This window comes from Bradyrhizobium sp. MI1.7, assembly GCF_055811795.1.
This window is the reverse complement of sequence record NZ_JBVVPO010000039.1, coordinates 1-53,468: the sequence shown is the minus strand read 5'-3', so window position 1 is coordinate 53,468 and position 53,468 is coordinate 1. Positions and strand designations below refer to the sequence as shown.

General features: G+C 64.4%; 64 protein-coding genes (1 of these 64 running past the window's edge). 39 read left to right on the top strand and 25 right to left on the bottom strand.

The window, feature by feature from the left end; all coding sequences use genetic code 11:
- The 3 genes from AC0L3X_RS29475 to AC0L3X_RS29465 all read left to right on the top strand — a co-directional run.
- Positions 1–283: the 3' portion of a helix-turn-helix domain-containing protein gene (locus tag AC0L3X_RS29475; RefSeq protein ID WP_354131469.1), read on the top strand. The gene continues 53 nt to the left of window position 1, outside the view; the window shows 283 of its 336 coding nt (coding positions 54–336); its start codon lies off the left edge, out of view; it ends in the stop codon at positions 281–283.
- Positions 284–434: 151 nt separating this feature from the next.
- A complete protein-coding gene (locus AC0L3X_RS29470; RefSeq protein ID WP_231142135.1) occupies positions 435–1,253 on the top strand; it encodes an aldo/keto reductase in 819 nt (272 codons plus the stop codon).
- A 49-nt stretch (positions 1,254–1,302) separates the two neighbouring features.
- Positions 1,303–2,295 carry a hypothetical protein gene (locus tag AC0L3X_RS29465; RefSeq protein WP_473317046.1) on the top strand — a complete coding sequence of 331 codons (993 nt, stop codon included), beginning with the start codon at positions 1,303–1,305 and terminating at the stop codon, positions 2,293–2,295.
- Positions 2,296–2,540: 245 nt separating this feature from the next.
- Here the strand turns inward: AC0L3X_RS29465 and AC0L3X_RS29460 are convergent, their stop codons facing one another.
- The gene (locus AC0L3X_RS29460) at positions 2,541–2,939 is read right to left on the bottom strand and encodes a hypothetical protein (RefSeq protein WP_135214881.1); all 399 of its coding nucleotides are present in this window, start codon (positions 2,937–2,939) and stop codon (positions 2,541–2,543) included.
- Here AC0L3X_RS29460 and AC0L3X_RS29455 point away from each other — a divergent pair.
- On the top strand, positions 2,929–3,078 hold the full coding sequence (locus AC0L3X_RS29455) for a PIN domain-containing protein (RefSeq protein WP_187388028.1): 150 nt from the start codon (positions 2,929–2,931) through the stop codon (positions 3,076–3,078). The two genes, AC0L3X_RS29460 and AC0L3X_RS29455, sit on opposite strands and share 11 nt — an antisense overlap.
- A gap of 526 nt (positions 3,079–3,604) precedes the next feature.
- Here AC0L3X_RS29455 and AC0L3X_RS29450 read toward each other — a convergent pair.
- Entirely contained in the window at positions 3,605–4,321 is a 717-nt protein-coding gene (locus tag AC0L3X_RS29450; RefSeq protein WP_063982755.1) for a DUF599 domain-containing protein, read from the bottom strand.
- Between the two features lie 124 nt (positions 4,322–4,445).
- Between AC0L3X_RS29450 and AC0L3X_RS29445 the strand changes: the two genes are divergently transcribed.
- From AC0L3X_RS29445 to AC0L3X_RS29425, 5 genes are all read left to right on the top strand, one after another.
- On the top strand, positions 4,446–5,108 hold the full coding sequence (locus AC0L3X_RS29445; protein WP_063982756.1) for a glutathione S-transferase family protein: 663 nt from the start codon (positions 4,446–4,448) through the stop codon (positions 5,106–5,108).
- Between the two features lie 89 nt (positions 5,109–5,197).
- Entirely contained in the window at positions 5,198–5,566 is a 369-nt protein-coding gene (locus AC0L3X_RS29440; protein ID WP_166342151.1) for a YidB family protein, read from the top strand.
- Positions 5,567–5,771: 205 nt separating this feature from the next.
- Entirely contained in the window at positions 5,772–5,963 is a 192-nt protein-coding gene (locus AC0L3X_RS29435; protein WP_014494643.1) for a hypothetical protein, read from the top strand.
- 156 nt (positions 5,964–6,119) lie between these two features.
- Positions 6,120–7,115 carry a hypothetical protein gene (locus tag AC0L3X_RS29430; protein ID WP_063982758.1) on the top strand — a complete coding sequence of 332 codons (996 nt, stop codon included), beginning with the start codon at positions 6,120–6,122 and terminating at the stop codon, positions 7,113–7,115.
- A 43-nt stretch (positions 7,116–7,158) separates the two neighbouring features.
- Positions 7,159–7,599, top strand: coding sequence for a DUF1489 family protein (locus tag AC0L3X_RS29425; protein ID WP_028155001.1), 441 nt, complete (start codon positions 7,159–7,161; stop codon positions 7,597–7,599).
- Between the two features lie 9 nt (positions 7,600–7,608).
- Here AC0L3X_RS29425 and AC0L3X_RS29420 read toward each other — a convergent pair whose 3' ends face one another.
- Entirely contained in the window at positions 7,609–8,358 is a 750-nt protein-coding gene (locus AC0L3X_RS29420) for a COG3904 family protein (protein ID WP_473317042.1), read from the bottom strand.
- Between the two features lie 76 nt (positions 8,359–8,434).
- Positions 8,435–9,286 (bottom strand): pantoate--beta-alanine ligase, encoded by an 852-nt coding sequence (gene panC, locus AC0L3X_RS29415; RefSeq protein ID WP_063982759.1) that lies wholly within the window; start codon positions 9,284–9,286, stop codon positions 8,435–8,437.
- 280 nt (positions 9,287–9,566) lie between these two features.
- On the opposite strand from panC, the gene AC0L3X_RS29410 reads away from it, so the two are divergent.
- From AC0L3X_RS29410 to AC0L3X_RS29395, 4 genes are all read left to right on the top strand, one after another.
- Positions 9,567–10,490, top strand: a complete 924-nt coding sequence (locus AC0L3X_RS29410; protein ID WP_063982760.1) for a division plane positioning ATPase MipZ — start codon at positions 9,567–9,569, stop codon at positions 10,488–10,490.
- A gap of 342 nt (positions 10,491–10,832) precedes the next feature.
- Entirely contained in the window at positions 10,833–11,693 is an 861-nt protein-coding gene (locus AC0L3X_RS29405; RefSeq protein WP_063982761.1) for an alpha/beta fold hydrolase, read from the top strand.
- A gap of 145 nt (positions 11,694–11,838) precedes the next feature.
- Positions 11,839–12,582: a vWA domain-containing protein gene (locus AC0L3X_RS29400; RefSeq protein WP_063982762.1), complete on the top strand. Its 744-nt coding sequence runs from the start codon at positions 11,839–11,841 to the stop codon at positions 12,580–12,582.
- Between the two features lie 59 nt (positions 12,583–12,641).
- Positions 12,642–13,367: a DnaJ domain-containing protein gene (locus AC0L3X_RS29395; protein WP_063982763.1), complete on the top strand. Its 726-nt coding sequence runs from the start codon at positions 12,642–12,644 to the stop codon at positions 13,365–13,367.
- A gap of 218 nt (positions 13,368–13,585) precedes the next feature.
- On the opposite strand, the gene AC0L3X_RS29390 is transcribed toward AC0L3X_RS29395, so the two are convergent.
- On the bottom strand, positions 13,586–15,436 hold the full coding sequence (locus tag AC0L3X_RS29390; protein WP_231142133.1) for a D-alanyl-D-alanine carboxypeptidase: 1,851 nt from the start codon (positions 15,434–15,436) through the stop codon (positions 13,586–13,588).
- A gap of 389 nt (positions 15,437–15,825) precedes the next feature.
- On the opposite strand from AC0L3X_RS29390, the gene AC0L3X_RS29385 reads away from it, so the two are divergent.
- The gene (locus AC0L3X_RS29385) at positions 15,826–16,164 is read left to right on the top strand and encodes a phasin family protein (RefSeq protein ID WP_014494653.1); all 339 of its coding nucleotides are present in this window, start codon (positions 15,826–15,828) and stop codon (positions 16,162–16,164) included.
- A gap of 117 nt (positions 16,165–16,281) precedes the next feature.
- On the opposite strand, the gene AC0L3X_RS29380 is transcribed toward AC0L3X_RS29385, so the two are convergent.
- Positions 16,282–16,554 carry a hypothetical protein gene (locus AC0L3X_RS29380; RefSeq protein ID WP_084795099.1) on the bottom strand — a complete coding sequence of 91 codons (273 nt, stop codon included), beginning with the start codon at positions 16,552–16,554 and terminating at the stop codon, positions 16,282–16,284.
- A 450-nt stretch (positions 16,555–17,004) separates the two neighbouring features.
- Here AC0L3X_RS29380 and clpS point away from each other — a divergent pair, with 450 nt between their 5' ends.
- Both clpS and clpA read left to right on the top strand, forming a co-directional pair.
- On the top strand, positions 17,005–17,337 hold the full coding sequence (gene clpS, locus AC0L3X_RS29375) for an ATP-dependent Clp protease adapter ClpS (protein WP_014494655.1): 333 nt from the start codon (positions 17,005–17,007) through the stop codon (positions 17,335–17,337).
- A 291-nt stretch (positions 17,338–17,628) separates the two neighbouring features.
- Entirely contained in the window at positions 17,629–20,043 is a 2,415-nt protein-coding gene (gene clpA / locus AC0L3X_RS29370) for an ATP-dependent Clp protease ATP-binding subunit ClpA (RefSeq protein WP_014494656.1), read from the top strand.
- Positions 20,044–20,114: 71 nt separating this feature from the next.
- On the opposite strand, the gene AC0L3X_RS29365 is transcribed toward clpA, so the two are convergent.
- The 5 genes from AC0L3X_RS29365 to AC0L3X_RS29345 form a co-directional block, all read right to left on the bottom strand.
- The gene (locus tag AC0L3X_RS29365) at positions 20,115–20,573 is read right to left on the bottom strand and encodes a PEGA domain-containing protein (protein WP_063982766.1); all 459 of its coding nucleotides are present in this window, start codon (positions 20,571–20,573) and stop codon (positions 20,115–20,117) included.
- 109 nt (positions 20,574–20,682) lie between these two features.
- A complete protein-coding gene (locus AC0L3X_RS29360; RefSeq protein ID WP_063982767.1) occupies positions 20,683–22,104 on the bottom strand; it encodes an MFS transporter in 1,422 nt (473 codons plus the stop codon).
- 183 nt (positions 22,105–22,287) lie between these two features.
- The gene (locus AC0L3X_RS29355) at positions 22,288–23,313 is read right to left on the bottom strand and encodes an aldo/keto reductase (protein ID WP_354131471.1); all 1,026 of its coding nucleotides are present in this window, start codon (positions 23,311–23,313) and stop codon (positions 22,288–22,290) included.
- Positions 23,314–23,429: 116 nt separating this feature from the next.
- On the bottom strand, positions 23,430–23,666 hold the full coding sequence (locus tag AC0L3X_RS29350) for a hypothetical protein (protein WP_063982769.1): 237 nt from the start codon (positions 23,664–23,666) through the stop codon (positions 23,430–23,432).
- A gap of 99 nt (positions 23,667–23,765) precedes the next feature.
- Positions 23,766–24,722 (bottom strand): AraC-like ligand-binding domain-containing protein, encoded by a 957-nt coding sequence (locus AC0L3X_RS29345; protein ID WP_063982770.1) that lies wholly within the window; start codon positions 24,720–24,722, stop codon positions 23,766–23,768.
- A gap of 196 nt (positions 24,723–24,918) precedes the next feature.
- Between AC0L3X_RS29345 and AC0L3X_RS29340 the strand changes: the two genes are divergently transcribed.
- A complete protein-coding gene (locus tag AC0L3X_RS29340; protein ID WP_063982771.1) occupies positions 24,919–25,935 on the top strand; it encodes a carbon-nitrogen hydrolase family protein in 1,017 nt (338 codons plus the stop codon).
- 28 nt (positions 25,936–25,963) lie between these two features.
- Positions 25,964–27,004, top strand: a complete 1,041-nt coding sequence (locus tag AC0L3X_RS29335) for a phenylacetaldoxime dehydratase family protein (RefSeq protein WP_063982772.1) — start codon at positions 25,964–25,966, stop codon at positions 27,002–27,004.
- On the opposite strand, the gene AC0L3X_RS29330 is transcribed toward AC0L3X_RS29335, so the two are convergent.
- Entirely contained in the window at positions 27,001–27,639 is a 639-nt protein-coding gene (locus AC0L3X_RS29330; protein ID WP_354131472.1) for an HAD family hydrolase, read from the bottom strand. The genes AC0L3X_RS29335 and AC0L3X_RS29330 overlap by 4 nt on opposite strands.
- A 292-nt stretch (positions 27,640–27,931) precedes the next feature.
- Here AC0L3X_RS29330 and AC0L3X_RS29325 point away from each other — a divergent pair, with 292 nt between their 5' ends.
- From AC0L3X_RS29325 to AC0L3X_RS29300, 6 genes are all read left to right on the top strand, one after another.
- Entirely contained in the window at positions 27,932–28,126 is a 195-nt protein-coding gene (locus tag AC0L3X_RS29325; protein WP_063982774.1) for a hypothetical protein, read from the top strand.
- Positions 28,127–28,182: 56 nt separating this feature from the next.
- The gene (locus AC0L3X_RS29320; protein ID WP_063982775.1) at positions 28,183–28,431 is read left to right on the top strand and encodes a type VI secretion system-associated protein TagO; all 249 of its coding nucleotides are present in this window, start codon (positions 28,183–28,185) and stop codon (positions 28,429–28,431) included.
- A gap of 108 nt (positions 28,432–28,539) precedes the next feature.
- Positions 28,540–30,825 (top strand): glycosyltransferase family 4 protein, encoded by a 2,286-nt coding sequence (locus tag AC0L3X_RS29315; protein ID WP_063982776.1) that lies wholly within the window; start codon positions 28,540–28,542, stop codon positions 30,823–30,825.
- 34 nt (positions 30,826–30,859) lie between these two features.
- Positions 30,860–32,158: a glycoside hydrolase family 130 protein gene (locus tag AC0L3X_RS29310; RefSeq protein WP_063982777.1), complete on the top strand. Its 1,299-nt coding sequence runs from the start codon at positions 30,860–30,862 to the stop codon at positions 32,156–32,158.
- A 59-nt stretch (positions 32,159–32,217) separates the two neighbouring features.
- Positions 32,218–32,460 (top strand): hypothetical protein, encoded by a 243-nt coding sequence (locus tag AC0L3X_RS29305; RefSeq protein WP_063982778.1) that lies wholly within the window; start codon positions 32,218–32,220, stop codon positions 32,458–32,460.
- Positions 32,461–32,502: 42 nt separating this feature from the next.
- Positions 32,503–32,697, top strand: coding sequence for a hypothetical protein (locus AC0L3X_RS29300; protein ID WP_063982779.1), 195 nt, complete (start codon positions 32,503–32,505; stop codon positions 32,695–32,697).
- 82 nt (positions 32,698–32,779) lie between these two features.
- On the opposite strand, the gene AC0L3X_RS29295 is transcribed toward AC0L3X_RS29300, so the two are convergent.
- A complete protein-coding gene (locus AC0L3X_RS29295) occupies positions 32,780–33,796 on the bottom strand; it encodes a TRAP transporter substrate-binding protein (RefSeq protein ID WP_231142132.1) in 1,017 nt (338 codons plus the stop codon).
- Between the two features lie 21 nt (positions 33,797–33,817).
- Between AC0L3X_RS29295 and AC0L3X_RS29290 the strand changes: the two genes are divergently transcribed.
- The 4 genes from AC0L3X_RS29290 to tsaA all read left to right on the top strand — a co-directional run bounded on the left by AC0L3X_RS29290 (position 33,818) and on the right by tsaA (position 36,577).
- Positions 33,818–34,858 (top strand): transglycosylase SLT domain-containing protein, encoded by a 1,041-nt coding sequence (locus AC0L3X_RS29290; RefSeq protein ID WP_371498030.1) that lies wholly within the window; start codon positions 33,818–33,820, stop codon positions 34,856–34,858.
- 108 nt (positions 34,859–34,966) lie between these two features.
- Complete coding sequence (locus AC0L3X_RS29285; RefSeq protein ID WP_063982781.1) at positions 34,967–35,707, top strand: AzlC family ABC transporter permease; 741 nt, start codon at positions 34,967–34,969, stop codon at positions 35,705–35,707.
- Positions 35,704–36,054: an AzlD domain-containing protein gene (locus AC0L3X_RS29280; protein WP_063982782.1), complete on the top strand. Its 351-nt coding sequence runs from the start codon at positions 35,704–35,706 to the stop codon at positions 36,052–36,054. The genes AC0L3X_RS29285 and AC0L3X_RS29280 overlap by 4 nt, the downstream gene beginning before the upstream one ends.
- 31 nt (positions 36,055–36,085) lie before the next feature.
- Positions 36,086–36,577, top strand: coding sequence for a tRNA (N6-threonylcarbamoyladenosine(37)-N6)-methyltransferase TrmO (gene tsaA / locus AC0L3X_RS29275; protein ID WP_063982783.1), 492 nt, complete (start codon positions 36,086–36,088; stop codon positions 36,575–36,577).
- Positions 36,578–36,695: 118 nt separating this feature from the next.
- Here tsaA and AC0L3X_RS29270 read toward each other — a convergent pair whose 3' ends face one another.
- The 4 genes from AC0L3X_RS29270 to AC0L3X_RS29255 all read right to left on the bottom strand — a co-directional run bounded on the left by AC0L3X_RS29270 (position 36,696) and on the right by AC0L3X_RS29255 (position 39,861).
- Entirely contained in the window at positions 36,696–37,124 is a 429-nt protein-coding gene (locus AC0L3X_RS29270; RefSeq protein ID WP_063982784.1) for an HIT domain-containing protein, read from the bottom strand.
- A 51-nt stretch (positions 37,125–37,175) separates the two neighbouring features.
- Positions 37,176–38,417: a GNAT family N-acetyltransferase gene (locus AC0L3X_RS29265; protein ID WP_231142130.1), complete on the bottom strand. Its 1,242-nt coding sequence runs from the start codon at positions 38,415–38,417 to the stop codon at positions 37,176–37,178.
- A 213-nt stretch (positions 38,418–38,630) separates the two neighbouring features.
- Complete coding sequence (locus AC0L3X_RS29260) at positions 38,631–39,377, bottom strand: glycerophosphodiester phosphodiesterase (protein WP_063982786.1); 747 nt, start codon at positions 39,375–39,377, stop codon at positions 38,631–38,633.
- Between the two features lie 16 nt (positions 39,378–39,393).
- Positions 39,394–39,861, bottom strand: a complete 468-nt coding sequence (locus AC0L3X_RS29255) for a RidA family protein (RefSeq protein WP_014494672.1) — start codon at positions 39,859–39,861, stop codon at positions 39,394–39,396.
- 233 nt (positions 39,862–40,094) lie between these two features.
- On the opposite strand from AC0L3X_RS29255, the gene AC0L3X_RS29250 reads away from it, so the two are divergent.
- Both AC0L3X_RS29250 and AC0L3X_RS29245 read left to right on the top strand, forming a co-directional pair.
- Positions 40,095–40,940 (top strand): cell envelope integrity EipB family protein, encoded by an 846-nt coding sequence (locus AC0L3X_RS29250; protein WP_063982787.1) that lies wholly within the window; start codon positions 40,095–40,097, stop codon positions 40,938–40,940.
- Positions 40,941–41,012: 72 nt separating this feature from the next.
- A complete protein-coding gene (locus tag AC0L3X_RS29245; RefSeq protein ID WP_014494674.1) occupies positions 41,013–41,414 on the top strand; it encodes a RidA family protein in 402 nt (133 codons plus the stop codon).
- An 89-nt stretch (positions 41,415–41,503) separates the two neighbouring features.
- Here AC0L3X_RS29245 and AC0L3X_RS29240 read toward each other — a convergent pair whose 3' ends face one another.
- On the bottom strand, positions 41,504–41,905 hold the full coding sequence (locus AC0L3X_RS29240) for an ACT domain-containing protein (RefSeq protein WP_063982788.1): 402 nt from the start codon (positions 41,903–41,905) through the stop codon (positions 41,504–41,506).
- Between the two features lie 202 nt (positions 41,906–42,107).
- Here AC0L3X_RS29240 and AC0L3X_RS29235 point away from each other — a divergent pair, with 202 nt between their 5' ends.
- Positions 42,108–42,263, top strand: a complete 156-nt coding sequence (locus AC0L3X_RS29235) for a hypothetical protein (protein WP_166097113.1) — start codon at positions 42,108–42,110, stop codon at positions 42,261–42,263.
- A gap of 16 nt (positions 42,264–42,279) precedes the next feature.
- On the opposite strand, the gene AC0L3X_RS29230 is transcribed toward AC0L3X_RS29235, so the two are convergent.
- Complete coding sequence (locus tag AC0L3X_RS29230) at positions 42,280–43,572, bottom strand: DNA polymerase IV (RefSeq protein WP_473317037.1); 1,293 nt, start codon at positions 43,570–43,572, stop codon at positions 42,280–42,282.
- Positions 43,569–43,880, bottom strand: a complete 312-nt coding sequence (locus AC0L3X_RS29225; protein ID WP_028150563.1) for a DUF3572 domain-containing protein — start codon at positions 43,878–43,880, stop codon at positions 43,569–43,571. The genes AC0L3X_RS29230 and AC0L3X_RS29225 overlap by 4 nt, the downstream gene beginning before the upstream one ends.
- 228 nt (positions 43,881–44,108) lie before the next feature.
- On the opposite strand from AC0L3X_RS29225, the gene AC0L3X_RS29220 reads away from it, so the two are divergent.
- On the top strand, positions 44,109–44,474 hold the full coding sequence (locus AC0L3X_RS29220; protein WP_008566616.1) for a response regulator: 366 nt from the start codon (positions 44,109–44,111) through the stop codon (positions 44,472–44,474).
- Between the two features lie 14 nt (positions 44,475–44,488).
- Positions 44,489–45,862 carry a PleD family two-component system response regulator gene (locus tag AC0L3X_RS29215; RefSeq protein ID WP_028150565.1) on the top strand — a complete coding sequence of 458 codons (1,374 nt, stop codon included), beginning with the start codon at positions 44,489–44,491 and terminating at the stop codon, positions 45,860–45,862.
- A 329-nt stretch (positions 45,863–46,191) separates the two neighbouring features.
- On the opposite strand, the gene AC0L3X_RS29210 is transcribed toward AC0L3X_RS29215, so the two are convergent.
- Complete coding sequence (locus tag AC0L3X_RS29210) at positions 46,192–46,800, bottom strand: TetR/AcrR family transcriptional regulator (RefSeq protein ID WP_063982790.1); 609 nt, start codon at positions 46,798–46,800, stop codon at positions 46,192–46,194.
- A 129-nt stretch (positions 46,801–46,929) separates the two neighbouring features.
- Between AC0L3X_RS29210 and AC0L3X_RS29205 the strand changes: the two genes are divergently transcribed.
- Entirely contained in the window at positions 46,930–48,168 is a 1,239-nt protein-coding gene (locus AC0L3X_RS29205) for an MFS transporter (RefSeq protein WP_063982791.1), read from the top strand.
- A 191-nt stretch (positions 48,169–48,359) separates the two neighbouring features.
- Here AC0L3X_RS29205 and AC0L3X_RS29200 read toward each other — a convergent pair whose 3' ends face one another.
- Positions 48,360–48,767 (bottom strand): hypothetical protein, encoded by a 408-nt coding sequence (locus AC0L3X_RS29200; RefSeq protein ID WP_014494682.1) that lies wholly within the window; start codon positions 48,765–48,767, stop codon positions 48,360–48,362.
- A gap of 436 nt (positions 48,768–49,203) precedes the next feature.
- Between AC0L3X_RS29200 and AC0L3X_RS29195 the strand changes: the two genes are divergently transcribed.
- Positions 49,204–49,572: a hypothetical protein gene (locus AC0L3X_RS29195; RefSeq protein ID WP_063982793.1), complete on the top strand. Its 369-nt coding sequence runs from the start codon at positions 49,204–49,206 to the stop codon at positions 49,570–49,572.
- 136 nt (positions 49,573–49,708) lie between these two features.
- Here the strand turns inward: AC0L3X_RS29195 and AC0L3X_RS29190 are convergent, their stop codons facing one another.
- Positions 49,709–49,999: a hypothetical protein gene (locus AC0L3X_RS29190; RefSeq protein WP_187388030.1), complete on the bottom strand. Its 291-nt coding sequence runs from the start codon at positions 49,997–49,999 to the stop codon at positions 49,709–49,711.
- Positions 50,000–50,482: 483 nt separating this feature from the next.
- On the opposite strand from AC0L3X_RS29190, the gene AC0L3X_RS29185 reads away from it, so the two are divergent.
- Entirely contained in the window at positions 50,483–50,815 is a 333-nt protein-coding gene (locus tag AC0L3X_RS29185) for a hypothetical protein (RefSeq protein WP_063982794.1), read from the top strand.
- Positions 50,816–51,198: 383 nt separating this feature from the next.
- Here AC0L3X_RS29185 and AC0L3X_RS29180 read toward each other — a convergent pair whose 3' ends face one another.
- Both AC0L3X_RS29180 and AC0L3X_RS29175 read right to left on the bottom strand, forming a co-directional pair.
- Positions 51,199–51,588 (bottom strand): hypothetical protein, encoded by a 390-nt coding sequence (locus tag AC0L3X_RS29180; RefSeq protein ID WP_063982795.1) that lies wholly within the window; start codon positions 51,586–51,588, stop codon positions 51,199–51,201.
- Positions 51,589–51,599: 11 nt separating this feature from the next.
- Positions 51,600–51,725, bottom strand: coding sequence for a hypothetical protein (locus tag AC0L3X_RS29175; RefSeq protein WP_283843390.1), 126 nt, complete (start codon positions 51,723–51,725; stop codon positions 51,600–51,602).
- Positions 51,726–52,019: 294 nt separating this feature from the next.
- Between AC0L3X_RS29175 and tnpA the strand changes: the two genes are divergently transcribed.
- The 3 genes from tnpA to AC0L3X_RS29160 form a co-directional block, all read left to right on the top strand.
- Positions 52,020–52,451 (top strand): IS66-like element accessory protein TnpA, encoded by a 432-nt coding sequence (gene tnpA / locus AC0L3X_RS29170; protein ID WP_231145760.1) that lies wholly within the window; start codon positions 52,020–52,022, stop codon positions 52,449–52,451.
- Positions 52,448–52,804 carry an IS66 family insertion sequence element accessory protein TnpB gene (tnpB, locus tag AC0L3X_RS29165; protein WP_063980520.1) on the top strand — a complete coding sequence of 119 codons (357 nt, stop codon included), beginning with the start codon at positions 52,448–52,450 and terminating at the stop codon, positions 52,802–52,804. The genes tnpA and tnpB overlap by 4 nt, the downstream gene beginning before the upstream one ends.
- 122 nt (positions 52,805–52,926) lie before the next feature.
- Positions 52,927–53,468 (top strand): transposase domain-containing protein (locus AC0L3X_RS29160; RefSeq protein ID WP_473317055.1); only part of this gene is annotated, 542 nt, incomplete at its 3' end.

Here is a 53,468-nt window from a genome sequence, read left to right as displayed (position 1 = left end):
TGGGCAGGAGCTTCCGGTCCAGTCGTTTGCGGTCCAGCCGTTGCCGGTCCAGCCGGCGGCCAATGCCGCCCCTGGCGAAGATGCCAGCTCGCTTGCGGTGCGCGCTCTGCGCCGTCGCGCCTGTCTCACCCAGATGGAGTTCGCCGCCAAGCTCGGCGTTCCCGTCGAGACCATCCGCAACTGGGAGCAGGGCAAGCGCGCCCCGCGAGGACCCGCCCGCGCGCTGCTCGCCGTGATCGCGCATGCGCCGGACACCGTATTCCAGGCGCTCGCCAAAGCCTGACGTCAAGGCCGGGCGCGAACCTCCCGTTAGCATTGCCCTGAATATCCGGCCCGGCGCCGGCGCCGGCGTCGTCCGTTGGCAGTGTCACGGGCCGGGTCCATAATGGCGCCCGGATGATGTTTTGAGGCGATCGCAACAGAGAGGATTCCTCATGCTGTTCGTCGAGGCCAATGGCGCAAGGATACCGGCGATCGGGCTCGGGACCTGGGAGCTGGGCGGGCGCGCTTGCGGCCGCGTGGTCGAGCAGGCGCTGCGGCTCGGCTATCGCCACATCGACACTGCGCAGGTCTACGACAATGAGCGCGAGGTCGGCGACGGCCTGCGCGGCTCAGGCGTGCGCCGCGACGACATCTTCCTCACGACAAAGGTCTGGACCAACCATTTCGCGCCCCATGATCTCGAACGCTCGGTCAAGGAGAGCCTCGCCCGGATGCGGCTCTCCTCCGTCGATCTCCTGTTGCTGCACTGGCCCAATTCGCACGTGCCGCTGGAGGAGACACTGGGTGCGCTGTCGCATGCCAAGCGCATGGGCCTGACCCGCCACATCGGCGTTTCCAATTTCACCGTGGCGCTGACCGAGCAGGCGGTGGCGCTGTCGCCGGAGCCACTCGTCTGCAACCAGGTCGAATATCATCCTTATCTCGACCAGACGAAGGTGAGGGCAACCTGCGACCAGCATGGCCTCGCACTGGTCGCCTACAGCCCGATCGCCAGGGGGCGCGTCAAGGCCGACCAGACGCTCGCCGGGCTCGGGCGCGCGCATCGCAAGACGCCGGCACAAATCTGCCTGCGCTGGCTGGTGCAACAGAATGTCGCTGCGATCCCGCGCACCTCGCGCGTCGAACGTCTGTCGGAAAACATCGATATTTTCGATTTCGAGCTCTCGGACGACGAGATGGCCCAGATCGCCGCGCTGGCAAATCCCAAGGGCCGCCTGACCGATTTCGGCTTCGCGCCAAAATGGGATTGAGAGGGGGCCGCTGTATGCTAGGACCGGCGTGGCAACCCAAGATCGATCGATGGAACTGCGGAAGATCATACGGACGGACATTGCAGCGTCGGCGGTCGCGCATCTGACGCTGGTGGCGCTGATTATCCTGATCAGCGAAGTCCATCCGTTTCACGCCGCGGTGCCCGAGACTGTTTCGGTGGACATCGTCACGCCGGAGCAGGTGAAGGAGGAGGAGGCCAAGGCCGAGGAGAAGGCTCAGGAGCAGGCGAAGGAGAAGCCGCCGGAGCCGCTGCCGGACCTGAAACTGCCGAAGCTGGATTTCACCGACAAGGACAAGGCGGAACCCGCGCCGAAGCCTGCGACCAAGCAGCAGGCCGCGGCGCCGTCGCCGTCACCGCAGGCCTCGCCTGAACCGCAGCAGAAACAGCCGCAGCCGCAACCCTCGCAGGCACCGAAGCAGCGGGAGGCCAATGTGCAGCCGCAGCCTCAACAGCCGCAGCCGTCACAACAGCCGCCTCCGCAACCCCAGCAACAACCGCCGCCCCAGGTGATGCCGCAGCCGCCGTCGCAACAGCCGCCGCCACAAGCGATGCAGCAGCCGCAAGCGGCGCCGCCGGCCTATCAGGCGCCGGAGCCTGACGTGACGGTCAAGTACGGCGTCATGCTGGGCTTGCCGCCGGAATTGCCGCCGGAGCTGCCGAAAGACGCCCCCAAGGACGATGGCGGCGATGCCAAGGATTCGATCGCAGCCAAGCTGCCACCCGAGGTCATCGCCGCGCTGCGTCGCCACCTGAAGAGCTGCGCCAAACTGCCGGCCGGGGTCGACCCGACCGACAACGTCAACATCAAGCTGCGCACGGTGTTCGCCACCGACGGCACGCTGGCCCGCCCGCCGATCCTGATCGAAGCTCCGCCATCCGCGAAGGGCGTGGCCATCGTGAAATCCGCGACCGCCGCGCTCCAGGCCTGCCAGCCCTACAAGATGCTGCCGCCCGACAAGTATGGTGAATGGAAGATCTTGGACCTGCCGTTCTCGCCGCGGGATTTTGGCGGAGGGTAGGCGGCTCGTACCCATCCTGCGAGCTAAGGCCTCCCGGTTCGCGGCTTCAGCCATGCCATGATCACGGCGTGCGGCGTTCTCCGGCTGCGTGGCAAGCTATGTCTTTCGATGGTGCGCCGTGCAAAGGCGCCGGCCTGCTCGGCGGAGCCTCGCTGCGCCGGCGCGAGAGCCATCCACTCGCGAATGACGGCACGTCGAATTTTCGATTTTGGCATCGGATCAAATCCATGAGTTCGGGTGGATGTTCACGCGGCCTGCCGAAGGGGGATGGCCTCCGAGCGCCGCGCCAGAAGCACGCTGCCACATGGATGCTCGGCGCCTTGCAGGACGACGAAGCCGCGCTTCGTCACTGCGGCACGAAGAGTGTCCTTCGCAGCTGCCTTCTGCGCGTCGAGCCAGATCACCAGCACGGCGCGGGGGCTCAGGAAATCGTCGAGCCAATCCACTGTCGCATCGAGTGCGTGAAGCGTGCGTCGCCGCCAATCCACGAGCGCGACTTCATATTGACCTGCCGGCCGGCCGCAATTACCTGCAGCAGCCGCCAGCAGATATCCGCGACGATGCAGCTCAATCACTAATTCCATGCTCTTCGCGCCGACCACGACGATGCGTTGCCGCGTCGAGCAGTTCGCGATGGCCATCATCGGATCGATGATCCTGTCGCTGACCCCTGAGTTCGACATCATTTCACCAGTTCGCTACGCCGCGCGAGCTTGCGCGACGGAGCGGATATGGTGCCGGAGGCTGTATGATTTCGAGATTGGCGCGATCGCGGTTGCATAGGATCGGCATAGGACCGGCCTCGGCCGCGCGCTGCCGGAAACTTACGCCGCGCTTATAAACAGACGATGCACTCCCCATCGCATTCAAATGCCGTCAGCGCCATTCTTCCGGCCCGCGCGTGCTATCGCGCCTTGCCTGGAGACAAAAATGTCCGCTTACCGTGCATTGATCGTGGGACTACACGATCGTCCCATCAGAATGATTCACATGGATTGCATCGATGATGAAGCCGCGATCAGCTCCGCGGAGAGGCTCGTCGACGGTCGCGACGTGGAGCTCTGGCAGATGGATCGGCCTGTGGCCAGATTCGATTGCCGGTCCGGGACGATGCGCAGGAAGTAGGCCGGGATATCGCCGAGTGGGCGAGCCTCGCGCCTTGGGATGACGGAGCTAGTCGCGTCGTCATTGCGAACGTAGCGAAGCAATCCGGACTGTCACCGTGAAAAGATCCTGGAGTGCTCGCTGCGCTCGCAGTGACGGTGTGGAGAAAACGCGTGCCGCCCTTCGCTCGCGCGCAGCAGATGCCTCAATAGCCGCGCTTCCGCGTCTCCGCACCATCCATCTCCTCCGGCGCCATCGCCGCCCATGCGCTCGATGCGAACTGCCTTCGCCAGGTGACGATCACCACCGCCGCCGTGGTCACGAACAGCACCCAGGGGCTGACGAACCAGCCGAGATAGCCGAGTGCGAAGAAGAAGGCGCGCTGGCCGCGGTTGAAGTGGCGGCCGGCGGATTCGAACAGGCGCGAGGTGCGGATGACGTGGGCCTCGGCCTCGGGCGTGTCGCGCCGGTCAGCCGGCGGCATGCCGCCAAACAGGATCGCGACATAGTTGAACAGGCGATAGGCCCAGGCGAATTTGAAGAAGGCGTAGACGCAGATCAGCACGAGGCCGACGCATTTCAGCTCCCACATTGCGGGCGAGGTGCTGAGGTCGATCGGCAGCTTGCTCAGGATCGTGATGGCGTCGTTGGTGGCATGCAGCAATGCCAGTGCGCCGCCGAGCGCGAACAGGCTGGTGGAAGCGAAGAAGGCGGTGCCATTCTGGAGCGAGGCCATGATCTGCATGTCGACCATACGGGTGTCGCGGTCGAGCAGGCGGCGGACCCAGACCTCGCGATAGCGGTTCATGCGCGCCGACAGGCTGTCGCGGCCATAGGCCGAGTGCTCCAGCGTCAGGGCATAGACCAGCCATTCGATGATGAAGAAGCCGACGGCCGTGATGTCGACCCAATGCCTGCCCATGTCTCACTCCTCACGAAGATCGCAACGATTGCCACGCGCGGCCGGGTGCGGCAACGATTGATTGGCAGCAGGCGATGGCGCTAAAAGCAGCCGCATCCAAAGGACCTAGGGAAGGACCAGCGACATGGCAGCGCTCAAGCTCGCGATCGGAAACAAGAACTACTCGTCATGGTCGATGCGGCCATGGCTCGCACTGCGCGCCAATGACATCCCGTTCGTCGAGACCGTCATTCCGCTCTACACGGATAATCCCGCGGACAAGGATCGGATCCTGTCCTTCAGCCGCGCCGGCAAGGTGCCGGTGCTGGTCGACGGCGACATCACGGTGTGGGATTCGCTCAGCATCATCGAGTACATCGCCGAGCGCTATCCGGACGTGAAGCTGTGGCCCGACGATGTCGCCGCCCGCGCACACGCCCGTTCGGTGTGCGCCGAGATGCATTCCGGCTTCATGGCCTTGCGCAACGAATGCGGCATGAACCTGCACCGCCCCGTGGGCGCCGTGACGCTGTCGGCGGACGCCAGGGCCAACATCGCGCGCGTGCAGGAGATCTGGCGGGAGTGCCGGGCGCGCTACGGTGCCAAGGGACCGTTCCTGTTCGGCCGCTTCGGTGCGGCGGATGCGATGTACGCCCCGGTCGTGCACCGTTTCCGCACCTACGCGATCGAGGTCACGCCGGAGACCAGAGCCTACATGGACACGATGATGGCGCTGCCGGCGTTCCAGGAATGGACCCGTGACGGGATCGCCGAAACGCTCGTCATCGAGAAATTCGAGAACGTCTAACCCGCGAATGTGATCGGGCGCCGCTTGACGATGTGCAGGCTGGCGGCGCTCAATCGCGGCGGAAGGACCGCTTGGGAGAGGGCAGGGGCATGGGAATTCTGGACTCGCTGGAAAACAATCCGGCGCTTCGCAGCGCGCTCGGCCAGCTCGGCGCCGCGGTCCTGCCGGCGGTGTTGAACGAGGTGCTCGGCAGCAACAATCAGGGCGGCCTCAGCGCAATCGTCGCGAAGCTCCAGCAGTCCGGCTTCGGTGACCAGGTCAAATCCTGGCTCGGCAACGGCCAGAACCTGCCGATCTCGGCCGACCAGCTCCGCGCGGTGCTCGGCAGCGACACGGTTCGGCAGCTTGCGGCGCGCTACAACATCCCGGTCGATCAGCTCGGCCAGATTCTGGCCCAGGAACTGCCCAAGGCCGTGGACCAGGCAAGCCCGGAGGGGCATCTGCCCCACACCGCCTGAGGGAGCCGGTTCCAGCGGTATCCTCCACTCACCGGTTCCCGCACTATCGTCCTGAAAATACTGCCGGATCGGCCTATTTGCCATGCCTGTATACCGCTGGCCAAAACGCCGCATTGCGTGCTATATGTCACGCCGGGTTTTCAGCCGGTCCGACGCAGTGGGACCCTGGGCACGGCCGGCGCTGTTTGAGTCATGGAGATGGGCGTTGAAGCATAAATTCCCCGTGGGAACGCGCGTACTGTTCACTGCCAGCAACGTCGCGCGCCCGGCTGCGAGTGGCTCATACGAGATCATCCGCCTGCTGCCGACGGATGGCGACGACTGCCAGTACCGCATCAAGAGTTCGACTGAAGCGTTCGAGCGCGTCGCCAAGGAAAGCCAGCTCGCCCAATCCTGACGGATGACGGTGCCGCGCGTTGACATCGCGAAGGAATTTGCTTCGCTCGCCGTCAAAAGGCCCCCTTCGCCTCGACATGGTGAACCGGGGGCAGTTGCCGACTCGCGGGGGCTCGCTTTGACCATTCGCTCTTTGCTCGCGTGAGGGACGTCGCGCATGAACTGGGCATGGGCCACTTCGTTCGACCAAATCTCGCGCCCACAGGCCTTTCCGATGTGGATGATCCTGGTAGCCGCCGGCCTCCTCGGCCTGATTCTCCTGATTACGCTGGTGCGCGCCGAAAGGTCGGTTGCCAACGGCGCGCTGACCGTCATCACGCTGCTTTCCATTGCCATCGCCGTGGCTGCCACCGTGCGCGTCTATGGTCCGGCGGAGGAGGCGCCGCCCGGCGAGGCGCGCGCGCAGAGCGCGGTCGTCGCCAGCCTGCCGGCGCTGTCCTGTCTCGACGATCTCGCCGGCAATGCCGTGGCGATTGGTTGCGAGAAGGCGCTGTTCGGCTCGCCTGACGCGGCGGCTGCGGCGGTCTCCTACACCGCCGCACGGATCGACCGGCTCACCGCGCTCGGCGATGCCGCGACCGCCGAGAAGAGCCTGACGCTGGACGTGAAGGTGCTGCGCAAGGCGCTCGAGCGCGATCGCTACGGCTTCGTCGCGCAGGTGCTGGTTGCGCGCGACGGCTGCACGCAGTTCGACTGCCCCGCCTTCCGCTCGCTGACCGATCAGCAGCGGGTCGCCGCCAACATGGATTCCCATCTCTACGACACGCTGGTCGCACGCTATGCGCCGGGCTGGAACGCGCCCGCAACGGCCCCGGCGATGCCGGCCACCGCGGCGCTTGCCGGGATGCCGCCATCGATGCCGACGGGCAGGCCGACCAATGCGGAGTTCCCGAGCGCGTCTTCGACGCCGCCGGTGAGCATCATGAATCCGGAGCCGCCCACGGCGGCGGTGCGACAGGCGGCGCCTGCCGGAGGCGCAGCCTCGGCGCCGCGCGCGTCCGCTCCGACCTCGGCGCAGGCTGCTGCTCCTGCGGCGCCGGCTGCGAAGAAGCCGCCGGCGCCGAAGGCCGCGCGTGCGCCGGCCGCAGCACCGGTTCCGCTCGCCCCGCCGGCCCCCCCAGCCGCGGCTCCTGCGGCTGCGGATAACGAATAGTTCGGCATTCCAAATGCGTGGCGGCCCGGCTAATGCTGGGGCCATGCCGCTACATCTGATCAAGCTCGCCGTCGGCTGCGACTCCGTCAAGGAATTGAAGGGGTGGGTCGCCGAACGGATGCAGACCGCCAAGAAGAAGGGTCTGCCGCAACATCACATCCACATCACCCGCATGGTGCCCAAGCGCGACGCCGAGATCCTGGCGGGCGGATCGCTCTACTGGGTGATCAAGGGCGAGATCGCCGCGCGTGAAAAGATCATCGGCATCGAGCCGTTCCGCGACAAGGACGGCATCGGCCGTTGCCGGATCGTGATGCAGCCGAAGGTGATCTCGGTATCGCCGCGGCCGATGCGGCCGTTCCAGGGCTGGCGCTACCTCAGCGACGATTCCGTGCCGCCCGATCTCGGCAAGTCGGCCGCCGGCTCGATCGCGGCGATGCCGGAGCCGATGCGACGCGAGCTGCGCGATCTCGGACTGCTCTGACGCGGCCGCTCATGGCGGCGTGACGATGTGCAGCCGCGCCCAGTCGGAGGACGGCATCACGACCGGACGTCCGCCTTCGCCGATGGCGTCGATGATGTCGACCAGCTCGGGCTCGACGCCCATCTCGTGCAGGTACTTGCGATACTGCTCGCCAAAGATCGCCGTCAGGCTCTCGCGCTGTTCGGGCGCCACGTTGGGCGCGCGGCGATTGCGGATGGAGCGGCCGGCCAGCACCACCGTCGCACCTTGCGGGAGGCTGCGATGCACCCCGCCGGCGAGCATGAGGACGCACGCGAAATCGCACGCCGGATCCGGCAAGGATACCTTGGCGTCGAGCGGCCCGCCCGGGCGCTTCAGCGCAAAACAATCCGCCTCCGGTTTGCCGGCGCAGGCCTCGACCTCGGTCGCGCCGGCGGTGGCATCCAGGCCGCGGTCGCGCAGGATGCGGCCCATGCTGACCGCAACATTGAGGTTGGAGCCGCCCCGGCTATGGATGACGAGCGGCAGCTTCTGTCCCGCCTGGCGATCGAGAATTGCGATCAGCCGCTTGTAGCTGTCCCATTGCACCGTGCCCTCGGCGGCGATCCAGTCGGAGCAGCCCGGTCCGCAGGCCCCGGCGGCGCCATGGGCGACGTAGAAGATCATCGCATCCGGCGGCGACCCGTAGAGGCCGATCGGCGGGCGCTGTTGTGCCTGGGCGGCAGTCGCGGCGACAAGCGCCAGCACGCCGTTCACGATCATCGTGCGGATGAATGACATGCCCCTGCCGGTCGGCTCGTTTCCTCGCCCCGATCATCCATCCGGGCGAGGCAACGCGCAAGATCGACCCTGGCAGTTACACCGCGATATTGTCGATCAGCCGGGTCGTGCCGAGCTTGGCCGCCACCAGGATCCGCAACGGGCCGTCCTTGCGCGAGGTGACCTGCGCCAGCGTCTCGGCATGGCGCGCCTCGAAATAGTCGAGCGCAAAGCCGGCCGACGTGATCATCCCGGCGCCGCGCGCCATCGCGGATGCGATCGCTTCGCCGGCGCGGATGCGCCCGGCGCTGTCCTTCATGGCGCGGTACAACGTGGTCGCGGTCTGCCGCTCCTCCGGCGAGAGATAGACGTTGCGCGAAGACATCGCGAGCCCGTCGCGCTCGCGCACGGTGCGGGAGCCGGTCACCTTGACGCCGAGGTCGAGGTCGCGCGCCATCTGCGTCACCACCCGCAGTTGCTGAAAGTCCTTCTCGCCGAAGATTGCGACATCCGGCCGGCATTGCGTGAACAGCTTGCCGACGACGGTGGCGACGCCGCCGAAGAAGTGCGGCCTGAAGCGGTCCTCGAGGCCGGCCAGCGCCGGCCCCTCCGGCACGATGCGGGTCGCAAAGCCGTCCGGATACATCGCCTCGGCGCCGGGGTGCCAGACGATGTCGACGTCCTCGGCGGCGAGCTTGGCGAGATCGGACTTCCAGGTGCGCGGATAGGCACCAAAGTCCTCGGTCGGCGCGAACTGGGTCGGGTTGACGAAGATCGACACCACGACGCGACTCGCGCGCCGCCTGGCGAGGCGCACCAGCGACACATGTCCGTCATGGAGCGCCCCCATGGTCGGGACCAGCGCGATCGTGGCCTTTCGCTTGCGAAGATTGTCGACGGCGCGTCGCAAGGCGGGGACCGTGCGGGCGATCAAGGGGCTTCGTGACATCAGGACTCGACGGGGTTGGGAATGGGAAGCGGGCGCGTCCCGGCGCCCGGCCGGCTAACCTTAACAAGCGCCGATCGTGGACGCCATGCATTCGGATGCGGCACAGCATCCCGCGCGAGGCCGCGCACGATGTCGCGACATGGCTGAATCACAAGCGAGAGATGGTGCCGTGATTCATTTCGAACACGGCGCGCTGCGATTTGCATTTACTGTCACGCATTTCACTTGACCGCAGACGCGGCCAACTCGAAGATATTCATCAGGGGTGTTGAGGATCGCTATGCTTGTGCAGGCTAGCCAAGGCCAATCCGGCTCGGCGCATGTCGTCGTGCTCGGCAACGAAAAAGGCGGCTCCGGCAAGTCGACCACCGCCCTGCACATCGCGGTCGCGCTGCTGAAGGCCGGCCAGCGCGTCGCCACGATCGACCTCGACTGCCGTCAGCAGAGCTTTACCCGCTACATCGGCAACCGTTCCGCCTGGGCGCGCCGCACCGGCCTCGGCCTCGAGCTGCCGGTGCATCGCTGCATCAAGCTCGGCGAGACCATGCAGATCGCCGAGAACGAGAATTCCGAGTTCCAGCAGTTCATGGAGGCGGTCTCGGCGGTCGAAAGCAATTTCGACTTCATCGTCATCGATACGCCGGGCACCGACAGCTATCTGATGCGCTTGGCGCACTCGATGGCCGACACGCTGGTCACGCCGATCAACGACAGCTTCCTCGATTTCGACGTGCTCGGCACCGTCGATCCCGCCAACTACGCAGTGACGGGCGAGAGCCACTATGCCGAGATGGTGCGGGATGTCAGGCGCAAGCGGCGCCAGCTCGACGGCTCCAGCACCGATTGGATCGTCGTGCGCAACCGCCTGTCGATGCTCGGCTCCCGCAACAAGCAGCTCGTCGCCGAGGGCCTCAAGGATTTGTCGCTACGGCTCGGCTTCCGCTACGTCGACGGCTTCGCCGAGCGCGTCGTCTATCGCGAATTTTTTCCGCGCGGCCTGACCGCGCTCGATGAGATCGACGAGGCCACGCTCGGCATGCGGCCCAACCTTGGCCATCTCACCGCGCGGGAAGAGGTGACGGGCCTGCTCCGCCAGCTCAAGCTGCCGCTCGACGAACGCGGCCGCCGCCGTGCGGCAAATCGCGCCGAGTGGTTCAGCCAGGTCGACAAGCCGCTCGAGGTCCACGACATCCTCGGCGCCTGAGGTGGCGGTATATCGCTACTTCCAGCCGATTGAAGCTGCCGGTTCCCGCCGGAACTGAGTGCGGGCTTGGCCGTTTCACCCTGTGTTTACCGTGAAATTGAAGCCAATCGAGACCGGTTGCGTCGGATGGTAGCCTGCACCTGACGTAGCCGCCTGAGAACGGGATGCCCAAGAAACGCGTGCGCCGCACAATGAAAGGGCTGAAGGTTCACAATATTTAAGCTTCCTGTCACGCGGCTGTGACATATATTAGGGAATAGGCGACCAGGGGCCGAAGAGCCCCGGAAGAACACGATTTTCAACAGGGATTCAGGCCGCAAGAGCCTGAGGCTGAGGACGAAAATGAAGCGTGGAATTGCCGTTCTGGTTTCGGTTAGTGCCCTCTTCGGCGTCGCCTATGTCACGGCGAGCAAGTGGGCGATCAGGCACGAGACCGTCACCTTCTACGACGCCTCGCGCGACAACCGTCCGGTGCCTGTCGATATCGCGGTCCGCCGCGACAAGGAAATGCAGGCCAATGCCGGCATGATCACGCTGCCGGTTGCCGTGATCAATCACGGCAACACCGTCAAGAATACCGAGTACGGCTTCCTCGCCAACATCTTCGCGGCGCGCGGCTATATGGTCGTAAGCCCGCAGCATGATTTGCCGACCGATCCTCCCATGGTGACCAAGCCCGGTGAGCTCTATGTCGGCCGGTTGCCGCAGATCCTGCGCGGCGTTGCCAACATCCATCTCGCCATGCAGGAGATGAAGAAGGTTCAGCCCAACGCCGATTACGACAGGGTGACGATGGTCGGCCACTCCATGGGCGGCGACATCACGATGTATTTCGCCAAGCAGTATCCCGATGAGGTCAAGAAGGTCGTCACGCTCGACAATCTGCGCGTGCCCTTCGTCACTGCCGGCAAGTTCAAGATCCTGTCGTTCCGTTCGCAGGATCCGCAGTTCAAGACCGACGCGGGTGTCATCCCGACCGACGAGGAATGCGAGAAGGCCGGCATCCAGGTCGTGAAGACCGAATTCCAGCACAACGACATGCGCGACACCGGTCCGGATGCGGCGAAGAACTCGATCCAGAGCATGCTCGACAAGTTCCTGAGCGACGGCGACAGCGCCGTGGCGCCCGTCGATACGCGCTCGGCCCCGCCCAATATCCTGGAGCCCGGTCCGGTTGCTCTGATGGCGCCTGCCAAGAGCTGACACCGACATAGGCTGACACCGACACCGCTCCGATCGTCTGCACGACCCGCAAAGCCTCCGCCGGCATCCGCCCGCGGAGGCTTTGCACATTGACCGGGCCGCAGGCGCTATCCACATTAGCCGCTCACGCAAGAAGCGAGCAGGGATGTCCGGCGAACCCGTCAAACCGCGTGGCCGTGATGCCGTCTCGAGCCAAACCGGCGGCACGCTGCCTCAAGCCAGCACCGCGGAGGACATCGCCGCGTTCGTCGCCAAGGCGCGTGCGCTGTCGCCGCATGCCCCCGGCGCGAAGGGGCGGCTGATTTTTGCGCTGGATGCGACAATGAGCCGGCAGCCGACCTGGGACATGGCCTGCGCGCTCCAGGCGGACATGTTCCGCGAGGCCGCAGCGATCGGCAGCCTCGACATCCGGCTCGTCTACTATCGCGGCTTGAACGAGTGTCGCGCCACGGGCTGGATCTCCGACAGCGCGAAGCTCGCGACGCTGATGAGCAAGATCGACTGTCGCGGCGGCGACACCCAGATCGGCAAGGTGCTGAGCGACGTGCGGCGCGAGGCGGTCGCTTCGGGCGTGCGTGCGGTCGTTTTCGTCGGCGATGCCATGGAGGAGAAGGTCGACGAGCTCTGCGCCAAGGCCGGCGAGCTCGGCATGCTCAAGGTCCCCGTGTTCGTGTTTCAGGAAGGCGCCGACGCCGTGGCCGAGCAGGCCTTTCGCGAGATCGCGCGGCTGACCGGCGGGGCCTGGTGCCGGTTCGATCCCGGCGCGGCGGCGCAGCTTCGCGAGCTGCTGCGCGCGGCCGCGGCTTATGCCGCCGGCGGCCGGGAGGCGCTGTTGAAACTTGCCAAGAGTGCGAGCGGTGCGGCCAAGCTGATCGGGCAGATGAAGTAGCGGCCCGCGTCGGAGACGGACGCCATGCATTTTGCCGTGAGGGCGACTATATTCCGGCCATGACCCTGATCGCCGGCGCCATCGCCGTTATCACGCTTTATCTGCTGCTCCAGATGTTCCGCTCCGCCAATCCGGCGGTGCTGGCGCGCACCATCAAGTTCGGTGGCGGCGTGGTGGCGCTCGCGGTCGCAGCGTTCACTGGCCTGCGGGGCGAGCTGGCGGTGGCGATCCCGCTCGGGATTTTCGGCGCCGGGCTCCTGGGCTGGACGCCGCTGGCGAATGCCGGCTTCGGCAATATCGGCGGGCTGTTCGGCGGTGGCGCAACGCGCCCGGCCGGACAGGCCTCGCGCGTACGCTCGCAATTCCTGGACATGCGGCTCGACCACGATTCGGGGCAGCTCGCCGGCCAGATCGTCGCCGGTCCTCACGCCGGGCGCGATCTCCAGGAGTTCGATCTCGCTGGCCTGCTGGCGATGGCTCCGGCGTTCGACGCCGAGAGCGTGGCCCTACTTGAAAGCTATCTGGACCGCCGGTTTCCCGCTTGGCGTCAGAACGCGCAGGGCGATGCGGCAGGGCGGCAGCGCCGCACGGCGCCGAGCGGCAAAATGACGGCGGAGGAAGCCTATCAGATCCTTGGCCTGCAGCCGGGCGCGGGGCGCGACGACATCAGCCGGGCGCACAAGTCCCTGATGAAGAAACTCCATCCCGACCAGGGGGGCTCGACGTATCTCGCTGCCCGTGTGAACGAGGCCAAGGATACTCTGCTTCGCACGCATAACGGCTAACTCCGGCACTACGCTACAAACGCCCGTACCGCGTAAGCTCCGCTTGCTCTGTCTGCCGTCGCCCCGATGCCCGCCTTTGTCGGCGTGGTCGATCCCTTGAGTAAAGTTTTAACCGTAAATCCTTGACGAGAGGTTGTCGCGGAACTGGCATCGCCGCATCCCCCAAACAAAAATGCCCGCGCAAGGCGCGGGCATTTTGATTGGAGCGGTACGACAGATCAGTTGCGGACGGTGATGCAGGAGATGTCGGCGCGCTTCAGGGCGCGGCAGACGGCTTCGGCCTGGTCCCGCTCGAGCCCGGCGAAACGGGCCCGGTAAAGCTTGCGATTGTCCTTGGCGAGGACCGGCTCGGTGAACGGGTCGGCCTTGCTGAGCAGGCCGCGGGCGGAGCTGCGGGCGGCGTCGATGCGCTGCTGGGCTTCGTTCTCGCTCTCGAGTGCGCCGACTTGGACGATCCAGCCGCTATGGGTGACGACCGGCTTGGTGGTGGCGCTCATCTGGATCGGCTGCGGCACAGGATCGGCCGAAGCGAGCTTCGCAGCAGCCGGTGTGGGCGCGGTGGCCGTTGCGGCCGGCAGCACGCCGAGGATGCCGTTGCCGGTGCCGAAGCCCGCCGGCTGACGGGGCATCTCGGTGCGGGCGAGCTCGGCCTTCGGCGCTTCCGGCTGGCTCGCCATCTCGGGCTTGTTGATGAGATCGGCGCGGGCGACGACGGCGCCGGAGGTCTCCGCGACGTCGGAGCGGGCCGCAATCGTGCTCGTGACCTGCGGTGCGACCTGAGCCGGGGCGGCGGAGGCGACCTTCACGGTGCCGGCCTTGACCTGAACCGTCTTCACCCGGACCGGCTTCATCGGCTCGGACGAGCCGGGGATGATGGAGAGCGGCTGGCTGGAGATCACGCCATTTGTGAGCGGCGCGGGCTCGATCCTGGATTCAGTTGGCCGAACCTCGGGCTTGCTGGTGTCAGGCCTGGCTTGAGCCGGCGGCATCGCGGCGGTCGCGGCCGCCAGCGCCGACAGGCGCGAGGCGAGACGCTGCGGGGCCGTCTCGGGGGCAGGGGCGGCCGCGGCCTGCTGGACCTGCGGAGCGGGGCGGGCCGGGGTCTCCGATGCATCGGCGACGTCGGTATTGGCATCTGCGCCGTTGCGCTCGGTGACAGCGACGACGGTGTGGGTGGTGGCGCCCTTCTCGAGGTTCTCCGCGAGCAGGTTGCGCATGGTGGCGTCGCGCGAGCCGCCGCTGCGGCCGCCGAGCACCACGCCGATCAGGTGGCGGTTGCCGCGACGCATCGAGGTCACGAGGTTGAAGCCGGAGGCGCGGGTGTAGCCGGTCTTGATGCCGTCCACGCCCTCGACGCTGCCGAGCAGGTGGTTATGGTTGCGGATCGACTGTCCGCGCCAATTGAACGTCGAGGTCGCGAAATAGCGATAGTAGCGCGGGAAGCGCTCCTGGATGGCGCGGCCGAGCGTGGCCTGGTCGCGCGCGGTCGTGACCTGCTCGTCGTTGGGAAGGCCGTTGGCGTTGCGGTAGACCGTCTTGGACATGCCGAGCGAGCGCGCCTTGCGCGTCATCATCTGGGCGAAGTCGTCCTCGTCGCCGCCGATCGCTTCCGCGATCACGACGGCCGCATCGTTGGCGGAGCGGGTGACGAGGCCCTTGATCGCGTCCTCGACGCGGATGGTCTGGCCGGCACGCAGGTTCAGCTTGGTCGGATCCTGATCGGCGGCGTGCTGCGACACCGGCATCTCGGTGTCGAGCTTCATCCTGCCGGACTCGAGGCGCTCGAACAGCAGATAGAGCGTCATGATCTTGGTGAGCGAGGCGGGGTGGCGGATTCCGTCTGGGCTCGTTGCCTGGAGCACGGAGCCGGAATTGCCGTCGACGATGATCGATGCGAATTTCGGGCTGGAGCTGTCGGACACATCGCGCTGCACCCGGTGGTGCGCGTAATTGCGCCGGTGACGCCGTGCCTCGGCAGCATCGGTGAAGATGACTACGGCGGTGACCGTAAGAAGCCCGAAAACGCCAACCCGCGCCAAGCGCGAGGAAGACAAGTTTTTACGAAGCATGAAACCCCGTCCCCGTTTCTGACTTGATCACCGGCCCGTGAGGCGAAATTGTGCCCACTCGACCCGGGATCATTACCTGCTCAGGCTGTCTCTCCGCTGGTGTTCGCTGCGGGAAACGTTGGGCCTGAGCCGCTGTTCTGGCTAAGGTGATGTTCTCGAACGGCTTTTGACCATTCGCGGAAGCTGAACACGTCCAGGGAATCAGGGTAGGGGTCCGCGGTTTCCAAAAGCTTAAGGAACCATTGCGGGAAACCCCGGGAATCTCAGCGATTTGCATCTAATTTTGTGCGTCGCACAAGATTCTTGACTTTTTTGTGCGTTGCACTATTTTTGGGCGGAGTCAGGGAGCCGGGGCTTCCGGACCAAAGCCAGGGAAAAAGGATTCCGAAATGTTCAAGGTTGAAGACTTTCAGAGCTACGGGAAAGAGCAGTTCGAGCAGTGCGTTGCTTCCGCGACCTCGATGCAGCATGGCCTCCAGGCGATCGCCAGCGCGTATGGCGACTACACCAAGAAGTCGTTTGAAGACACCAAGTCCTTCGTCGAGAAGCTTTCCGGCGTGAAGTCGCTGGACAAGGCCGTGGAAGCGCAGACCGACTTCGCCCGTTCCAGCTACGAGACCTTCGTTGCGGAATCGCAGAAGATCGCCGGCCTCTACAGCGACCTCGCCAAGCAGGCGTTCAAGCCGGTCGAGACCATCGTTTCGAAGTTCACCCCGGCTGCCAACTAACGTCCTCTGGAACTCCTGGAATCGAAAAGCCCGGCTGGTTCAGCCGGGTTTTTTTGTTGTCGCGACAAAGATCCGGTTCAGCGCGCCACGCGCAGCTTCGACAGCGACGTACCGACGTCAACCCCACACGGTCTGACTCGCCGACATCACCGGACAGAACGTGTCGATGCCGTTCGCCTTGGCGTCGTCGCGCAGCTTCTTCCGTCGCGTGTCGATCTGCGAGGCATTGCTGTACCACCAGCGATTCTGCGCATCGAGACCGCCGGCGAGGAGCACGAGGCCACTGAGCTGATCGACCAGGTTCTTCGCGGCCGTCGGCATCGCCGACATCTTGCCGTCCTGGGCCATCGAGCCGGCGTTGTCGAGCAGCATGGCGACGCGCATGCGCACCAGGGGCCACGCGATTGAACGGCAGCTCGATTGGACCGTAGAAAACCGGAGGTATCCCGCGAAACCGCCGCTGCCGCTTAACGGCCGGATTCCCGGTGAAGATGTTCTAAACGGTGCCGGCCGAAACTTTTGTCAAATCGGTCCGGATTGACTAACCTTGGTCAGGATCGCCGGACCGGGAATCGGGACTGCCTCGACCATATTGGCCAGACCGTTGCACGCTTGCGGCGAGCCGGGGGCGGGCCCATATTCCCTACAATCGAGCCGGGCTTGACCGGACCGGTTGGAAGCGGTGATCCAACAAGGCGGCGCGCCCGTGCAAAGCTCCGAAGGGCGGGGCCGCGCGGCTGACCGTCACTCGCTTCCGTGGGGAATTTGAACGCCTGAGCCATGCCGCACCTGACTTTCAGACTAGACCTGTCCGCGCAAGCCGCTGCCCACGCTCCTCGTATGAGCAATGACGAGAACCGTTCGGGCGGACCGACGGGGCCGAATACGTCTGTCATCACCAAGGTCAAGCCGAAGACCAAACGGCCGAACCTGTATCGTGTGCTGATCCTGAACGACGACTACACGCCGATGGAATTCGTCGTCCATGTGCTGGAGAAGTTCTTCCAGAAGGACATCGAGGCCGCGACCAAGATCATGCTGCATGTCCATCATCACGGCATCGGCGAGTGCGGCGTATTCACCTACGAGATCGCCGAGACCAAGGTGACGCAGGTGATGGACTTCGCCCGCAAGCACCAGCATCCGCTGCAATGCGTGATGGAAAAGAAATAACTGCGCGTTCACATCCAGAGTTATTTAGATCGGTTCTGGTTGCGCGGTATGTGATGGCAGCACATCCTGCTGCGTGATCCCGCGAAAATCAGCGGCGTCAATCCTGCCCAAATGGGTAGTTCTGCCCAAATCGGAACGGGTTTTGCATCGAGCATGCCGTGGGCGCGTAATGCCCATTTGAGTCGCGGAACCGGTCTTTCGCCGCGGTCTTGTATAACTATATGTGACAAAGGTTGTTGTTGCCTGACCGGGCGATGGCGATCATGATGGTGGGGGCCATAGAGGACGCGAATGCCGACTTTTTCCCAAAGCCTTGAACAATCCCTGCATCGTGCGCTGGCGATCGCAAACGAGCGTCATCACCAATACGCGACGCTCGAGCATCTCTTGCTCTCCCTGATCGACGACTCCGATGCAGCCGCCGTCATGCGCGCCTGTAGCGTCGATCTCGACAAGCTCCGCACGAGCCTCGTCAATTACCTTGAAACCGAATTCGAGAATCTGGTGACGGATGGCGCCGACGACGCCAAGCCGACCGCCGGTTTCCAGCGCGTGATCCAGCGCGCGGTGATCCATGTGCAGTCGTCCGGTCGCGAAGAGGTGACCGGCGCCAACGTGCTGATCGCGATCTTCGCCGAGCGCGAGAGCCATGCCGCGTACTTCCTGCAGGAGCAGGACATGACGCGCTATGACGCCGTCAACTACATCAGCCACGGCATCGCCAAGCGGCCGGGCGTCTCCGAGGCGCGGCCGGTGCGCGGCGTCGACGAAGAGACCGAGGCAAAGGGTACCGAGGACGCCAAGAAGAAGGGCGAAGCGCTCGAGACCTATTGCGTCAACCTCAACAAGAAGGCGCGCGACGGCAAGATCGATCCGGTGATCGGACGCAATTCCGAGATCAACCGAGCGATCCAGGTGCTGTGCCGCCGGCAGAAGAACAACCCGCTGTTCGTGGGCGAGGCCGGCGTCGGCAAGACCGCGATCGCGGAGGGCCTCGCCAAGCGCATCGTCGACAGCGAGGTGCCGGAGGTTCTTGCGGCTGCGACCGTGTTCTCGCTCGACATGGGCACACTGCTCGCGGGCACGCGCTATCGTGGCGACTTCGAGGAGCGCCTGAAGCAGGTGCTGAAGGAGCTCGAAGCTCATCCCAACGCCATCCTGTTCATCGACGAGATCCACACCGTGATCGGTGCGGGCGCGACGTCGGGCGGGGCGATGGATGCGTCGAACCTGCTCAAGCCGGCGCTTGCCTCGGGCACGATCCGCTGCATGGGCTCGACCACCTACAAGGAATACCGCCAGCACTTCGAGAAGGACCGCGCGCTGGTGCGGCGCTTCCAGAAGATCGACATCAACGAGCCGACGGTCGAGGACGCGATCGCGATCCTCAAGGGCCTCAAGCCTTACTTCGAGGACTACCACCGGCTGAAGTACACCAACGAGGCGATCGAGGCTGCGGTGCAGCTCTCCTCGCGCTACATCCACGACCGCAAGCTGCCCGACAAGGCGATCGACGTGATCGACGAGTCCGGCGCGGCGCAGATGCTGGTGGCCGAGAACAAGCGCAAGAAGACGATCGGCATCAAGGAGATCGAGACCACGATCGCCTCGATGGCGCGGATCCCGCCGAAGAGCGTGTCGAAGGACGATGCCGAGGTGCTCAAGCATCTCGAGCAGACCCTGAAGCGCACCGTGTTCGGCCAGGACAAGGCGATCGAGTCGCTTGCCGCATCGATCAAGCTGGCGCGTGCCGGTTTGCGCGAGCCGGAGAAGCCGATCGGCTGCTATTTGTTCTCGGGTCCGACCGGCGTCGGCAAGACCGAAGTCGCAAAGCAGCTCGCGGCGTCGCTCGGCGTCGAGCTGCTGCGCTTCGACATGTCCGAATACATGGAGCGGCATACCGTGTCGCGCCTGATCGGCGCGCCTCCCGGCTATGTCGGCTTCGACCAGGGCGGCCTGCTCACTGACGGCGTCGATCAGCATCCGCATTGCGTGGTTCTGCTCGACGAAATCGAGAAGGCGCATCCCGACCTCTACAACGTGCTGCTCCAGATCATGGATCACGGCCGACTCACCGACCATAACGGCAAGCAGGTCAACTTCCGCAACGTGATCCTGATCATGACCACGAATGCGGGTGCTTCGGATCTCGCCAAGCAGGCGTTCGGCTTCACCCGCTCGAAGCGAGAAGGCGACGACCACGAGGCGATCAACCGGCAGTTCGCGCCGGAATTCCGCAACCGTCTCGATGCCATCGTCTCGTTCGGCCATCTCAGCGTCGAGGTGATCGGCACGGTCGTGGAGAAGTTCGTGCTTCAGCTCGAGGCGCAGCTCGGCGATCGCGACGTCACCATCGAACTGTCCGAGCCCGCCAAGACCTGGCTGGTCCAGCATGGATACGACGAGCAGATGGGCGCACGGCCCATGGCCCGCGTCATCCAGGAGCACATCAAGAAGCCGCTGGCTGACGAGGTGCTGTTCGGCAAGCTCAAGGGTGGCGGCCACGTCCGCGTCGTCCTGGTCAAGGACGAGGCCGACGAGACCAAGGACAAGATCGGGTTCGAGTTCCTCGACGGTCCGATCACGCCGAAGCAGGAGAAGCTGCCCGGCGCCCGCAAGCGTCCGCCGGGCAAGTCCAAGCCGGGCGGTGGTGGCTCCGGCGGTTCGAAGGGGCCGACCTCGAAGGGCCCGCTGGTCAAGGCTTGATTGCGAGCGATATGAAATGAAAAGGCCGGCTGAAAAGCCGGCCTTTTTGTTTGCGTGGCCGTTGCGAGGCGCTAGGTGCCGGTGTCAGGCGCAGGCGCCGCCGGCGGCCGCGGCTTCTTCGGCGCGGGTGGCCGCGCGCGGGCAGGAGCTGACGGCTGCATGGTCGCGATGACAGGGTTTGGCTTGTGATCGGTTGCCGCCCCGGTGGCAGCATCGACGCCCATGCCGACGACACCGCCGAGCAAAAGATTTCCGGCGAAGCCGGCGGCCCCGGAGGTCGGTATGTCCCGGCTGAGCGGCACGATCTGCGGTTCATAGCCTTCCTTCTGGAAGGTGATCGAAATGTCGGCGTTCCGCTTGACGACCACGGAGCACGGCGTCGTGCAGGTGGTCGGAACTTCCATTCCGCTGACGACGGCTTCCACGCCCGACGGTGTCGATGAGATGCTGATGTTTTCGGTCGTGCCCCGCGTGACAGACGCGCAGCCGCCCAGCATGACGCTGAGCGCCACAATTCCAAATGAACGCATGAAATGCCCCTTATTCCCCGCGTCAATGAAGCGCAGGCAATACGTCATTGGTCCAGATAGTTAAGCCACGCACAAGTTGCGCGTGAGGACAGCTGAACCTGGACGTGAGCTATTCGCCGCGCAGGCGTTGGTCGTCCTGTACCCGGACGTGCTCGGCGCCGCGCGCGCCCGCGGGCGACAGCCGCAGCATGCTCAGCACTGCACCGCACAGCGCAAATCCGACGCCGACAAGGAGCGCGATCCTGGTTCCCTCGGTCGGATAGCGGCCGAGCAGCAGCGCCACCAGCGCCGCGCCGGTGGTCTGGCCGAGCAGGCGCGCCGTGCCCAGCATGCCGCTGGCGCCGCCGGCGCGCTCGCGCGGGGCGGCCGCGATCATGGTGCGGTTGTTGGGGGTCTGGAACAGGCCGAAGCCGGCCCCCGCCAGCGCCATCCGCCAGATCACGTCGAGCGGCGTCGGGCTTGCAGGCAGGAAGGCGAGTGCGCCGAGGCCGCAGGCAAACAGCGTGAGCCCGATGCCGCCGAGCAGGCCGGCCGGATAATGCTCGACCAGGCGGCCGGCGAGCGGGGCTGCGAACGCCACCGCGATCGGCCATGGCGTGATCAGAAGTCCCATATGCACCGCCGAATAACCGAAGCGGCTCTGGAGGTAGAAGGGGATAGCGACGAAGGCCAGCATCTGCCCGCAGAACGAGGCGATCGAGGTCGCAATCGACAGCGCGAACACCGGGATGCGCAACAGGTCGACCGGCAAGAGCGGCGAGGTCATGTGGGTTTCGCGGTAGATCAGCAGCGCGCCCGCGACGATGGCGATGGCGAATTGAACGAGACAGGTGATGGCGGCCTCGCCATGACCGACGCTGTCGACGGCCGCGATGCCGACGCCGAAGGTGATCGCGGACAGCCCTGCGCTCTGCCAGTCGAAGGAACGGCCGGCGGGTTTTGTGTGCGGCAGGCTGCGCAGGCCGAGCACCAGCGTCACTGCACCGAGCGGGACGTTAATGGCGAACAGCCAGGGCCAGGTTCCGACCGCCAGGATTCCCGCGGCGAGCGTCGGGCCGACCGCGGCCGAGAAGGCGACGACGAGCGCGTTGATCCCGATGCCGCGGCCGAGCTGGCTGCGCGGGTAGGTGAAGCGCACCAGTGCCGCGTTGACGCTCATGATGCCGGCGGCGCCAAAACCCTGGATGATGCGCGCGATCGTCAGCAGCGGCAGCGTATGCGCGAGCGCGCAGAAGGCGGATGCGAGCGTGAACAGGACGAGCCCGGCCAGATAGACGCGGCGATAGCCGACGATCTCGCCGAGCGACGCCAGCGGCAGCAGCGAGATCGTGATCGCGAGCTGGTAGCCATTGACGATCCAGATCGAGAAGGCCGGGCTCGCATCGAGGTCGGCTGCGATCGTCGGCAGCGCCACGTTGGCGATGGCGCTGTCGACGACCGCCATGATGATGCCGAGCGCAATCGTCAGCACCGCCTGGTTGCGCAGCGGCTGCGGCAGGCCGTCGGCATGCTCGATCGGGGCAGACGACATGATGGAGGCGAGCCTGATTGGAGCCGTGATTCATCCCCGGATTAGGAAATTGCAGGATGGATCGCAACCCGGCAGGACCCGGACAGTTCCTGTGCCGGAAGCAGGCCTTCCGGCACAGGAAAACGGGTCGGGACCGCTCTCGCGAGGGCTCGGGGAGCCGAGCGGTCGGGCAGTTAGCCGTCCCTACACCGCCGGCGGATTGCGGTCGGTGAAGGTGGTGCGCTGGTGCCAGTAGGGATAGGGCAAGGTCACCTTGCTCGCGGCATCGAGCTTTGCGATCTGGTCCTTGGTCAACGTCCACCCAACCGCGCCGAGATTTTCGCGCAGCTGCGTCTCGTTGCGCGCGCCGATGATCAGCGTCGAGACCGTCGGACGCTGGAGCAGCCAGTTCAGCGTGATCTGCGAGACGCTCTTGCCCGTTTCCTTGGCGACCTCGTCGATCGCCTCGACCACGCGATAGACGTGCTCATCGGGCACGGGCGGGCCGAAATCGGCGGTCTTGGGCAGGCGACTGACCTCGGGCTTCGGTTGACCCCGTCGGATTTTTCCGGTGAGGCGCCCCCATCCGAGCGGCGACCAGACCACCGCGCCGAGCCCCTGGTCCACGCCGAGCGGCATCAGCTCCCATTCGTAGTCGCGCCCGATCAGGGAATAGTAGGTCTGATTGGCGACATAGCGTGGGAAGCCATGCTTGTCGGCAACCGAGAGCGACTTCATCAGGTGCCAGCCCGAAAAGTTGGAGACGCCGACATAGCGGATCTTGCCGGCGCGCACGAGCACGTCGAGAGTCGCAAGCACCTCTTCAGGCGGGGTGAACGCGTCGAAGCCGTGAAGCTGGAACAGGTCGATGTAATCGGTGCCGAGCCGGCTCAGCGAACCGTCGATGGCCGCGAGCAGATGCTGCCGTGACGAGCCGATGTCGTTGGGTCCATCGCCGAAGCGGAAGGTGGCCTTGGTCGAGATCAGAACCTTGTCGCGGCGACCCTTGATGGCCTCGCCGAGGACGCGCTCGGATTCGCCGAGGGAATAGACGTTGGCGGTGTCGAACATCGACACCCCGGCATCGAGGCAGATATCCAGAAGGCGCCGCGCCTCGGTCGCGTCCGTTGTACCCCATGCAGCAAGGCGGCCGACGCCGCCGAAGGTGCCCGTTCCCAGGCTCAAAGCGGGCACCATGAGGCCGGATCGGCCCAAGCGTCGGTATTCCATCGATATGCTCCTCGGCTGGCCGCTGGTTGATCGGTGCGGCCTTGGGGTGCGATGGTAATGCAAGCGCGGGCCGCGTCCTATCACGCGCTCACATACCGGCCTTGCTCGGGAATGGCCTAGTCGTGCAGGCGCATGTCATCGAATGCTGCATCGGCAAGGCGCGCGCCGGGCGACTTCACCGATGACTGAACCTCGACCCTGGTTGCGGGCGAGGGGAAGCAGGCAGCTTCGCCGTCACGCGCCTGCCGCGGCAGCAGCGTCAGGCCCCAGCCCACCAGGACCAGCACCGCGAGCCTGATCGCGATCACACCCAGCAATAGCTCCGAGCCGCTTATGGTGGCGTGAGTCCTCATGCACGCCAGCCTGATGCGCGCAGCTGGACAAGGCAATCTGGAATTGACGAGCCTTGCCTTCGCCTGCAGCGAAGGCTCAAGGTGATAGCTGGCTGGATGTCAGTGCCGCAACTGGCTCTGCCTGAAGTCGCGTGGCGACATTCCGAAATGCTCGCGGAAAACGCGGCCGAAATGCGAGAGGTCGTTGAAGCCCCAGGCGAAGGCGATCTCGCTGACGTGGCGATGGGCCAGCACGGGCGAGGCGAGGTCACGCCGGCATTGGGCCAGACGCTCGGCAAGCACGTGGCGCTGGAACGAGGTATCCTCGTCGGCGAGGAGATCGTTCACATAGCGTGGCGAGATGCCGAGTGCAGCAGCGGCCTCCGACAGCGAGAGGTCGGGATCCGCTAGGTGAGTGCGGATGTGGGCCTTCAAGCGATAGAGCAGGGCGGAGCGATGGGTGGAGGACGGCAGCGATGTCTTGCCAAGCCGTTCGCTCAGCGCCATCGCGAGCAGATCGACGGCCTGCTCCGACAACGCCGCAGCGTTGTCCGGGGTAAGTCGGTCCGCGCTCTGGCAAAGCCTGAAGATGAAATCATAGGCGAGCCGTTCGAGCGGCACATCGGCGCCGAACGACATCGCGGTGAGCGTCTCGGTGGCGCCGAGCCGGCGCTGCAACATTTCGCGCGGCACCTTGAAGATGGTCTGCGCGAAGGCGTGGTTGAACTTCAGCTCATAGGGACGCGTCGTGTCGTAGAGCGCGAACTCGCCGGGATGGATCACGGTCTCGCGGCCGTCCTGCACCACGCCTCCGTCGCCGCGATTGCCGAGTGCGACCAGGACAAAATCCTGATCCGAACGCGCGATGCGGGACGGCGTCCGGAACACGTGCTGGCGGTCGGAGCAGACCTCGGAGCACACGGCCCTGCCGAGCGGGGCCTGCGTGACCGAGCCGCGAAAGGCGCTGCCGAGGTCGGACTTGCAGTCGAGCCCGACGAAGACGTCGCAGACGATGTCCTGCCACAGCGCCAGCCGGCGGTAGCCGGGGCTGCCGTCTGTCGTGAACTGGATTGGCATCGGCAAGCCTCCCTGTCACATCCAGCAAAACCGCATGTTGGCGCAGATCCAGCCAGACCGAAGGCAAGTCCCGTACCCGTCGGCGATCCCGGCCAGTCGAGTTTTTGTTCCACTGCGGTCGAGCGCCCGGCCGGGTGGCTTGGCCAAATAGACTGCATCGGACGTGGCTTCCGATCAACCGGCAATGGAGGCGGGAATGGGCATCGAACATCCGAAATACAAGGTCGCGGTGGTGCAGGCGGCGCCCGCCTGGCTGGATCTCGACGCCTCGATCGACAAGTCGATCGCGCTGATCGGGGACGCCGCCGAGAAGGGCGCCAAGCTGATCGCCTTTCCCGAGGCCTTCATCCCCGGCTACCCCTGGCATATCTGGATGGACTCGCCGGCCTGGGCGATCGGCCGCGGCTTCGTGCAGCGCTACTTCGACAACTCGCTGTCCTATGACAGTCCGCAGGCCGAGCGGCTGCGCGACGCCGTACGCAAGGCAAAGCTCACCGCCGTGCTCGGCCTGTCCGAGCGTGACGGCGGCAGTCTCTATCTGGCGCAATGGCTGATCGGGCCCGACGGCGAGACCATCGCAAAGCGCCGCAAGCTGCGGCCGACCCATGCCGAGCGCACGGTCTATGGCGAGGGTGACGGCAGCGATCTCGCCGTCCACGCAAGATCGGACATCGGCCGCATCGGCGCATTGTGCTGCTGGGAGCATCTCCAGCCATTGTCGAAATATGCGATGTACGCCCAGAACGAGCAGGTGCATGTCGCGGCTTGGCCGAGCTTCTCGCTCTACGATCCCTTTGCGCCGGCGCTCGGCGCCGAGGTCAACAATGCCGCCTCGCGCGTCTATGCGGTGGAGGGCTCCTGCTTCGTGCTCGCGCCGTGCGCGACGGTCTCGCAGGCCATGATCGACGAGCTCTGCGACCGCCCGGACAAGAATGCGTTGCTGCACGTGGGCGGCGGGTTCGCCGCGATCTACGGCCCCGACGGCAGCCAGATCGGCGACAAGCTGGCGCCGGACCAGGAGGGGCTGCTGATTGCCGAGATCGATCTCGGCGCCATCGGTGTTGCCAAGAACGCTGCCGATCCCGCCGGGCATTATTCGCGGCCCGACGTGACGCGGCTACTGCTCAACAAGAAGCGATACCAGCGCGTCGAGCAGTTCGCGCTGCCGGTCGACACCATTGAGCCCACGGATATCGCGGCGGCGGCGAGCTGATCGCCGGGATCAAGGGGAGGGTACGATCATGGAATCCGCAATTCCTCTGCATCTCGAGACCCAGCGCACGCGCCACAAGCGCGTGCCGGACGACTACCAGCCGCCATATCCGTCGTTCGTGGCGCGCTACAAGCCCGCCGTAAGCCGCGTCGTGATGGCCTATTTCGGTCTGCAGTATCGCGGCGCGGCGCCGGCGGCTGCGACGGAGGCACTCGCCGAGATCGCGGCGCGGTTTGCTGCCGAGGGCGGGCCTTCGCATTGGGACCGCGCCCGCTACGTCGACCGCGCCGGTTATGAGACCGTCGTGTCGGTTGCCTATTGGGACGACGTCGCGCGCTTCGACGCATGGTTCGCGCCGGCACGCGAGGCGTGGACTGTGAAGGCGCACGAGGGCATCGGCACCTTCATCGAGGTGCTGCGTCCCACGGTCGCCCGGCACGAGACGCTGTTCTCCTCGCTCGACCGGCCCGAGGGCGTGGCCGCAATCGCCGACGGCATGAGCGGCGAGGTGCAGGAGCACGCCTATTGGGGCGGCATGCGCGATCGCATGCCTCTGTCGCAGACCGATCCGATGACGCCGGGCGGCACGCCGGAATTGATCCGCGACGGCGCGCGGCTGCGGGTGAAGGCGCACGACAATCTCTGCCTGATCCGCTCCGGGCAGGACTGGAGCGATACGGAGGCATCCGAGCGAAAGCTCTATCTCGACGATGTCGAGCCGGTGCTGCGCGAGGGCATGGATTTTCTGCGCGACGACGGGCTTGGCATCGGCTGCTACGCCAACCGCTACATGCAGGTGCTCTCCGCCGACGGCAGCGAGAGCGAAAAGTCCTACGGCCAGAGCTGGTGGAAGAGCCTTGCCGCACTGGAGCGCTGGGCGGAGTCACATCCGACCCACGTCAAGATATTCGGCGCGGCGATGAAATACCTGTCGACGCTCGGGCCGTCGGCAAAGCTACGGCTCTATCACGAGGTCACGGTGGCGGCCGCGGACGAGCAGCTCTTCGAATATCTGAACTGCCATTCGAAGACCGGCATGCTGGCGGCGGTCGAGACCGTCAGCGCCTAGGCTGCGCAGTGACCGAGCAGTTCGGGATGCGCGGCGCAGATGTGATGTGCGCCGGCATCCCGCAGCTCGGCCTCGCTGCCATAACCATAGAGCACGCCGATCGCGGTCATGCCGTTGGTGCGGGCGCCGATCACGTCGTGGCTGCGGTCGCCGATCATGATCGCGCTGCCGGGATCGACCGTCGTTTCGTCGAGCGCATAGCGCAGCAGGTCGCGCTTGTCGACACGCGTGCCGTCGAGCTCGGAGCCGAACACCCGCTCGAAATACGGCTTCAGGCCGAAATGATCGACGATGCGGATGGCGTAGGCCGCGGGCTTGCTGGTGGCGACGAACATGCGCTGGCTGGTTGCGGCGATCGTCGTCAGCGTGTCGATGATGCCGGCATAGGCCTCGTTCTCGAACAGGCCGATATCGGCAAATCGCTCGCGATAGAGCAGTAGCGCGCGGTCGGCTAGCGCGTCGCTTCCAGTGAGCTTCTTCAGGCTGGCGTGCAGGGGCGGCCCGATGCACCAGGTCAGCTCGTCCTCGCTCGGCACGGCAAGGTCGAGCCGCTCCAGCGCGTATTGGATCGAGCGGGTGATCCCGGGCTTCGGGTTGGTCAGCGTGCCGTCGAGATCGAAGAAGATTGTAGCCATGCCAGTCGTGCCCGTGTTGATACCGTCGTTGTTTGACCTAAACGACGCCGCTGCTCAAGGCAACGCCGCCGCGTCGCGCGACGTTTTAAAGCTCGCTATTGGCAGGGCATAAGCGTAAAGTCCTGCGATCACCGCCCTTCCCATGGCATCCATCGGTGACTGAGGGTCACTAGCGCTCCCGCCGAACGAGGAGGAGCGCGCATGCCTCGCTTTAATCTGGCCGACTGGATCGTGCCGCCGGTGATCGTCCCGCTGTTTCTGTTGCTCCTGGTGGCCGCTGCGGCTTTTCTGCATGGATAGGACGCCGCTCCAATATCTGGTGAGCGGACGCGATCAAAGCGGCTACGTCAGCCTGGCCCGCACCACGACGGCCGCCGCTCTGAAGAAGGCGAGGGAGCTGTTGCAGGAAGGCTATGTCGACGTGCGGATATGCACGCCGCAGGGCCGGGTTCTGCTGTCTGACGAGTTCGACCAGTTCGAGGCATGAGGAGCGCAGGGGCGTCAAGCGGCGCGCCCGGATCCTCCGCGAGGAACGATACCCGTATGAAAATACTTATTGTCGCACTGGCGCTTGGCACATTCGTGCAAAGTGCAGTCGCCAAAGAGCCGGACTGCCGCGCGATCGAGAGCACGAGCGGACGGCTTGCCTGTTACGACGCCGCGTTTCCGCCGAAAGCGAAGCAACCCACTGCTGCCGAACAAGACGCAGCGCGGGCTGCCTACAAGGACCCCTTCATTGCGGAAGAGGCCAGAACCGCAGCGAAGCTGAAGAATATCTGTCGCGGCTGTTGAGGTTTGCAATCAAGCAGCGCGTGGCAGAAGTGACGGACGACAGAATTCGCCGGCGCGTCCGCCCGCCGTGCACACTCCGACATCAAGCGAAATCATAGAGGTGCCGACATGACGCCGCTCCGCCGTATCGCCGTGATCGGCAACTCGCTGCCTCGACGATGCGGAATTGCGACCTATACGACCGACCTGAAGAACGCGATATCGATTTCGCGCCAGGATCTGGAGACCTGCATCGTGGCAATGACCGATCGCGGTCAAGCCTATGATTATCCTCCGGCGGTCGCGTTCCAGATCAAGGACGGCAATATCGAAGACTACATGCGGGCCGCGGATTTCCTCAATGCCGGCCGGTTCGATGCCGTGTGTTTGCAGCACGAGTTCGGGATTTTCGGTGGTGAGGCCGGAGCCCATATCCTCGTGCTGTTGTCCCGCCTTGCCATGCCGGTGGTGACGACGTTCCATACCGTGCTCGCCGATCCGACATCTGCGCAGCGGACGGTCATGGAGCGCATCGTCGAGGCGTCGTCGAAGGTCGTGGTGATGGCCAATAAGGGCCGCGAACTGCTGCGCGACGTCTACCGGGTGGCTGGCGACAAGATCGAGGTCATCGCCCACGGCATTCCGGACGTCGCCTTCGTCGAGCCCGATGCAGCGAAGGCCAAGCTTGGATTTGAGCAAAAATCGGTCATCCTGACATTCGGCCTGTTGTCACCGAACAAGGGCATCGAAATCATGATCGACGCCATGCCGTCGATTCTGAAGCGCTGCGCGAATGCGGTGTATGTCGTGCTTGGCGCAACGCACCCCAACCTGGTCCGAAACCAGGGCGAGGCCTATCGCGAGAGCCTGATGGCGCGGGTGCGCGAACTCGGAATTGACGACCACGTGGTGTTCTTCGACCGGTTCGCGGATCTCGCCACGCTGCTCGAATTCATCTCGATGTGCGACGTCTATGTCACGCCCTATCTCAACGAGGCCCAGATGACCTCGGGAACCCTGGCCTACAGCTTCGGATTGGGGAAGCCGGTCGTCTCGACGCCTTACTGGCACGCCCGCGAGCTGCTTGCCGACGGGTGCGGCGTGCTGGTGCCTTTCAGCGACGCCGCGGCGATCGGCAACGAGATCGCAGGCCTGCTGACCGACGACGCCCGCCGGCAGGCGATGTCGCGGCGCGCCTATGCGGCGAGCCGGATGATGACATGGGAGCGGGTGGCCGAGCGCTACGTGTCCGTCTTCGAGAATGTACGGCAAGGCCATCGGCTTAAGCTCTTCGCGGGCTCAGACATGAATGTGCCGGAGCCACGTAGCCCCGCATCGCCCGATATGCAGATCGGCCATTTCCTGTCGATGTGCGATGATGTCGGCCTGTTCCAGCATGCGGTCCATTCGGTGCCGGATCGCGCGCACGGCTATTGCGTCGACGACAATGCCCGAGCGCTGCTGCTGGCCTGCGCCCTCAATGGTCCAGGCGAACAGCCGCTGTCCGAAATCCTGACGAGCCGGTTTGCGGCATTCGTGCAGCACGCCTGGAATCCCGACACCGGGCAATTTCGCAACTTCATGGGGTTCAATCGAACCTGGCTTGAGGACAGAGGGTCAGAAGACAGTCACGGGCGGACGCTATGGGCTTTGGGCGAGGCTGCACGCAGAGACGCGAGCCCGGCCCGGCGCCTGTGGGCCGCTGCCTTGTTCGCCCAGGCATTGTCGATCGCGGCGAGCTTTCGTTCGCCCCGCGCATGGGCATTCATGCTGCTGGGCTTGGACGCTTATTGCGCTGTGGCTCCGGACGATCTCCACGCCAGGGACGTCCGGCATTCCCTTGCTGGCAGGTTGATGGCGTGTCTGGCGTCGGTCGAGACGTCGGACTGGGTGTGGTTTGAGGAAGGGCTGGCCTACGACAACGCGCGGCTGCCGCAGGCGTTGATCCTCACAGGCATGGCGACGCAGGCGCCCCAATATCTCGATGCCGGATTGAGGTCTCTGCGCTGGCTCATGACGCAGCAGACGACCGCGGCAGGGCATTTCCGGCCGGTCGGCACCGCCGGCTTCGGCGAGCGGCGGCAACGTCCCCGTGCGTTTGATCAGCAGCCCGTGGAGGCAACGGCGACGATCGCCGCCTGCCTCGCTGCGTGGCGTGCCGACGGCGATGCCGAATGGAAAGCCATGGCAACTCGGGCCTTCGCCTGGTTCCTAGGCAGCAACGATCTCTCAGTGGCGCTGGTCGATCCGCTCACTGGCAGTTGCCGGGATGGTTTGCACGCTGATCGCGCCAACGAAAACCGCGGGGGCGAGTCCGTTGTTTGCTATCTCCTCGGGCTTGCCGAGATGCGCCAGCTTGCGCGCGTCAACCCGAGCTTGACGAGGCCCACAGCCTTGCGCGCCGTGAGCGCCTGAACTTCATCTTTTCATTCAGCACGCCGAGGATACCGTGTCACAAGCTTCTTTCCTGAACCGGCAGGGGCTTAATCTGCGCCCCGATCCAGCGCGAGTCATCGTGCGGCCCTTCAAGCCGGCAACCGAACCCCGCGACCTGAACCCGACCGACAAGATGCGTGCAAATCATATCGTCGACCGGGTTCTTGCGCTCAGTTCGGAGGCCGTTGCAGTTCAGCTTGCGGATGTGCTCGACAATTTCCAGGGGCGACATCGTAACCTCCTGGAGCGGTTCGAGACCCGAGCGGATGAAATGGAGGACGCTTTCGCCACGCATGGCGTCTTCTCGAAGACGCAGCGCCAGCTGATTGGTGCCTATTTTCTCAGTGAGTATTCGTTCGAAGCCTCTGCCTTGTTCAACCCCAGCATCGTCCCGCACCCCGATCAATCGGGGGCACCGAAGGGAGGTTCGCGATTCATCGTCAGCCTCCGGGCCATCGGCGAGGGGCATGTGTCGTCACTGACGTTTCGAACCGGAACGATTGCGGCTGACGGAAGCCTGGCCGTCGATCCGACGGCGCGCCTTGCCTCGGTCCCCCGGATCAGCCATCGCGTATCCGGATCGGACGGCGACCGTGTGGAACTGGTGTTCAGGCCCGAGGAAGACCTCAGCGAGCGGGTCATCTTTCCCGTGACCGAATCCCAATCCAACGGCATCGAGGATGCGCGCTTCGTCAAATTCAACGACGGTGATCGGGCGATCTACTACGCGACCTATACGGCCTATAGCGGACGTGCGATCCGGTCTGAATTGATCGAGACCAGCGACTTCATGTCGTTTCGGCTAACGCCTTTGCGGGGGGCTGCAGCCCACAACAAGGGCATGGCGCTGTTCCCACGCAAGATCGACGGCCGCTATGCCATGATCGCGCGACAGGACAATGAGAACCTGTATCTGGTCTATTCGGACGACCTCTACACATGGGAGGGCGGCCGGGTGCTTTTGAAACCGCAATTTCCCTGGGAGTTCGTCCAGATCGGCAATTGCGGGGCACCCATCGAACTTGACGAAGGTTGGCTGCTGCTGACGCACGGTGTCGGCCCGATCCGGAAATACTCGATCGGAGCGGCTCTGCTCGACAAGCGCGACCCGTCCAGGGTGCTGGCTCGCTCGGCCGAGCCGCTGCTGCGGCCTGAACCGTCCGAACGCGAAGGGTATGTCCCCAACGTCGTCTATACCTGCGGTGCGATGAGGCACAATGACCAGATCATCCTGCCATATGCCGTGTCGGACACCTTCTCCAGCTTTGCAACGATCAGGATTTCCGCGCTCATCGAAGCGATGCGCGGCTGAGCGCGGTTGTCGCGGTCGTTGACGTCAACTCCGTGTGTCAACAGGTCAGAGGTGCCGTCATGGTCCGCGAAACAACCTACGTGGTGCAGGCGTTCAACGCCGGCAAGGGTGGAAATCTGAAGGCCGACTCTCCCATCGTCTGCAAGTCGGAAAGCGGCGCGCTGCGCACGGCGGAGAGACTGGCCTTGAGCAAACTCGGCGTCGTCGCGTTCTCGTCCAGCGGCGATCCCGAAATGGGTGACTATGACGATGAGCCTACGGTGTTCTTCCGAAAGGGCGAGCTTCCGGCTGGTTTCGACTGAGGCCCTGATCGTGGTCGAGCAGATATTGGCGGAGAGGCACAGATGAACGAGCGACTGGACATATTGAAGAAGGCCCGCGATCGAATGATCGAGGACAGGGACACGCATGCGAAGGTGCTGGCCGCTCCCTTTGATCGCGACAATGCCGAGCGAGCACGGAACAAGTTTGTCGAGCTTCAAACGCTGATCGATGCCCTGGACCGCGCAATCAGCGCAGAAAAGCCGGCCTCGGCATAGGACCGAAGCGAGTGAAGGGCGGGACTGGCGGACATTTCAACGCAGCACCGCTGTGGCAAGCCGGCGGCCGCCACGGCTCGCCCTATTGCTGTCTCGCCCATTCGACGATCGCCGCGGCATCGGCGCCCGCCTGCGTCTCCCAGGTGGCGATCGCGGGCGTTGCCGCTTTCCGGAGCGCGGCGACGAGGGACGCCGGCGCCGGCTCGGCGATGCGGACGCCGTTGTCGCGCATGCGCGCATAATTTTCGATGGTGCGATGGGTCAATAGCGCGAATTGGCTTTGCTCGGTCTCGGCCGCCGCGGCCAGGACCTCGCGCTGCACCGGCTCGGACAGTTCGGCAAATGCGTCGCTGCGGACGAAGGCGATCGAGACCGGCATCGCGTAGTTGATCGCTGTGAAGTAGGGCAGGAAGTCCCAGAGCTTGCGTCCCGCGCCGCCGTCGCCGGAGGTCAGGAACGCATTCAGCCGGTGCTCCCTGAGGCCAGCGAGTGCCGCGTCCATCGGCAGGAACTGTGCATTCGCGCCGGCCGCGCGCATGACCTCGCCGGAGTTGGCGTCGTAGGCCCGCAAATTCAGTCTCGGCAGGGCGTCGGCGCCTTCCAGCGCATGGTCCGACCAGAGGCCCGTGGCCGGCCAGATCGTGACGTAGAGCAGCTTCAGGCCGCGCGCCGCGAGCGCCTTCTCGTAGAGCGGGCGCGCCCGCAGATTGGTGGCGCGGGCGAGGTCGACGGACTGCACCAGAAAGGGCAGGGTGGACAATCCGAGCACCGGGTCGAGGCCCGAAAGCGCGCCCGCGAAGGCGTCGCCGCCGGCGATGCGACCAGCCAGCGCGGCGCGCGGCATTTCGCCCGAGTTGATCTTGAGCTCGTTGTCGAAAGCGCTAGCTACGGTCACGAAACCGTTTGTGCGCGCCGCGACGCGATCGGCGAAACTGGTGAGCCCGATCCCGGAAATGTTGTTTTGCGGATATTCCGTGGTCATCCGCCAGTTGACTTGCGCCATGGCGGGCGCGGCGGACAGGACGAGGGCTACGAGGACGAGGATCGCGCGGATCCCTGGGGCGGGGCAGCGCATTGGGAGAAGCGGGTCAAACAGCATATATTGGCAACTCGTCGAACCATGGCACGATGCCACAACATGGCAGATCATCTTGTTGCATGCCGCGCCGGAGCACGCCACAGCGATGCTTGGGCACGGCTGACGCGAACTGCATCACTCATCATCGCCGCACTGCTCGTCTCGGCGACACGGGTGGCGGCGTGGGACAGTTCGCCCGCGAAGACCAATATTGCTGTCCCCAGCGTCGAGGAGCTTGCGATGCCACCGGCGAGTCCGGTCGCTGCGCGCGAGAGCGATACGCGGGAATCGATCTGCCTGATCGTCGAGGCCGCCGCACGGGATGCCAATCTGCCGCTGGAATTCTTCGCCCGCGTGATCTGGCAGGAAAGCCGATTCCAGGCCGATGCCGTGGGACCCATGACGCGCAGCGGCGAGCATGCGCAGGGGATCGCGCAGTTCATGCCGGGCACTGCGAGCGAGCGCGGGCTGCTCAATCCCTTCAACCCGGTGCAGGCGCTGCCGAAGTCGGCCGAATTTTTGAACGAGCTGCGCAACCAGTTCGGCAATCTCGGCTTGGCCGCAGCCGCCTATAACGCCGGGCCGCGCCGGGTGCAGGAATGGCTCGCCGGCACCGGCGGCATGCCGGAGCAGACCCGCAACTACGTCTATGCCATCACCGGCACGAGCGTTGACGCGTGGGCCAAGGCAGGAGCGACCGGCAAGGGACCGCCGAGTTCGCCGCCGACGAGCTGCCGCGATCTCATGGCGCTTCTCAAGCGCGCGCCGAATGCCTTCGTCGCCGAGCTCGAACAACATGTCGAGCTCGCTGCCGCAAAGGTCTGGGGCGTACAGCTCGCTGCCGGCTTCGACCGCAACAGGGCGCTGGCGATGTATTCCCGCGCCGTCACGCGGCTGACCGCGGTGATCGGCGAGCGCGATCCGAGCCTGCTAAGCTCGGTGATGCGCAGCCGCGGTACGCGCGCCTTCTACCAGGTGCGCATCGGCGCGGACACGCGCAGCGAGGCGGATGATCTGTGCAACCGCATCCGCAAGGCCGGCGGTGCCTGCTTCGTGCTGAAGAACCGGGGTGTGAGCGGGTAGGCGCGTCTGCCCGCGCGCGCATGCCAGCCCCGCCGCGCGCTTCCTTGACGCCAGCCACGGCATTGCCCGTTATGCGGGCACGATTCCGCAATCCGGCCAAAGACTCCCGTGGCGCTTCCTCCGCTCGATTCCCCTCAATGGCAAAGTTCCTGGCGCGCGTTTGCGTGGGGACTGCGTTCGATCACGCAGACGATCCTCACGCTTGTCCTGTTCGCGACCTATCTCGGCATCGGCGCGCTCGCCCATGACACCCATTTCAGCCTGCTCTGGGCGCTGTGCTCGACGCTGTTCGTCTGGGCGGGCCCCGCGCAGATCATTCTGATCACCACGCTCGGCTCCGGCGCGACCATCATCCAATCGGCGATCGCGGTCACCGTCAGCGCGATCCGGCTGTTTCCGATGGTGGTCTCGGTGCTGCCCCTGATGCGCACGCCGACGACCAAGCGGCGCGAGCTGTTCTTCGCCGCGCATCTTACGGCGGTGACACTGTGGGTCGAATGCCATCGCTTCCTGCCGCAGGTGCCGCGCGAGCGGCGCATCGCCTTCGTCAACGGACTTGGTTTTGGTCTGGTCTCAGTGTGTCTCACCGCCAACACGGTCGGCTATTTCCTTGCCGCCAACCTGACGCAGACGCTCGGGGCCGCGATCCTGATGCTGACGCCGCTGTCGTTCCTGTTCTCGACCGCGCGCAACAGTCGCGAGGTCGCCGACGTCGTCGCGCTGACGCTCGGGGTTCTGCTCTATCCGCTGGCCGCGAAGATGAACTCCGGGCTCGACATTCTCGTCAGCGGTTTGGTGGCCGGCACGATCGCTTATGGCGTGCATTGGTGGCGGGAGGTGCGCGCATGAGCTTTGCGCAGCTCATCGGCGACTGGCACGCACTCGTCGTGCTGTTCGTTGCGGGCGTTGTTCCCAACCAGATATGGCGCATGCTGGGCCTGTGGTTCGGCGGCGGCATCGACGAGGGCTCGGAGCTGCTGGTCTGGGTGAGGGCGGTCGCCACCGCCATCCTGGCCGGCGTCATCGCCCAGATCGTGGTGGAGCCGCCGGGGGCGCTCGCCAGCGTGCCGGACGTCTTGCGCTATGGCGCGGTCGGCGCAGGCCTCGTCGCCTTCCTGCTGACCCGCCGCTCGATCTTCGCAGGTGTGGTGACAGGCGAAGTCTTCATGCTGGCCGGAAAGTGGTGGTTAGGCTAAAACCACCGGCGAACAGCAAGGAACTGGAAATATGGTTCGCGAAAACGAGCTCCGCGAGGGCGAGGTCGCCATCGAGCTGCCGTCGACGGAGGATGCCGGCCTCGTCTTCATCGGCCGCATCCGCACGCCCTGGACCTCGCGGATGGAGACGCCGCGACAGGGGCGTCAGGACGGCCCGGTGTGCCGGCTCGAGATCTTCGAGCCGTTCGTGCCGGCCATCAAGGGCGTCGATTTCTACAGCAATCTCGAGGTGCTCTACTGGCTCGACAAGTCGCGCCGCGACATCGTCCTGCAAAGCCCGAAGAACAACGAGAAGACCCGCGGCACGTTTTCGCTGCGCTCACCGGTCCGGCCCAACCCGATCGGCACCTCGATCGTCAAGCTCGTCGGCATCGAGGGCAATGCCATTCTGGTGCGCGGGCTCGACTGCATCGACAACACGCCGCTGATCGACATCAAGCCAGATCGTTGCGAATTCACGCCGCTGGCCGCCCCGCAGGCAGGGGATTTTCAGTCGGAGTAGTTCGTCATTCCGGGGCGTGCCGAAGGCACGAGCCCGGAATCCATCGGGCAACAGAGACGGTGGTGAAGTGGATTCCGGGCTCGCGCTCCGCGCGCCCCGGAATGACGATGCGCGGCAATCAGCCCGCCTTCAACGCCGCGATCAGCTTGGCCGCGTTCTCTTCGAGGACCTTGACGTCTTCCTTGCGGCTGGCGGGCGGCAGCATGGCCACGCCGTCGTGGCGCGGCATCACGTGCATGTGGAGATGAAACACCACCTGGCCGCCGGCGGGCTCGTTGAACTGCTGCACGGTGATGCCGTCGGCCTCGAACGCTTTCATCGCAGCGGCCGCGATCTTGTGCGCGCCCCGGGCGACGTGGGCGTAGTCGTCAGGCTTGATGTCGAGGATGTTGCGGGCAGGGGCCTTCGGGATCACCAGCGTATGGCCCGATACCCGCGGCATGATGTCGAGGAAGGCAAACACATGCTCGTCCTCATAGACCTTGTGGCAGGAAAACTCGCCGCGCAGGATCTTCGCGAAGATGTTGTTGGGGTCGTAGGCGGTCATGGCGGCGGCTCCTCGAATTTTGCGCTTACTGTCATCAGCCGTGGCAAACCGTCAAGGCGCCTCGTCGACGCCTTTGCGGAACGGGCCGAGCTCGGCCAGCTCCCGTCCGGCCTCGGCGACATAGGCGCGCTCGCGCTTGAGGTAATCGTCGATGGCGCGGCGCAGGCCGGGATCGGCGATGAAGTGGGCGGAATGGGTCGTCCGCGGCAGGTAGCCGCGCGCGATCTTGTGCTCGCCCTGCGCGCCGGCCTCGACGTTGTCGAGGCCGTGTTTGATCGCGAAATCGATCGCCTGATAGTAGCAAACCTCGAAATGCAGGAACGGATGATGCTCGACCGCGCCCCAGTTGCGGCCGAACAGCGTATCCGAGCCGATGAAGTTGATCGCGCCCGCGATCCAGCGGCCGTTGCGGCGGGCCATCACCAGCAGCACGTCCTGGCTCATGGTCTCGCCGATCAGCGAGAAGAATTCGCGCGTGAGATAAGGCCGGCCCCATTTGCGCGACCCGGTCTCCATGTAGAATTCGAAGAAGGCGTCCCAGGCATCCTCGGTGATGTCGCTGCCGGTGAGCCAGTGGATGGTGATGCCGGTGGCAAGCGCATCGCGCCGCTCGCGCTTGATCGACTTGCGGTGGCGCGAATTGAGCGTGGTGAGGAAATCGTCGAAGGTCGCAAATCCCTCGTTATGCCAGTGGAACTGCTGATCGGTGCGCTGGAGGAAGCCGTGTCCGGCGAGCCGCTTCCACTCCGTCTCACGCGCGAAGGTCACGTGCACCGAGGAGGCCTTGCTGACGCCGCACAGCGCCACCAGCCCGCTTGCAAGCGCTTCAGCGATGCGCTCGCGATCCACGCCGTCGCGGACCAGCAGCCGGGGCCCTGTGGCCGGGGTGAAGGGAACCGAGACCTGGAGCTTCGGATAGTACCGTCCACCGGCGCGCTCATAGGCATCCGCCCAGCCGCGGTCGAAGACGTATTCGCCCTGGGAATGCGATTTCAGATAGCAGGGCACGACCCCGGCGACGCGGCCATCGACCTTGGCCACCAGATGCCGCGGCCCCCAGCCGGTGCGGATGGTTGCTGAACCCGATTTCTCAATCGCGGATAAAAACGCGTGCGAGACGAACGGGTTATAAGCGGGTTTTGAGAGGCCGAGGGAATCGCCTGGAAGCACGGATGAAGTTCCCGCGCCATACCCGTTGCAAGCCTTGTCGGGATTGGCACAGGCGTCCCAATCCTCGGCAGATACCTCGCCAATCGAGGGTACAGCCTCGAGTGTGATTTCAGATGATGCCATCGTGCCCAAGATCGTGCATTGCAGCAGCGACTTCAAGAGGCGGGAACCGAGCTCTCTCGTGCCCCAGACGCATCGCAGCGCGCAGCGGTGCAGAGCCGGGGCCCATCTCTCCGAATAGCGTGCCGCCTTCTGGATCCCGGCTCTGCACAGCAACGCTGCGCGTTGCAGCGCGTCCGGGACACGAGAGCAAGCGCTGTGCAACAGGTGTTCCCCCTACGGGACGAACCCCTCAAAGATCATCTGATCCGCATATTGTCCGACCCGCGTCCGCTGCTCCGGGGTGCGCACGGTCCAGCCGAGCAGGGCGCAGCCGAGGACGTTGCGGGCGATCCAGGGGGCGGGGGCCGGCAGGTGGTCAACCTTGAAGGCGACGAAATGCGGCTGGGTCTGAAAGCCGTGGCGCAGGTACAGCATGCTGTCGCGCTGCGCCTGCGTCAGCTTCGCCCAGTACTCGTCCTCGTAGGTCCGCTGCGCAACGATGCCGCGCGGGCGGGACGGCAACAGCTCACGCAGCGCCAGCACCTGGTCGGGATCGAACGACATGCCGACAGCGGGCCCCTGATAGGACGCCAGCACCTCGGCCATCCGCTTCACCAGCTTGCGGTCGCCGCCAAAATGGCTCTTCACCTCGATCACCAGCGGCACGCGCCCGGCGACCATGGCGCAGAGATCGGACAGCGACATCATCCGCTCGTCCGTGTCCTTGAACTTGACCGCCTTCAGCTCGGCCGCGGTCTTCTCGACCACCTCGCCGGTGGCCTCGGTGAGACGGCCGAGCGCGTGGTCATGGTGCACCATGGCCTCGCCGTCGGCGGAGAGCTGGATGTCGACCTCGATCGAGAAATTGCCCGCGATCGCAGCCTGCACCGCGCCCGGCATGTTCTCGACGACACCGCGGGAAATGTCATGCAGGCCGCGATGGGCGACCGGCCGGGCTGTCAGCCAATCAGGAGCGCGCAACGCCGTCAGCTCCGTGTCAGGCGACCTCGAACACGCCTTCGACCTCGACCGCCGCATCCGCGGGCAGCGAGGCGACGCCGACGGTGGTGCGGGCATGGCGGCCCTTGTCACCGAAGGCGGCGACCATCAGGTCGGAGGCGCCGTTGAGCACCTTCGGTCCGTCCAGGAAGTCGGGTGCCGAGTTGATGAAGCCGCCGAGGCGCACCACGCGCACGACCTTGTCGAGGTCGCCGAGCGCCGCCTTGACCTGGGCCAGCAGGTTCACGGCGCAGCCGCGCGCCGCTGCGGCACCGTCCTCGATCGAAACGCCGGCACCGAGTTTGCCCTTGGCGATCAGCTTGCCGGCGGGGTCGAAACAGACCTGGCCGGAGACGAACAGCAGGTTACCGGTGCGCACGAACGGCACGTAATTGGCGACAGGGGTAGGGGCCTCGTGCAGCTTGATGCCCTGTTCCGCCAGTTTCTGCTCGACCGTGCCCGCCATGTTCGACCTCGTTGTCCAAATTTCATCCGCCCGGCTGCGTCCATTTGGAGGCCGGGCGCGCCCTGTTTCGCCCATCGTGCCGTCACATGCAAGCAACCGGAGCGACTGCATTTTGTTGTGGCCAGGCAGCAGGTTCAAGGCGGGGGCCGCAACTTTACGTGAAACGGCCTCAGTTGCGACGCAATGGAACGGTCATTAAAATGTCGAATCTGCGCTTTCCCCAGGGATGACACATGGTGCACCTTTTCCGGACTTCGCTCGGTGTGATGGCGCTCGCGGCGGCTGCTTTCGGCGCAGGCGGTGGAGCGCAGGCGGCCAGCGGTCCGTTCCTTGCGCACCAGGCGCTCTACGACCTCAGCCTCGTCAAATCGCGCTCCAATTCGATCAACAGCGCGCGCGGCCGCATCCTCTACAATTTCACGGGGAGTTCGTGCGAGGGCTACACCTCCGAATTCCGCCAGGTCTCCGAGCTCGACAGCGGCGAGGGCAAGATCACGCTGAGCGACCTCCGCTCCAACTCCTGGGAGGACGCCGCGGGAAAAAGCTACCGCTTCAAGATCGAGACGCGGATGAACGAGGCCGATGCCGGCCGGGTCGACGGTTCGGCCGAGCGCGACGGCGACCACATCAACGTCAAGCTGAAGCTGCCGGCGCCGAAGAATTTCACGCTCGACGGCAAGATCGTGTTCCCGACCGAGCAGATCCAGCGCATCATTGCCGCCGCCAAGGACGGCAAGTCGTTGCTCGAGCTGTCGGTCTATGACGGCTCCGACGACGGCCAGAAGGTCTACAACACGCTGACCGTGATCGGTCAGCCGATTCCCGCCGACCGCACTGCTTCGCCCGATGCATCGACCACGGACGAGCACATGAAGTCGCTCAAGCGCTGGCCGGTTACCGTCAGCTATTTCGACCGCGAGTCCCAGCAGAAGGAAGGCGAGCAGACGCCGGTCTACGCGATGGCGTTCGAGCTCTACGAAAACGGCGTTTCGCGTCAGCTCGTGCTCGATTACAACGATTTCGTGATTTCCGGCGCGATGGGCAAGTTCGACGCGAGGGACAGCAAGCCCTGCAATTGAGGGGCGAGACTAGCCCTCCGCTCGCTCTCCGGCTACGCTTCCTCCCAACCACAAACCCGGGAGGCAAGCACCATGCCCAAGCTCGACCATCTCCGCCCCAGCGGCCTGCATCACAATCCGGCCTATTCCCACGTCGTCACCGCTTCCGGTGCGCGTACGATCTACATCTCCGGCCAGGTGTCGGTGGACGAGGAAGGGCGGATCGTCGGCGAGGGCGATATTGCCGCGCAGACGACGCAGGTGATGCAGAATCTCGGCCATGCGCTGAAGGCGGCCGGCGCGACCTACGCCAACATCGTCAAGATCACGACCTTCGTGGTGAACTACAAGCCGGAGCTGCGCCCTATCATCGGCAAGGCCCGCTCGGCCTTCTTCGAAGGCATGGAGCCGCCGGCCAGCACCCTCGTCGGCGTCTCCGCGCTCGCCGCGCCGGAATGGCTGATCGAGATCGAGGCGGTGGCCGTCGCGGATTGATCCGACCGTGGGATGGGTAGAGCGAAGCGAAACCCATCACCCTTGTTGCGCAGGAAGAGCTCGATGGGTTTCGCTTCACTCTACCCATCTTACTTTGCTGCGGACATAGCTCGCAAAACAGCCATCGCTTCATCGGCCCTGTCGGCAGGTACGAAAAGATGATCGTGGTGGAAGGCCGACACCGCATTCACGCTGATGCCGGCTTCGGCCAGGCGGGCCGTGACCGCAGCCAGGAAGCCCACCGCATCGAGCGCGGAGTGTACCGTCAGGGTGATCAGGCGCGAGGCGAACGCGTAGCGTAAGCCTGACGCCTCGGCTTCTTCGCGCAGGATCACCAGCGTGGTTCCTTCCTGCTCGCGAAACGTCAGCAGCGGGTTGACCGCTGCGGGAACGGGCTCGTTGGGTGGGATCGTGCAAAACACGAAGGTGCCGTCCAGCAGCTCCGGCTTCATGTTTCTCAACAGCGCGTCGAGGTCGCGTTCGCCTGTCACGATGGCCAGCCTCTCAGCGCGTTCGGATGCGTACAGCCCTTGCGAAACCGATCAGCGCCGGAACCTGACAGGGGCCTCGCCAACATACCTTTGTATATCTCTTCCAATCCTTCTCATACGCTGACCTTACGCTGGTACAATTGAGCGACGGCCGGAGATTCTTACAATTTGAGTCTACTCGGGTCACTGCGAGGAAGCTCAAATGAACGTCATGATTGGAAAGCTCAACGGCCTGTGGCACCTCATCGTCGGGTCTTGTCAGATCCGAACGCCGTTCCTGGCGAGTCAGGATCGGCAGTTGGTCATTCAGTATGCCCGGCGTGTCTATCCGGGTGCACGGATCTTCGAACGCGACTGAATTGAGCAGGACTCGATCATTCCTGCTGTCCTGTTTCAGGGCCATCATACGCGATGCCGCGAATGACGGCGGAGTTGCCGAACTTCTTGCGCAGACTGTCCACCGCGCGCTCGGCATGCGCAGCACGGCGGTCGAGCATGTCGGTGTCGTCGGCGGGCGAGCCTTCGCGCAGCGCGCTGACGCCGGCGCCCATCAGACGGAACGCGGTGCCGTCGATCTCCTTCGCCAGCATCTCGCGGCAGATCGAGAAGATCTTGGCGGCAAGCTGCGTCGGGCCTGCGATCGACTGCGAGCGGGTGCGCTGGCGGAAATCGGCGGTCTTCAGTTTCAGCGTGACGGTCGAGCCGGCAAGCTCGCTGCTCTTCAGCCGCGACGACGTCTTCTCGCAGAGCCGCCACAGGATCTTCTCCAGCGTCGCGAAATCGCGGATGTCGGTCTCGAAGGTGGTTTCGCTCGAAATCGTCTTGGCGCCACGATCGGGCTCGACGCGGCGGTCGTCGATGCCGCGGGCGAGCCGCCACAGCCTGCGGCCATCGCTCGGAAACTGCCGCATCATCTCGATCTCGTCGGCCCTTTGCAGGTCGGCGATGATGCGGAAGCCGCGCTGCACCAAGCGCTCCTGCGTGGCCGGGCCGACGCCGAAGATGAAGCCGACCGGCTTCTCCGCCAGCATCAAACGGGCTTCCTCCTGATCGAGCGCGGCAAAGCCGCGCGGCGTGTCGAGGTCGGAGGCGATCTTGGCCAGGAACTTGTTGCAGGACAGGCCGACCGAGACGGAGATGCCTATGTCGCGCTCGATGTTGCGCGCGAACCGCGCCAGCACCTTGGCCGGAACCATGCCGTGCACCCGCTCGGTGCCCGAGAGATCGAGGAAGGCCTCGTCGATCGAGAGCGGCTCGACCAGCGGCGTCAGCGCCTGCATGGCCTGGCGCACCTCGCGGCCGACACGGACGTACTTGGCCATGTCGGGCGGGATCACGGTCGCGTGCGGGCAGGCCTCGAGCGCCCTATACATCGGCATGGCCGAGCGGACGCCATAGGTGCGGGCGATGTAGCAGGCGGCCGACACCACGCCGCGCTTGCCCCCGCCGATGATGACGGGCTTGTCGGCGATGTCAGGATTGTCGCGCTTCTCGACCGTCGCATAGAAGGCGTCGCAGTCGATATGGGCGATGGTCAGGCCTGCGAGCGCGCGGTGGCGGACGAGGCGAGGGGAACCGCAGGCGGAGCAGCGCCTCACGCCCATATCCAGATCGGCCAGACAATCCCGGCAGAAGCAGCGGGGTCCGGCCGTATCAGGGACGGTCACGGCACGTCGCGCTCCCAGGAGGGGTCGCCGAGCGCGTCGCCCAGCACCTGCCGCGCCGCAGCAACGTTGGTCGGATGCAGCTCCGCGGTCGAGGCAAAGGCCTTTACGGTGGCGTCATCGCGCATCACGAAATCGAGCACGCTGAGGAGGAAATTCGGGTCCGAGGCGGCATTGCGCAGGGTCTCAGGACCGACGCCTGTCTCAGCGAGGAACAGGCCAAGCCGCTCCGGATCGCCGGCCACGAAGGAGAGCGCCTGAATCGCAACGATTTCAGCGACTTCGCGAGGGTTGTGAACAGGCTTTTTCAAGGGTTCGGTTTGCCTTTCCGTTAACTTTCGGTGTCTACTTTGAAACCATCATGCCCGAGTCTCAAGACCGCCGACAAGCAACCGGAAACCACATCGCAGAAAGTCGGCCCTCGGGTTTAACGAAACTCAAGCGAATCTGAGGCTAGTTTGAATCCAGTTTTCGAAGCGCCGGCGAGCGGCGCCTGAGGCGTCACATGTATAGGGCTTCGTGCCAATCAGGAGGGCGGGATGGCTAAGACCGTCCTGATCGTGGAAGACAACGAGCTCAACATGAAGCTCTTCCGCGACCTGTTGGAGGCGCACGGTTACCAGACCTCCGGCACCAGCAACGGCTACGAGGCGCTCGACCTCGTTCGCAAGATGCGGCCCGACCTCGTGCTGATGGATATCCAATTGCCGCAGGTCTCGGGCCTCGAGGTCACGCGCTGGATCAAGGACGATCCGGAGCTGCGCGCCATTCCCGTCGTCGCGGTCACGGCGTTCGCGATGAAGGGCGACGAAGAGCGCATCCGCGAGGGCGGCTGCGAGGCCTATTTGTCCAAGCCGATCTCGGTCGGCAAATTCATTGAGACGGTCCGGCGTTTTATCGGATAGGAAGTGAGTTCAAAGTGTCCGCGCGTATCCTGGTTGTCGATGACGTTCCCGCCAACGTCAAACTCCTCGAAGCTCGCCTGTCCGCCGAATATTTCGACGTGATGACCGCCTCGAACGGCACCGAAGCGCTGGCGCTGGCCAGCCGCGCCGAATGCGACATCATCCTGCTCGACGTGATGATGCCCGACATGGACGGCTTTGAAGTCTGCCGCCGTCTCAAGACCGATCCGGCGACGCACCACATCCCCGTCGTGATGGTCACCGCGCTCGACAGCCCCGCCGACCGCAATCGCGGGCTGGAAGCCGGCGCCGACGATTTCCTGACAAAACCCGTCTCCGACGTCGTGCTGATCGCGCGCGTGCGCTCGCTGACCCGGTTGAAGATGATGACCGATGAGCTGCGCATGCGCGCCATCACCTCGCTCGAGATCGGCATGCAGGCGCCCGAGCGCAGCGCCGTGGCCGACACCGGCCGGGGCGGCCGCATTCTGCTGGTCGACGACCGTCAGTCCTCCTATGAGCGGCTGGCGACGATCCTCGCCGCGGAGCACACCATCGACGTCGAGCCGAACCCGACGGAAGCGCTGTTCCACGCCGCCGAGGGCAATTACGACCTGCTGATCGTCTCGCTCGACCTCAACAATTTCGACGGGCTGCGGCTGTGCAGCCAGGCGCGCTCGCTGGAGCGCACGCGCCACGTGCCGATCCTGGCGATCGCGGACCCCGAGAACTCGACGCGGCTGCTCCGCGGCCTCGAGATCGGCGTCAACGACTATTTGCTGCGCCCGATCGACAAGACCGAGCTGCTGGCCCGCGCCCGCACGCAGATCCGCCGCCGCCGCTACACCGATCATTTGCGCGACAACGTGCAGAACTCGATCGAGATGGCGATCACGGACGCGCTCACCGGCCTGCACAATCGCCGCTACATGGAGAGCCATCTGGCGACGCTCGCTGACCAAGCCTCGACCCGCGGCAAGCCCCTGGCGCTGATGATTCTGGACATCGACTATTTCAAGTCGATCAACGACAATTACGGCCACGACGCCGGCGACGACGTGCTGCGCGAGTTCGCGGTGCGCGTGCGCAAGTCGATCCGCGGCATCGACCTGGCCTGCCGCTACGGCGGCGAGGAGTTCGTCATCGTGATGCCGGAGACCGATCTCCACGTCGCCGGCATGGTCGCCGAGCGCCTGCGCCGCTCGATCGCGGGCGAGCCGTTCGCCGTCCACAAGGGCACCAAGCGCATCGAGGTCACGATTTCGATCGGCCTCACCACGCTGGAGCAGAAGGGCGAGGCGGTCGCCGACGTCCTCAAGCGCGCCGACACCGCGCTCTACCGCGCCAAGCACGACGGCCGCAATCGCGTGGTGTCGCAGGCGGCGTGAGGCCGCTTGCAACAAAAACTGCGAAAACAACCCCATGCACAGTAGCCGGCGTTAGTTGGATCAATGGCTTATGCGGGTAGAGCTGGGCGGCCTAGGCCGATTGCCCGGGCGTTTGACACGTCGGGCAAAACAGGAGCATTTTGATAGGATCGCGAATTGGTCCTGACGTGTAGTCAGGTGTCGTCGCTTCCCCCCAAGCTCCACTGTCATTCCCCGCGAAAGCGGGGAATCCAGTACGCCGTGGCCTCTCGGTTCTAGCCTCGCTGTCTCTGGAATACTGGATCACCCGCTTTCGCGGGTGATGACACCGAGTGATGCGGCAGCAGTGCTCAGTGCGGCGTGCGCTTGCTGTGCGTCGCGGTTTGCTTCTCCCCATCACCCACATCCACCCCCGCATTCCGCAGCAGCACCTTCGCCGCTTCCTTCGCGGCGCGGGCCATCGCGGGGTCGTCGCGCACGAGGTCCTGCGCGATCGAGCCGTCGACCAGGAGCACGAGCTGTGTCGCGAGCGCATCCGCATCCGCAACACCTAGCTCGTTCAACCGCTCGCGAAACCAGACGCGGCGACTTTCCTTGAAGGCGATTGCGATTTTCTTCACGGCGCGGTCCTTTGGGCCGAGCTCGGCGACCGCATTGACGAACGGGCAGCCGCGAAAATCCTTGGCCGCAAAGCGCCGCTCCAGCGAATCGAAGGTGCCAAGAATTTGCTCGGCCGGGGGCTTGTCGGAGGGGCGCGGCTTGACGAAGCGCCGCTCCAGATAGGCCGCGATCAGCGCGTCCTTGGAGGGGAAGTGGTTGTAGAGCGTGCGCTTGGAGATCCCGATCTCGGCCGCGATGGTGTCGACGCCGATGGCGCGAATGCCTTGCAGATAGAACAGCTTGTCGGCGGTCTCGAGGATCCGCTCCTTCATCGTCTGTGGTGTGGGCGGGGGAGCCATGCGGCAGCGTGCGTCCTGTTCGCTTGACAGCGTGCACCTTTCATAGCCTAAGTACACAGATCTGTGTAACTAAAAACATCGAGAATTGCAGACGCCGGCGCGCGCGTCGCGCCGACGAGGGAGAAAAATATGCCCCTGTTGCAGGTCCTGCGTCCGACATTGCCCATCCTGATCGGCGCCTCGATCATGCTGACGCTGAGCATGGGGCTGCGGCAGAGCCTCGGCATCTTCATGCAGCCTTTGACGCATGACATCCACATTTCGATCTCGGATTTCACGCTGGCGCTGGCCGTGCAGAACCTCGCCTGGGGCTTTCTCCAGCCGCTCGCCGGCGCGATGACGGTGCGCTACGGCTTCCGCCCGATCATGATCGTGGGCGCGCTGATGTACATCGTGGGCCTCATTCTGATGGCGACCGCGAACGGGCTCGTCAGCATCATGATCGGCGCCGGCGTGCTGATCGGGACGTCGCTGGCCTGCACCGCGGCCGCGATCGCGATGTCGGTGGCGGCGCGCGCGGTGCCGGAGACTGTACGCTCGACCGTGCTCGGCATCGTCTCCGGCGCGGGCTCGCTCGGCGCGCTGTTGTCGGCGCCGCTCGGACAGATGCTCAACGAAGGATTTGGCTGGCGCGTCGGGCTCGCCGGTTTCGTGATCATGTCGGTGCTGATGATCCCTGCGGCCTGGTATGCCGGCCGTGTCGACGCGATTCCGCTGCCGAAGCCCGCCGCCGACGACATCGGGGATGCCACCGCCGCGACGGCTGCGAAGACGGCGTTCGGCAACGCGTCCTTCGTGGTGATGACCTGCGCCTATCTCGTCTGCGGCATGCAGCTCGTGTTTCTCACCACGCATCTGCCGTCCTATCTGGCGATCTGCGGCCTCGATCCGATGCTGAGCGCGCAGACGCTCGGCATGATCGGCGGCTTCAACGTGCTGGGCTCGCTGTTCTTCGGCTGGGCCGGCCAGCGCTGGAACAAGCTGGCACTGCTGGGCGGCATCTACATCCTGCGCTCGCTCGCGCTTGCCTGGTATTTCATGCTGCCGGCGACGTCGTTCTCGACGCTGCTGTTCGGCGCCATCATGGGCTTCCTCTGGATGGGGGTCGGCCCGCTGGTTGCCGGCGCCGTCGCCGAAATGTTCGGCCTGCGCTGGCAGGCGATGATCCAGGGCCTCGCCTTCATGAGCCACCAGATCGGCAGCTTCCTCGGCGCCTACGGAGGAGGGGTGCTCTACGACACGCTCGGCTCCTACACCATGGCCTGGCGCATCGGCGTGGCGCTCGGTCTGGCCGGCGGCATCATCCAGGTCGCATTCGCGCTGATCCGGCCGTCGCAGCCGCCGTCGCCGGTGCTGCGGACGGCGTAGCGGGGCGGTGCTCGCGAACGTCAGCTTGGGAGCTTGCCGCGGACGCCGTGCTGTTTCGTCGTGATGGCCGCTTGTGACCCGCAGCTTGGCGCGCGGACGAACTTTTCTCCGGCTGTGACGTTGCAACAATCCATGATCCTGCAGGCGGATGGCGCGTCGTCGCGTGCGCCATCCGCTCCTCCACATGGGCCTTAAGCTTTCAGGTCCGTGATCCGCATAATCGCGACCACATTCCCGTCGTTGTACGCCTGTTCTTTTGTTTCCTTGTTGCAGGTCCAGACAAAATTCTTCTTGCCCGTAAAGGTCTTTCCGTCCTGCTCAAGCCGAAGCTCCCCTTCGGTGATATGGCAGATCATGGCATTCATCATCGGGGGCCCCATGGTCTTCGCCCCCGGCTGCATGATGACATCGCGCATTGAGACGGTCTTAAAACCTGGGATCAGGGATGGTGTCTCGCCTTCATATTCACGCACCACGACACCTGGCCAAGGCGTCATATCCTTGTAGCCTGTGGCTTGAGCGGCGGCTGGCTTGACCATGGCAGCCGAAGCCGCTGCCAACGCGATTCCCAGTGCGGACCTTCGATCGATCTTGCTCATCGCTTTCTCCCGACGTTACCGAACGAGCCGCCGCATAAGCAGCGCGCAAAGTTCGTGGTGAACGGTGGTACGAAACCGAAAAAGGAACGGCTTCTAAGAGAGCGTGTGCTTGCCGATGGCACCAGTGCTGCTCGTTTGCCCAGACGGGTGATTTCGGCACATCCCACTTTAAGGGCAACGACATTCTACGTCACCTGACGAGTCTGGGGAACATGTGAAACGAAGTCTCTGCCAGGCCCACGGGAAGGTCCGGATTTGGCCCAAGCGGTCGACCCGGCATGTCCGCTAGATGTCCGCTCCTTGGGGGTGAAGCAGACTTGATATGCTCAGCCCGAGTTCTTCCGGGTGTGACCCATTGCGGACCTCTTGGATGCCTTCCTGCGAAGACCTACCTTGGTGCTTTGCAGTTGTTTCAAGAGCCGGAATACAATGACGCATGACAACCTCTCAGCCGCTAAGCATCGTAATTCGCATACCAGACGTGGCCCTCTCGCGTTCTGATCTGAACGCTTTATTGGGGCTGCAGGTCGACCGTTATGAGGCATCGTCTCGGAGCGCGTATGCTCAGATCGACATCGCAGATGAAGGGGATCAATGGGCCAATGCTCTCGGCTGTATTCAATCAATTCGTGCCATTATTCGACAGCTGGTTTCCGCCGGTTCGATTGGAGCGCCGAGCTTGGACGTAGCAATGGTTTTCCCGCACTCGGCACTGTCTAAGTCGCTGACGGTTCCTGCCAATCTGGCTGCGGCTGCCGGCGAAGCCGGGATGGAGGTTCAGTTGTCCGTGTATAAAACCGAGTAGAAGGTCGCCTTCTGGCCCGTTTGAGACTTGGCGAGGGGTACTAAAGATGTCCGCTCACTGGGGCTGACCAAAAGGCGTCTCGGGAGAACCAAACCGACGCGATTGACCCAAAGCCGACCTTGGAGCGCATATGTCCTTAGCGGGGCCACGACTTTCCGTAGACATCGCACAGAACGACAGCCATCTTCTGATGGCCCTGCCTGTCGGCAGGAAACGGCTGGCTGTCAATTTCTAGGCGGCTCATGAATTTAACCTCGAAATCTCGCCAGCCGTTCTCGTGCCATCCGCGCAGAAGCAGCGGCTGGCCGCGCGCATCCTGCTCTTCGTATCCGACCGAAAAGGGTTCGACCTTGTACCGTTCGCCTCGATGCGTAAACGATACTGTCGCTCGCCTTGCTATTGCCTGACAAAGTCGTGTTTTGCTCATGAGGGGCTTCGGTTCGTAGTCAACAGACCACCCCCTTCGGTAGCGCTCAAGAAGACGGACCCACCGCGACCACGGTCTCCACTTAATTCCGCACTCGATCTAGACCAGCTGTGTGAACAAATGTGATCTCGATGGCCCGCGCCATGTGAACCTTCTTTATCCTCAGAGGCATGCAACCCAAAGTAACGTGCGACGTCCTTAAGGGCAACCTGAGCAACAGACTCAACTGGCGGATATGTCCGCGATTGGCTCATAGTGGATTGCTGAGGTTCGGTCTGATGTCCGCTTTTGGCCCCGAAGCGGACTCCGCTTAGCATTGAACTGAGCAGCGGCCTTGCGGCGGGTGCGGGCATCTCCCAGTGATCGAGGCAATTTGAATTAAGTGCTTGAGCAGACCGAACTGTCGCTTGCGTAGACATGCTCCAGTGGGGCTGATTGAATGAGACTGAACCTCGGATGTAACTTCTCCCTGAGGTTAGGAACATGAAGAAGGCCGAGTACATCCCGACGAATTTCCAGCTCAGCCAGCGAGCCATCGCAAAGATCAATGAGCTCACAAAGGTATCTTCCGATGCTATGGGGCGCCTGATGGTGCCTGCGCTTTTTTGGCACGAAGAATACGAAGAGGCGACGCGAGAGACGGTAGTCTTCGGCCCGGGGTTCGGTTGGTATTTTCTCGATGAAGTGCCGACGAACCTTTTGCAGCACGTTGACGGCACGGCGCTCATTTTCGCTGTCACGTCAAAGACTGCCGTGCATTTTAAAGACAAAGTCCTCGACTATAAGGATGGCAAGAGTTTTTTTCTAGCTTCCTAACCGGTAAGCTAACTGTCTGCGTTGGCCCGTAGAGGACATCGCGCCGGTATTCGCCGACGACCGCAGGTGACCCTGGCTGTATGAAAACGCCGTGCCGCTGTATGATTCTCCCTGTGATTCTCCCGGGGGGAATTGATGAGGCGCTTCGTGGTTATGAGCGCTGGTTTCGGAGCCTGAGCGGTCGCGCGGGTATGCCGTCAGCGGCTAGTCACCTGCCGAAAAACCATCGCCTCCAGAATGATGATCGCTTCCGCCATCTATCGACGGGCCGGGGCCATCAACATCAGCCCCGAGGCCGGACGCCTTCTTTCGACGGGGCCATGCCAACGCCATTCCGCCGGCAACAATCAGGAACAACACGATCACCGCTATCCAGTGAGAGATCATGCTGTCGTCGGAGCGTAGACGGTGAAAACGATCTCGAAATGCAAGGCTGCGATCATCTCGATAGCCTTGGCTGAGATGGCAAACTCTGTTGCATGCGGCTCACCAGCCGCTTGTATGCCCACATTCAGCCTGCGAAAGTCCAGTCGTTCCCTGATACATCTAAGGTCAGGTTGGAGTGTGCGGACAAACTCGATTAGGCCAAGCAACGTCTCTTCGAGCGAGGCGAACCGGTCGGCAAGCTCTATGGACGCATCGCGACCGTTGCGGCGAAGCACAACAACCTTGGCTTCAATCGGTTTCGCAAACTCTTCAATGTCGTGAGCGGCTCCACCTATGTCCAGGTCAACGTTCAGAAAGCTCGCAATGGCATCTTCGCTACCGGTCATTGTGTGCTCGCTCAAGGCTTGCCGTTCTCGCGCAGATCGTTGCCGCGCTTAATCTCCTGCGTGAGATTGTCGAAGACCTGCGCCAACGAGCGCCCATCCTTGTTGTCATTGACTTCCGTACCTGTCGCCCGTGCCACGCAATCGCGCTACAGCCGAGCACGAGCGGAAGGAAAGATACAATCAAGCTCACGTACCAAGGGACGTCGTTGCCCACAATCCAGAAACCCCCGCCGATTGTCTCGGGACCTTCATTGCAACCTATGATAACTAATGAAATTTGTGCACTACTCTCAAGATTTGTTGGTTAAGCAATCCTGATGACAAGGATGTCCGCTATTGGGTTCATGGTAAGCGTCGTTCCGCTCCCACCTTTTCGGGGCAGATGGGATAGGCGAGTTTCACGATCTCTTTGAAGGGATCGGTTTGTGTCTATGTTTGACCATACGCTTAAGTCGGATGTAACGGCGCGCCGGCTGGAAGTGATCACGGAGACGGGACGACGTCGTTGGTTCTCCAAGGACGACAAGGCCCGGATTGTCGAGGAGACGCTGGTACCAGGCGCGGTCGTTTCCGAGATTGCCCGGCGACACGGGCTGACCCCACAACAAGTGTTCACTTGGCGCCGGCAAGCGCGCCGGGAGCCGGCGCCGATGGCTAACGATCCGCAGTTTGTACCTGCGGTGGTAGACGCCATGGCGCCGGTCGCGGTTGCGGGCCGTGAGCGCAAGACAGCGCGACGGAAGGCCAAGCCGGATGTTGGGGGCATCGAGATCGAAGCCGAAGGCGTCACTATCCGGGTCGGCCAAGGCGCGGACGTGGCGATGATTGCGGCCATCGTCCATGCGTTGAAGGCAAGCCGGTGATCGGCCCGTCCGGCACTGTCCGGGTGATGGTGGCAACCAAGCCAGTCGACTTCCGCAAGGGAATGGAAGGGCTTGCTATGTTGGTACGCGAGCACATGAAGGCCGATCCGTTCTCGGGTGCTGTTTATGTCTTCCGTGCCAAGCGCGCGGACCGGATCAAGCTGATCTTCTGGGATGGTACGGGTTTGTGCCTGTTCGCCAAGCGGCTCGAGGAAGGCGTCTTCCGCTGGCCGAAGATCGAGGATGGCGTGATGCGTTTGTCAGCGGCAGAATTGTCGGCGCTGCTCGAAGGGCTCGATTGGCGGCGTGTCCACGCGGCACGGGAGACGGTCGTCCCGACGCAAGCCGGATAATTGTGGGCCGCGCTGCGGCGAAGTGAATCAGAGGCATCGAGTACGTCGTCAGGCGGGCGCGAATATGCTCTGATTTGCCCGTGAGCGATAACCTTCCTGATGATCCCGAGACGCTGAAGGCGATGCTGCTTGCCGAGCGGCACGAGAGCGAGCGGCTGCGCCAGATCATCAAGGAATTGCAGCGTCATCGCTTTGGCCGGAGGGCGGAGTCGCTTCCTGAGGAACAGATGCTGCTGGGCCTCGAGGACGTCGAGCAGGTCGCGGCCTCTGCCGAGGCCGGTCAGGACGAGACCGCCCCGGAAGGTCGGGCGGAACGGGCGCGCAAGCGCCGCGTCAACCGCGGGGCACTGCCGGCGCATCTGCCGCGGATCGAGGTCGTCGTCGACATCGACGACAAGACCTGCCCCTGCTGCCAGGGCGAACTGCATTGGATCGGTGAAGACAAGAGCGAGCGGCTGGACATGGTGCCGGCGCCGTTCCGCGTTGTCGTTACCCGGCGTCCCAAATACGCCTGTCGTGCCTGCGAGGATGGTGTCGTGCAGGCCGAGGCTCCGGCCCGGCTGATCGAGGGCGGCCTGCCGACCGAGGCCACGGTCGCCCAGGTTCTGGTGTCCAAATATGCCGATCATCTGCCGCTCTACCGGCAGGCCCAGATCTATGCCCG

Coding starts and splice junctions, on each gene's coding strand:
- AC0L3X_RS29470 (WP_231142135.1), top strand. CDS start 435: ATGCTGTTCGTCGAGGCCAATGGCGCAAGGATACCGGCGATCGGGCTC.
- AC0L3X_RS29465 (WP_473317046.1), top strand. CDS start 1,303: ATGGAACTGCGGAAGATCATACGGACGGACATTGCAGCGTCGGCGGTC.
- AC0L3X_RS29455 (WP_187388028.1), top strand. CDS start 2,929: ATGGCCATCATCGGATCGATGATCCTGTCGCTGACCCCTGAGTTCGAC.
- AC0L3X_RS29460 (WP_135214881.1), bottom strand. CDS start 2,939: ATGATGGCCATCGCGAACTGCTCGACGCGGCAACGCATCGTCGTGGTC.
- AC0L3X_RS29450 (WP_063982755.1), bottom strand. CDS start 4,321: ATGGGCAGGCATTGGGTCGACATCACGGCCGTCGGCTTCTTCATCATC.
- AC0L3X_RS29445 (WP_063982756.1), top strand. CDS start 4,446: ATGGCAGCGCTCAAGCTCGCGATCGGAAACAAGAACTACTCGTCATGG.
- AC0L3X_RS29440 (WP_166342151.1), top strand. CDS start 5,198: ATGGGAATTCTGGACTCGCTGGAAAACAATCCGGCGCTTCGCAGCGCG.
- AC0L3X_RS29430 (WP_063982758.1), top strand. CDS start 6,120: ATGAACTGGGCATGGGCCACTTCGTTCGACCAAATCTCGCGCCCACAG.
- AC0L3X_RS29425 (WP_028155001.1), top strand. CDS start 7,159: ATGCCGCTACATCTGATCAAGCTCGCCGTCGGCTGCGACTCCGTCAAG.
- AC0L3X_RS29420 (WP_473317042.1), bottom strand. CDS start 8,358: ATGTCATTCATCCGCACGATGATCGTGAACGGCGTGCTGGCGCTTGTC.
- panC (WP_063982759.1), bottom strand. CDS start 9,286: ATGTCACGAAGCCCCTTGATCGCCCGCACGGTCCCCGCCTTGCGACGC.
- AC0L3X_RS29410 (WP_063982760.1), top strand. CDS start 9,567: ATGCTTGTGCAGGCTAGCCAAGGCCAATCCGGCTCGGCGCATGTCGTC.
- AC0L3X_RS29405 (WP_063982761.1), top strand. CDS start 10,833: ATGAAGCGTGGAATTGCCGTTCTGGTTTCGGTTAGTGCCCTCTTCGGC.
- AC0L3X_RS29400 (WP_063982762.1), top strand. CDS start 11,839: ATGTCCGGCGAACCCGTCAAACCGCGTGGCCGTGATGCCGTCTCGAGC.
- AC0L3X_RS29395 (WP_063982763.1), top strand. CDS start 12,642: ATGACCCTGATCGCCGGCGCCATCGCCGTTATCACGCTTTATCTGCTG.
- AC0L3X_RS29390 (WP_231142133.1), bottom strand. CDS start 15,436: ATGCTTCGTAAAAACTTGTCTTCCTCGCGCTTGGCGCGGGTTGGCGTT.
- AC0L3X_RS29385 (WP_014494653.1), top strand. CDS start 15,826: ATGTTCAAGGTTGAAGACTTTCAGAGCTACGGGAAAGAGCAGTTCGAG.
- clpS (WP_014494655.1), top strand. CDS start 17,005: ATGAGCAATGACGAGAACCGTTCGGGCGGACCGACGGGGCCGAATACG.
- clpA (WP_014494656.1), top strand. CDS start 17,629: ATGCCGACTTTTTCCCAAAGCCTTGAACAATCCCTGCATCGTGCGCTG.
- AC0L3X_RS29365 (WP_063982766.1), bottom strand. CDS start 20,573: ATGCGTTCATTTGGAATTGTGGCGCTCAGCGTCATGCTGGGCGGCTGC.
- AC0L3X_RS29360 (WP_063982767.1), bottom strand. CDS start 22,104: ATGTCGTCTGCCCCGATCGAGCATGCCGACGGCCTGCCGCAGCCGCTG.
- AC0L3X_RS29355 (WP_354131471.1), bottom strand. CDS start 23,313: ATGGAATACCGACGCTTGGGCCGATCCGGCCTCATGGTGCCCGCTTTG.
- AC0L3X_RS29350 (WP_063982769.1), bottom strand. CDS start 23,666: ATGAGGACTCACGCCACCATAAGCGGCTCGGAGCTATTGCTGGGTGTG.
- AC0L3X_RS29345 (WP_063982770.1), bottom strand. CDS start 24,722: ATGCCAATCCAGTTCACGACAGACGGCAGCCCCGGCTACCGCCGGCTG.
- AC0L3X_RS29340 (WP_063982771.1), top strand. CDS start 24,919: ATGGGCATCGAACATCCGAAATACAAGGTCGCGGTGGTGCAGGCGGCG.
- AC0L3X_RS29335 (WP_063982772.1), top strand. CDS start 25,964: ATGGAATCCGCAATTCCTCTGCATCTCGAGACCCAGCGCACGCGCCAC.
- AC0L3X_RS29330 (WP_354131472.1), bottom strand. CDS start 27,639: ATGGCTACAATCTTCTTCGATCTCGACGGCACGCTGACCAACCCGAAG.
- AC0L3X_RS29325 (WP_063982774.1), top strand. CDS start 27,932: ATGGATAGGACGCCGCTCCAATATCTGGTGAGCGGACGCGATCAAAGC.
- AC0L3X_RS29320 (WP_063982775.1), top strand. CDS start 28,183: ATGAAAATACTTATTGTCGCACTGGCGCTTGGCACATTCGTGCAAAGT.
- AC0L3X_RS29315 (WP_063982776.1), top strand. CDS start 28,540: ATGACGCCGCTCCGCCGTATCGCCGTGATCGGCAACTCGCTGCCTCGA.
- AC0L3X_RS29305 (WP_063982778.1), top strand. CDS start 32,218: ATGGTCCGCGAAACAACCTACGTGGTGCAGGCGTTCAACGCCGGCAAG.
- AC0L3X_RS29300 (WP_063982779.1), top strand. CDS start 32,503: ATGAACGAGCGACTGGACATATTGAAGAAGGCCCGCGATCGAATGATC.
- AC0L3X_RS29295 (WP_231142132.1), bottom strand. CDS start 33,796: ATGCTGTTTGACCCGCTTCTCCCAATGCGCTGCCCCGCCCCAGGGATC.
- AC0L3X_RS29290 (WP_371498030.1), top strand. CDS start 33,818: ATGGCACGATGCCACAACATGGCAGATCATCTTGTTGCATGCCGCGCC.
- AC0L3X_RS29280 (WP_063982782.1), top strand. CDS start 35,704: ATGAGCTTTGCGCAGCTCATCGGCGACTGGCACGCACTCGTCGTGCTG.
- tsaA (WP_063982783.1), top strand. CDS start 36,086: ATGGTTCGCGAAAACGAGCTCCGCGAGGGCGAGGTCGCCATCGAGCTG.
- AC0L3X_RS29270 (WP_063982784.1), bottom strand. CDS start 37,124: ATGACCGCCTACGACCCCAACAACATCTTCGCGAAGATCCTGCGCGGC.
- AC0L3X_RS29265 (WP_231142130.1), bottom strand. CDS start 38,417: ATGGCATCATCTGAAATCACACTCGAGGCTGTACCCTCGATTGGCGAG.
- AC0L3X_RS29255 (WP_014494672.1), bottom strand. CDS start 39,861: ATGGCGGGCACGGTCGAGCAGAAACTGGCGGAACAGGGCATCAAGCTG.
- AC0L3X_RS29250 (WP_063982787.1), top strand. CDS start 40,095: ATGGTGCACCTTTTCCGGACTTCGCTCGGTGTGATGGCGCTCGCGGCG.
- AC0L3X_RS29245 (WP_014494674.1), top strand. CDS start 41,013: ATGCCCAAGCTCGACCATCTCCGCCCCAGCGGCCTGCATCACAATCCG.
- AC0L3X_RS29235 (WP_166097113.1), top strand. CDS start 42,108: ATGAACGTCATGATTGGAAAGCTCAACGGCCTGTGGCACCTCATCGTC.
- AC0L3X_RS29220 (WP_008566616.1), top strand. CDS start 44,109: ATGGCTAAGACCGTCCTGATCGTGGAAGACAACGAGCTCAACATGAAG.
- AC0L3X_RS29210 (WP_063982790.1), bottom strand. CDS start 46,800: ATGGCTCCCCCGCCCACACCACAGACGATGAAGGAGCGGATCCTCGAG.
- AC0L3X_RS29205 (WP_063982791.1), top strand. CDS start 46,930: ATGCCCCTGTTGCAGGTCCTGCGTCCGACATTGCCCATCCTGATCGGC.
- AC0L3X_RS29200 (WP_014494682.1), bottom strand. CDS start 48,767: ATGAGCAAGATCGATCGAAGGTCCGCACTGGGAATCGCGTTGGCAGCG.
- AC0L3X_RS29195 (WP_063982793.1), top strand. CDS start 49,204: ATGACAACCTCTCAGCCGCTAAGCATCGTAATTCGCATACCAGACGTG.
- AC0L3X_RS29190 (WP_187388030.1), bottom strand. CDS start 49,999: ATGAGCAAAACACGACTTTGTCAGGCAATAGCAAGGCGAGCGACAGTA.
- AC0L3X_RS29185 (WP_063982794.1), top strand. CDS start 50,483: ATGAAGAAGGCCGAGTACATCCCGACGAATTTCCAGCTCAGCCAGCGA.
- AC0L3X_RS29180 (WP_063982795.1), bottom strand. CDS start 51,588: ATGACCGGTAGCGAAGATGCCATTGCGAGCTTTCTGAACGTTGACCTG.
- tnpA (WP_231145760.1), top strand. CDS start 52,020: ATGTTTGACCATACGCTTAAGTCGGATGTAACGGCGCGCCGGCTGGAA.